This is a genomic window from Shewanella sp. 1180_01 (genome assembly GCF_052850535.1).
Genome location: NZ_VXCT01000026.1, coordinates 1 through 57,671, shown reverse-complemented (window position 1 = coordinate 57,671; position 57,671 = coordinate 1). Strand labels below are relative to the sequence as shown.

Sequence of the window (57,671 nt, the reverse complement as noted above, 5' to 3'; positions counted from 1 at the left end):
TGTGGTTGATATCATCAATGCTGTTGGCATTTCTGAGTAAAATCACAAATTCATCGCCGCCAAAGCGGCAGAGCATATGCTCGCTAGCAATACAGGATTGTAGTCGGCTTGAGGCTTCGACCAGTAAGGCATCGCCCATGCTATGACCATAGGAGTCATTAACATGCTTAAATCTATCGAGATCCAAGAACAATAGCGCCAATTTCTCGCCCGTTTGCTGCGCGGCCTGAATAGACTGTAATAGGCGACTAGAAAATAAGGAGCGGTTTGGCAATCCCGTAAGTACATCGTAATTGGCTAGGCGGCGTAAATCGGCTTCGGTTCGTTTACGTTCGGTAATATCCGAGAATACCACCACATAATGGGTCACTTTACCGTTGGCACTTTGCATCACAGATACGTTTAGCCACACAGGACAAGGTTGCTGACTGGCGTTAATTAACTCACGCTCGCCCGTCCAAGACTGGCTATCACTGAGGAGTTGCTTAATTTCCGATGCCAAACCGTCATTCATCTGTACAAATTGGGTAAAAGATTGGCCTACTAAATCAGCAGAATCGATGCCGATAATTTGCTGTGCCGCGTAATTCGCCACGCGAATACTGCCTTCGACATCTAAAATCAGTACACCTTCAGATGTGTTACCAAACGCTTTTGCCAGTAAATTCACTTCATCTTCTAACTGGCGTTGCACGGTAATATCACTATAAATACCCGCGACCCGCTCAATCTCATTGGAGTGCTTATTACGGGCAACGGGCCGCCCTCTTACCCTTAACCAGCCCCAATTACCGTCCTTGCGCTGATAGCGATATTCGGCTTCGAATCTGTCTATCTCCCCCGATATCATGCTATCCCACTGAGCGAGCGCTTTTTCCCTATCCTGTGGATGCACAGGCAACTCTGCTAAGCTCACAACAATCTCATTGGCATGGGTACCGAGAACGGCACCGCGATTATCAAGATGAAATGTCTGAGTATTTTTATGCCATTCCCAGAGATCCGAGTCACTACCGCGCAAAGATTGCCTTAGCCTGTCATCACTCTCAGTTAATGCCTGATTCATCTGCTTAAAGGTATTGATCTGACGTTGCCGATACCAAGCAAGACTTAAGGCAATAATAGAAAATAACAGCAGTAAAATGCCTTTAAAACCTTGGGATAGCCACCAATGCTGCTCAACATAAAAGGGATAGTTAAAAGGTTTATCAGACCATATTCCATTGACCTGACTTAAAATATCTAAAACATAACCACCCGCAGCTAAACCTGCGAGGTTAATCTGCGACTCCCCCTGAAGCAGCACATAATTGCTCTCTTCATCTTGAGAGCGTAATCGGTATTTAAATTGGATGGGCGAATCATCGAGATAATCTAAGTTAGTGATTTGAAAACTGACCATATTGGCTTCGGGTTTTATGGTCATCAGGTTACTCGGCAACAGGGACACTTCGGTCGTGTTGTTATAGTACACAGAGACAGATTCAAGCATCACATGGTCATCGGTAATGCGATTGGCCAGCCTATCGACATCAAGTCGCATCACGCCCTCGGGCGTGCCTAAGTAAAAGCCTGTTTTAGGTGAGTAAAAATAGGCACCTTCGTTCATCTCATCGGAAATTAAACCATCGAGTTGATTAAACATGGCAATCTCGCCCGTTTGGATATCCTGTCGCACCAAAGAATCCGAGCAGCCCACAAGATTAGACTTGGGCGTTTTTTGAATAAAAAACACTGAACTACAATTTAATTGCCACTCGGAGGTCAATGAAATTAACGATCCCGTTTGCTGATGGTATTCAAATAAACCTTTTTCATAGGAGCCAAACCAGATCACCCCAGGTGACATTTCTTCAATATGACTGACCGTGGGTTGTGCAGCAAAAGCATTAAACAACTGCCGCTGATCATGAAACTCATTTTGGCTGTCGATGTAACCAAAGACTTTTTTACCGCCCACCCACAAACGACCGTCGGAGGTGCGATAAATAGTGCGGATCACGGGGCGCTTAGGGCCATCAAACTTGTTCGATGACTTATCAATATCAAAGGGCTGAGGTTCGTACAGTCCCATTTCCCAAAAATACAGCCCTGTTGTGGTCGCAATCCAAACACGTCCTTTCAGCTTAGGGTCGCGATAGGTTTTATAAATGAGCTTATTTTTAAAATCATCATTACCGTGAGTCCATTTAGAAAAGCTACTGCCTTGCAAAGTGTCTTTATCGACAACAAAGAGGCCGCTGGTCGTCGATAACAGTAAATAATGCCCCTCAAACGCACTGATATCGTAAATACTTTCATGGGGATTAAATCCCTCAATTGGCACGTTAAACGCTTTGCTACTGCCTTTTGCAATAAAATCTAAACTGGAAGAACCTAACCAAACCCCTTCATCACTGGCATGTACTGACCAAGTCATGGCATCGCTCAGTTGATAGGGTTCATCGCCAGTATAAGTATCGAGGATGAAATCAGGCTGTGACGCCAATAAAGCCAATCCATCGCCTGAGCCTCCGACCCACATCAAGCCAGCATCATCAAACAACATGGCTTTCAGCGTTTCCATGTTGGCCTCAGCCTTCAACTCTTTTTGATAGTTTTCAATCTGCCGCGTTTCGGGCGACCATTTCAATAAGCCGATACGACTAGAAAACCACAGATCCCCTTTAGCATCCTCAATGATCACTGTGCTCCAATCGGGCAATTCTGGCACGGGGATAATTTGCCTAGAAATTTGATCTAATTGATAAACGCCGCGTCCGGTCGCAATCCAGATCCTATGCTGAGAATCCTCTAACATATCGAGAATACTGCCCATAGATTCGGTCCAAGAGTATTGGAACACTCGCTCGCCATTTTGCTCCAGCAACTCTAATTGCAAGGTTCCCGCGACCAGCATTTGACCGTTAGGCATGACCAGCAATTTGCGCCAAGGAAGATCGCGATTAACTGGCAACTGAGTAATGAGGCGCAGTTCGGACTTTGAAGGGGAGAATTCATAAATCTGGCCATTATCAATTAACAATCGCCATGTTTTACTATTCTTTCGGGCTGCCGAGACCAGCGCACCACCGGGAAACTGCGGGAATAAATAGGGAGAACCAAACGCGGTAAATTGATTTTGGACAATATCGTAGAGGTAAATTGCGGCGTTGGTGCTAACCAATAACTTGTCACGTTCTATGTTTACTACTGAGGTTAAAAAGTCATCTGACAGTCGCGATTCGGTGCCGATTTTATCGATGCGCCGCACCTTAGAATTACTGACTCGATACAAGCCCTGCTCAGTCGCGGCCCATACAAAACCGTAATCATCTAAGGCCAAGCCTCGGATACTGGTGACCGCTAAACCGTCCCTATCAGTAAAAACTCGCTGCACAAAACCGCCCGCCCAAGCAGAGTGGACGCAAGTCAGAGAAAGGATGAAACATGTCAGAATTGTTCTAATTATTTTTGTTTGCATGTGACGGCTTACTTCATACCATAGTTGTACTGTAGCAGCTCAATCCTATCAATTCATCCGCTTGTTTACATAAAAGTTACAAAAAAATTCAGGCAATAAAAAAGCGCTCAAATGAGCGCTTTTTTAATCGACAGCTAAATTACTTTTTCTTTGCCTTTGGGTTTGGCAAATCAGTAATAGAACCCTCGTACATTTCAGCGGCTAAGCCCACTGATTCGTGCAGTGTTGGGTGAGCGTGAATGGTTAATGCTAAATCTTCAGCATCACAACCCATTTCAATCGCTAAACCGATTTCGCCTAACAGCTCGCCACCGTTAACGCCAACAATCGCACCACCGATTACGCGATGAGTGTCTTTGTCGAAAATCAGTTTAGTCATGCCTTCACTCGCATCAGATGCGATAGCGCGGCCACTTGCAGCCCATGGGAAAGTTGCGGTTTCGTAAGCAATACCTTGCTCTTTCGCTTCTTTCTCAGTTAAACCGACCCAAGCGACTTCTGGGTCAGTGTAAGCAATTGATGGGATCACTTTTGGATCGAAGTAGTGCTTCATGCCAGCGATCACTTCTGCCGCTACGTGGCCTTCGTGCACGCCTTTGTGAGCGAGCATTGGTTGACCAACGATGTCACCAATAGCGTAGATGTGCGGTACGTTAGTACGTAATTGCTTATCAACCTTGATAAAGCCACGCTCATCAACGTTAACACCTGCTTTTTCAGCATCTAACGACTTACCATTAGGTGCACGGCCAATTGCTACTAATACCGCATCGTAACGGACAGCTTCAGTTGGTGCGCTCTTACCTTCCATAGAAACATAGATACCGTCTTCACGGGCTTCTACCGCTGTGACTTTAGTTTCAAGGATCAGGTTGAATTTCTTCTTGATTTGCTTAGTGAATACGCGAACCACATCTTTATCAGCTGCAGGGATCACTTGGTCGAACATTTCAACCACGTCGATTTCACTGCCTAAAGAAGCGTACACAGTACCCATTTCTAGGCCGATAATACCGCCGCCCATCACTAACAGCTTGCCAGGAACTTCTTTCAGTTCTAATGCGTCAGTCGAATCCCAAATACGTGGATCTTCATGCGGAATGAATGGCAGTTTGATTGGGCGAGAACCCGCAGCAATGATAGCTTGCTCGAATTGAACCACTTTGACAGTGCCATCTTCAGCAGTCACTTCTAGCGTGTTAGGGCCAGTGAATTTACCAAAACCGTTAACCACGTTAACTTTACGCATTTTGGACATGCCGCCCAATCCGCCAGTTAATTGGCCAATGACTTTTTCTTTAAAGCCACGTAACTTATCTAAATCGATAGTTGGCTCGCCGAAAACCACACCGTGAGCAGCAACGGCTTTGGCTTCTTCGATAACTTTAGCAACATGTAATAGGGCTTTAGATGGGATACAACCCACGTTAAGACACACGCCGCCTAAAGTGCTAAAACGTTCAACGATAATGGTTTCTAGACCTAAGTCCGCTGCACGGAAAGCCGCAGAATAACCTGCAGGACCTGCACCTAATACCACTACCTGAGTTTTGATTTCGTTACTCATGTTTTCCTCTAATTCTCATTCAATCCGTTGGAGGAGCTATCCTGCCAACCGAAAATGCGCCAGCGCGTAAGGTGGGCGCATTTTAACCTGTGTTTGATACTGATCACAATAAACAAAAGGCCACTCAAGATGAGCAGCCTTATATGCTTACAGAACCAAAGTACGAATATCGGACAGAATTCCTGACAGCGTCACACTAAAGCGTGCAGCCATAGCACCATCGATCACGCGGTGATCGTATGACAGCGACAATGGCAACATCAATTTAGGTTCGAACTCTTTACCATTCCACTTAGGCTTAATTTCAGATTTAGACACACCTAAAATCGCCACGTCTGGGTAGTTAACGATAGGCGTAAACGCTGTACCGCCAATGCCACCTAAACTAGAAATAGTAAAACAGCTACCTTGCATGTCAGCAGATTTCAGCTTGCCATCACGGGCACGGATAGAGATATCAGCCAGTTCACGAGATAACTCGATAATGCCTTTCTTATCCACGTCACGCACGACTGGCACAACCAAACCGTTTGGCGTATCTACCGCCACACCGATGTGGAAATACTTCTTCTGGATCAGTGATTCGCCATCGCTACTTAAGCTTGAGTTGAACACTGGGAACTGTTGCAACGTTTTAGCCACAGCTTTTAGCATAAACACTAAAGGCGTGATCTTGTAATCGGCTTTCTTCTTCGCCGCTACATCGTTTTGCTGCTTACGGAACTCTTCCATTTCAGTGATATCAGCTTCATCGAACTGAGTCACGTGCGGAATAGTTACCCAGTTGCGGTGTAAGTTAGGGCCAGAAATCTTCTGGATACGGCTTAATGGAATCTCTTCCACTTCACCAAACTTACTGAAATCAACTTTAGGTGCTGCAATCACTTGCAGACCGCCGCCGTTACCTGAACCCACAGAGGTTGCCGCAGTCGCTTTCGGACGAGACAGTTCGTATTTCACATACGCCTGAACGTCTTCTTTCATAATGCGACCTTTACGGCCAGAACCTGTCACTTGGGTCAAATCGACACCAAATTCACGGGCTAAACGACGTACCGCAGGAGACGCATGTACCGCACCGGTAGACACAGGTGTACCTGCGCTAGGGTGGTGTGGTACTGGAGGACGGCTTGCAGGTGTTGGGGCTGCAACGGGCGCCGCGCTCACTGGAGCAGGAGCTGCCGCTTGAGCAACAGGTGCAGGAGCTGCACCTGCAGTCACAGTTTCAATCGTCGCAATAACGCTACCTTGAGAAACCTTGTCACCCACTTTAACCGTCAAAGACAGCAGTTTACCGGCGAATGGCGCTGGTACTTCCATGGTGGCTTTGTCAGTTTCAAGGGTAATCAAACCTTGGTCAGCAGTGATTTCATCACCGACTGACACGAGCACTTCGATCACATCGACATTGCTGGCATCGCCAATATCAGGCACTTGAATTTCTTTTACCGCAACCACACTTGCCGCTGGTGCAGCAGGTGCTGCGGCCACTGGCGCTACCATAGCGGCAGGAGCCGCTTGGGCAGCAACAGTTGCAGCTGGCGCGCTAACGCTTGGAGCCACAGCAGGTGCAGCGCCGCCAACTTCAAGCATGATGACTAAAGAGCCTTGCGACACTTTATCGCCAACTGCGACTTTAACGTCTTTAACCACACCCGCGAAAGGTGATGGCACGTCCATGGTCGCTTTGTCTGTTTCTAGGGTAATTAAACCGCTATCAACTTCAATCTTGTCACCGACAGCAACCAGGACTTCGATAACCGATACATCTGTGTCGCCACCGATATCAGGCACAGTCACTTCAACCACTTTGGTTGCGCCCGTCGCAGGAGCAGCAGCCACAGGGGCAGGGGCAGGAGCCGCTTGAACTGGTGCAGATGCTGGTGCCGCCTGAGCGGGTGCTGCAACTGGAGCCGGAGCGGCAGCTGCCGCGCCCGCTGCTTGCATCATAGCAATCAAAGTACCTTCAGATACTTTATCGCCCACAGCCACTTTCAATTCGGCTAAAACACCGGCGAAAGGCGCTGGAATATCCATAGTCGCCTTGTCGCTTTCGACGGTAAGAATCGATTCTTCTGCCGCTAGGGTATCACCCACAGCCACACAAATTTCGATCACTTGCACTTCATCGCCGCCGATATCAGGAACAAAAACTTCTTTTAATTCAGCCATTTTTATTGCCTCTTACGCGTACTGTGGATTGATCTTGTCAGCGTCGATACCATATTCTTTAATGGCTTTTGCTAACACATCGACAGGCAGCTCTTTGCGATCAACCAGTGATTTCAGTGCCGCAATAACGATGAACTTAGCGTCCACTTCGAAGTGGTGACGCAGATTCTCGCGGCTGTCTGAACGACCGAAACCGTCAGTACCTAACACTTTGTAATCGGTAGGAATATAAGCACGTAACTGTTCGCCGTAAATCTTCATATAGTCAGTCGCTACGATTGCAGGTGCATCACTTGAAATCACTTGGCTGATATAGGCTTGTTTTGGCGTTTCGGTTGGGTGCAGCATGTTCCAACGTTCAGCGGCTTGACCATCGCGAGTCAATTCGTTGAAGCTAGTTACGCTAAATACGTCGGCAGTAATACCGAAGTCTTTCGCCAGTGCTTGCGCCGCTTTACGGGTTTGTTCAAGGATAGTGCCACAGCTCATTAACTGAACTTTGCCTTTACCTGAGCCCGCAACCGTTTCTAACTTATAGATACCTTTCACTATGCCCACTTCCGCGCCTTCTGGCATGGCTGGTTGCTCATAGTTTTCGTTCATTGTGGTCAAGTAGTAGAAGATATCTTCTTGATTCTCGCCGTACATACGACGGATACCATCTTGTACCACAACGGCAATTTCGTAGCCGTAGGTTGGATCGTAAGAAATACAGTTAGGGATAGTGTTCGCCAATACGTGGCTGTGACCATCTTGATGCTGTAAACCTTCGCCGTTAAGCGTTGTACGACCTGAAGTACCACCGACTAAGAAACCACGAGCACGCATATCACCCGCTGCCCAAGCCATGTCGCCAATACGTTGGAAACCGAACATTGAGTAGTAGATGTAGAACGGGATCATAGGTGTATCGTTGACAGAGTAGCTTGTCGCTGCCGATACCCATGAAGACATAGCACCGAGTTCGTTAATCCCTTCTTGCAATACTTGACCGGTTTTATCTTCACGATAATAAGCCACTTGGTCAGAGTCTTGCGGTACGTATTTTTGGCCTTCGTGAGCATAAATACCCACTTGACGGAACAGACCTTCCATACCGAAAGTACGGGCTTCGTCAGGAATAATTGGCACAATGTTTTTGCCAATTTTCTTGTCTTTCAGCAATGCTGTCAGCACGCGAACGAACGCCATAGTCGATGAAATTTCACGGCCGTTTGAGCCCTGTAAAATCGAATCGAAAATCTTCAGTGACGGCACTTCCATCTCTTCAGTGAACTTTTGACGACGTTGTGGCACGCTACCATGCAGCGCTTCACGACGGCTCATCATGTACTTCACTTCTTCAGAATCTGGACCTGGGTGATAGAAAGGCAGATCTTCTAACTGGTCATCAGGAATTGGGATATTGAAACGATCGCGGAAGTAACGGATAGACTCAACGCCCATCTTCTTCACGTTGTGCGCGATGTTTTTACCTTCACCCGCATCACCTAAGCCGTAACCTTTAACGGTTTTAGCTAAGATAACCGTTGGACGGCCTTTGGTTTTTTGTGCATGTTCCAGTGCAGCGTAAACTTTAACTGGATCATGACCGCCGCGGTTTAAGCGCCAAATGTCATCATCTGACATGTTAGCAACCATTTCGGCTGTTTCAGGATACTTACCAAAGAAGTGTTCGCGTGTATAAGCGCCACCTTTGGCTTTACAGTTTTGGTATTCACCGTCAACGGTTTCTTCCATTAACTGCAGCAGTTTACCGCTGGTGTCACGGGCCAATAATGGATCCCAGTAACGACCCCAAATCACTTTAACAACTTCCCAGCCTGCGCCGCGGAATTCGCCTTCAAGTTCTTGGATGATCTTACCGTTACCACGTACAGGGCCATCAAGACGCTGTAAGTTACAGTTAACAATGAAGACTAAGTTATCTAATTCTTCACGGGCCGCTAAACCGATCGCGCCTAAGGCTTCTGGCTCGTCACACTCACCGTCACCTAAGAAACAGTAAACAGTTTGTGCTGAACAATCTTTCAGACCGCGGTCAGTCAGATATTTCAGGAAACGGGCTTGATAGATGGCTTGAATTGGACCTAAGCCCATAGAAACCGTTGGGAACTGCCAGTAATCCGGCATCAATTTTGGATGTGGGTATGAAGACAGACCCTTGCCATCCACTTCTTGACGGAAGTTAGCCAGTTGCTCTTCGCTTAAACGACCTTCTAGGAATGAACGCGCATAAATACCAGGGGCGATATGGCCTTGGAAATACACGAGATCGCCACCGTCTTTTTCATTCGGTGCACGGAAGAAGTGGTTAAAACATACGTCATAGATAGTCGCGCTTGAAGCGAAACTTGAGATATGGCCGCCCAACTCTAAATCTTTCTTAGAACCACGCAGAACCATAGCCAAAGCGTTCCAACGGATGATGGCGCGAATGCGACGTTCCATCTCTTGGTTGCCAGGCATGTGAGGCTCTTGACCCGCTGGGATAGTGTTCAAGTAAGCCGTTGTGGCATTGTAAGGCAAGTGAGTGCCATTACGACGCGCTTTATCGATCAGCTTCTCTAGTAAAAAATGCGCGCGCTCTGGGCCTTCCTGTTCCAACACGGCTTGCAGGGCATCAACCCATTCCTGAGTCTCTAATGGATCTACGTCTTGTAGCATATCTTCAGACATGACACTGTCCTTCTCTATATACATGATAATGAATGGTGTTTGCGGCATATTCCGATTTAGCAGGCAGCTAAACTACAGAACTTAAGCGCCACTCTTTAAACGGCGCAAGCTTCGCTGCAACCGGCTATCTTCTTCCCGCACAGATAACATCACCTCTTCGATGTAACTTAAGTGTTCATTCGAGGCTTCTCTGGCGGCTTCGGGATCACGACGAACGATGGCAGCGAGCAAGGCCCGTCTGTGATCGTTAGCCATAGTAGAAGCTTCTTCGCGGCGGCTTAAAAGCTCCAAGTTTTGCGCCACATTTTGATGCAGCACAGGGGTTAAACTGAGAACGAGGTGTAACATAGCCACGTTATGTGACGCTTCGGCAACGGCACGATAAAAGCGCACAATGGCGGCGGCTTGTTTTTCGATATCGGTGGCGGCTTCCACCTCGAGGATCATACGTTTGATATTTTGCATATCGGCGTCAGTACCACGCAGCGCCGCAAAATAAGCCATCATGCCTTCGGTAGCATGACGGAACTCCAGCAAGTCGTATTGACTCTCTGGATCAGAATTCATAAGTTCAACGATAGGATCGGCAAGACTCTGCCAGAGTTGCTCTTTGACATAAGTACCACCGCCTTGGCGGCGCATTAACAGTCCTTTTGCCTCAAGCTTTTGGATAGCTTCACGCAAAGAAGGTCGAGACACTTCAAACTGGATCGCCAGTTCGCGTTCAGGCGGTAACTTCTGACCGGGCTGCAAACTGCCCTCTAAGATCATCTGCTCTAATTGAGCCATGATCACATCAGAAATTTTTGGCTGATTAATTTTACTATAGGCCATCAGGCGCTCAGCTCCGTTGTAAATTGGTCTTACCAATTTTTTTGAGTGAGCGCACTTTATCAAATCAGCGTTTTGATGTCCAGATTGAAGATCACTCCTTAAAAGCGATCTCGATCGAAAGCACTCACGAAGAGAGAGCATAGCGGAAAAAAATGTCTATGGGGTCAGACCATTTGACAGCGCTGAGCTATCTCAGCTCAGACTGCCAAATTCAGCTATCGCTGTGACGCTGATATTACTTAACTCACCAATCCAAAAATGGTCAGCAGTGACAGTACCGCGACGATAAGTGTAAAGTTGCGTTTACTCAGTACTAATAATGCCAAGGTTGACTGTACACATATAGGTGCACTCGCGACCTCAGGTAAAGGTTGCGCTGCCAATGCCGTCTCAACAACGACAGTGCGAGCACTGGTATTTATGGTCAAACCATGATGGCGCCACGCAGCTAACCCTTCGCTAAATTGGCCACTTAACGCATAACCAAAGGCAAAGATGCGGCTAGGTAACCAATCCAACACGCTAATCACTTCGTTGACTAATGGCAGCTCAAGGGATTTACGGGCATTTTCTTCGGCATAAAAACGTACAGTGCAATACAACACAGCACCGACTGGCCCCAGAAAAATGAAGAACAAAGCAACGGCGCCGTAATAACGATAGTTAATCCAAGCGACACTTTGACCCACTTTGGCGCCAAGGTCTTTCTCGGATACTGCATCCAAACACTCGCTACAATCGAGCTCAGCGGCATAATGGTAACAAGCTTGGACGTCAGAACGACAAGCCGCTTGCATATATTTCTTGAAAATATCACGCTGTTTCTGATGGTTAAAACAAACCACCGCTACGACAATCCATAGCGCTAAACTTAATAAGCCCCAAAACATCCCCGCCACTAACCAAGACAATACATACACCAACAAGGCTGGCAGCACTAACGCCAGCGCCATCATAACGCTCGTCAGTGAGGCTTTATCACCAAAAAACGTCGTTTGGTAGGATTGCAGTAAACGATCAAATTGCCATGATGAAGGAAGAAATTTAAGTCGCTCCACTAAAATGGCGACCAAGAGTGAAAATAATGCCATGGGCTGTACCTCTATAATTTGTCCATAAATAGTCTAGGTTTGTGTGAAATACGTCTAAAATCCAAAAACCTAAGAGCGCAACGCCTGAGTATATTCCTTTAGCTTCCCTAAATATCTTTCCCAATCAAAACTTTGCCCAGGGTCTGTTTTGCGCATTGGCGCAATATCACAATGACCCACAATTCGTTCGGTACTCAGCGATGGATACTCAGCCAACAGTGCTTGCGTCAACGCTACCAGTGACTGATATTGCTCAGGCGTGTAAGGTTCAGTATCTGTGCCTTCCAGCTCAATACCAATGGAGAAATCATTACAATTCTCTCTTTCGCCATAACGAGACACCCCAGCATGCCAAGCCCTGTCGTTACAACTCACGTACTGCACACGCTCGCCATTACGGCGGATCAAAAAGTGCGCCGAGACTTCCAAGCCCAGCAGCTGTGCAAAACTGGCATCGGCATTGGTATCTAAGCACCCTTGAAATAATTGATCAATATAAGGTAATCCAAAGCAACCTGCTGGCAGGCTAATATTGTGGATCACCAACAAACTCACTTCACCCAAGGGACGTTGATTAAAATGTGGTGACTCACAACGCCTTGCACCCTCACACCAACCCAATTCAAACCGCATTATGAGCTTATCCTCTATGCCACATAAACTGAGTTACTCTAACAGTATTCAGCCAAGCAAAGAAGAAACCCAGCACACGGAACTGACTGACCTCATCATCTTTTAATATTGAGATCATGGAGCAAGCCATTCACTCCCAACTTAAATAAGCCAGAGGTTGAGTCCTGCAGGACAATCTTCCAAGCTGTTCCGTGAGACCTAAGGCCGTGGTAATCTTAACCTAAGATGCCAGTAGGTCGTCAGTAATTAAAGAATGCAAGGACCCCGCTCATGTTAGAAAACGATATTCGCCAGTCAGTAAAATCCGCCCTCAGTGAAGACTTAGGTGGCACCGAAATCAACGATCAAACCAAGGCCATCGCTTATGGTGATATCACAGCAATGTTGATCCCTGCTGATAAGTACGCTGAAGCCACCCTTATTACCCGTGAAGAAGGCGTTTTTTGTGGAAAAGCATGGGCAGAGCAGGTTTTTAATCAACTCGGTGGGGAAGTCGCACTGCATTGGCATGTGGATGATGGCGATCTGGTATTACCTAACCAGTTACTGTGTGAACTATCGGGCCCAGCGCGCACGATTCTCACCGGCGAACGCACGGCAATGAATTTTATCCAAACCCTGTCTGGCGTTGCGACCTTAACTAAGCATTATGTCGATAAACTAGTGGGCACTCACACTCGCCTATTAGATACTCGCAAAACCATTCCAGGCCTGCGCACCGCCCAGAAATATGCTGTCACCTGCGGCGGCGGCAAAAACCACCGCATTGGCTTATATGATGCATTTTTGATTAAAGAAAACCACATTATGGCCTGTGGTGGCATTCGCCAAGCCGTAGATACCGCCCGCAGCTTGTACCCGAACAAACCCGTTGAAGTCGAAGTGGAATCACTCGAAGAGCTCGCCTTAGCACTCGACTCTGGCACAGATATCATCATGTTAGATAACTTCGACATCACTAAAATGGTCGAAGCGGTTGAAATGAACAATCAATATAAAGCGAAAGGCGCCGGCGCTAAGCTTGAAGTCTCCGGCAATGTCACCTTAGACACTTTAGCCGAATTTGCTAAAACTGGTGTCGACTATATCTCAGTTGGCGCACTCACTAAGCATGTTCGCGCCCTAGACTTGTCGCTTAGATTGAAAGCTTAAACACTCATTCCCTAGAAGGTGAAACGTTCGCTGAAAGCACCTCAGAACGTTTCACTTTCAACCTATTATAAAGCGATACATTTCTTCTGAGTTCCACTAGGCTAGCCCCTAAGTTGTGCCTGTCACTATACATCCGCACCATCACCATCACCATCACCATCACCATCACCATCACCATCACCATCAACCCTAGTCATATCACGCTAACATGCCAGCAATTTGACTCGGCCAGCTTAAGTGCCAGTCAAACTGATAATGTCAAAAGTTTGTTATAACCTAACATACCAACAAGCCAGTTTTTTATACAAAAATGACACTTTATTAGTACTTTATACTTAAAAGTTGTTTCTTTTATCTTAACTTTGTACTAACTTTTACACAGGCGAGATGGCCGTTTGGTCAACCTCACCTAAGGTCAGCACTGGAATGTCTGTCAAAGCACTCTGATTTGCATTTTTGAGGAGCACAATTTTGAGGGGCATTAGCCTAAGGTGCGGTTACCGAAATGATTTATTCAAGCTAGTGCTAACTTGATATTAGCTTAGCAAAGTTGGAATAAATCAGCATGAGTCATTACACATCGGTCATTCAAGATCATCGGTGTACTGTTAATGTTGCATAGGTCATAACATTGATTTAATTAACATAAATAAGTAATAAAGTTTGTCGAGATAACACAATTTATAGGGTAAAACAGCGTTTAGGCTTAACGCTCTATACAACCATAACAAGTCACTAAATAGTTAGCTGGAGAGAAAAATGAAGGCCATGAATTTAAACAAAGCATTAAATAAACAAGCTCAGGGTTTTACTCTGATCGAACTAATGATCGTAGTTGCCATTATCGGTATTTTAGCTGCTGTAGCACTGCCTGCCTATCGTGAATATGTTGCAACATCTCATGGTGGCGCAGCAATGAAAGGTCTTGCTGGATACGTAACCAAAGCACAAGCATGCATACAAACTGGAGTAGGTTGTACTAGTCTTGGTTCTGAAATTACCGCTAATACAAAAGTTACTGCAACTCCAGCTGTAGCAGAAGCGGCGCTAACGTCATTAAAATATGATGATGGCACTTGTATAGTAACAGCAAGCATATCGGCTGATGGCGGTTTGTCTTATGCTGCTTCAGCTAATGCTACAGGCAAAGCTACCGCTTTACAGTGCCAAAAAGGTGCTGGTCTATAATATAAAATATTATCAGATTTATATGGCAGTTTTTATACTGCCATATAAATTATCTGCTTGACTATTCGAGTTAACAAAATGCCCACAACTAGCCTTCATTTAGGTTTATCGACCCTTTTTATCCGTAAAGGTCTGCTAAATGAAGAGCAGATGGCTAACGCCATCACTAAATCCCGTCAGAATAAACATGCCCTTGTTAGTACTTTAGTACAAAGTAAGCTGGTCTCTGCTCGCGCGATTGCCGAACTGTGCTATGAAGAATACGGCACACCATTGCTAGACCTTAATGAGTTTGATCTTGCCTCCATTCCTGAAGATTTCCTCAATAAGAAACTCATTGAAAAACATCGCTGCTTACCCTTATTTAAACGTGGAAATCGCCTCTATATAGGCACATCCGACCCGACCAATATTGCAGCCCTTGAAGACTTCCAATTTAGTGCAGGCCTTCATGCAGAAGCCATTCTGGTTGAAGAAGATAAACTCGCTAAGGCGCTAGATAAAATTCTCGAAGAAGATATCAGTGGCCTTGATTTAGGCGGCATGGATGAAGCGGCACTTGCAGCCATAGAAATATCTGATACAGATAATCGTAGCGATCTGCCTGCAAGCGAGGCGAGCGACGATGCGCCTATAGTCATCTATATCAATAAAATATTGACAGATGCCATCCGTAAGGGCGCGTCGGACTTACATTTTGAACCCTATGAGAAGCGCTACCGTATTCGTTTTCGTATCGATGGTATTCTCCACGAAGTCTCAGAGCCTCCTGTTAGTCTCGCAGGCCGTTTATCAGCACGATTAAAAGTGATGTCGAAACTCGATATCGCCGAACGGCGCGTGCCACAGGATGGTCGAATTAAGATGAAACTGTCCCGCACTAAGTCTATCGACTTTCGAGTTAGTACCCTGCCGACCCTGTGGGGCGAAAAGATTGTAATGCGGATTTTGGACTCATCCTCTGCGCAATTAGGCATTGAAAAGCTCGGCTACGAGCCCGATCAAGAAAAACTCTATCTTGAGATGCTAGCAAAACCCCAAGGTATGATTCTAGTGACAGGTCCAACAGGCTCAGGTAAGACCGTCTCCCTTTATACTGGGTTAAATATTCTCAATACCGAAGAGCGTAATATTTCTACCGCAGAAGATCCGGTTGAGATTAACCTTGAGGGTGTAAACCAAGTTCACATTAATTTAAAGGCAGGGCTAACCTTCGCATCCGCTTTACGTTCATTTCTACGTCAAGACCCCGATGTGGTGATGGTGGGGGAAATCCGCGATCTTGAAACGGCCGAAATTGCCATTAAAGCGGCACAAACGGGTCACTTAGTGTTATCGACCTTGCACACTAACTCAGCAGCCGAAACCTTAACCCGTTTAATCAACATGGGCGTGCCTGGTTATAATATCGCCAGTTCAGTAAACCTGATTATTGCCCAGCGCTTAGCGCGTCGCCTCTGCCCCGAATGTAAACAAGCTGAAGTGATACCAGAACATGAGCTACTGCGCCTAGGCTTTACACAAGCACAAATTACTCAGGGCTTTACTACCTTTAAACCTGTTGGCTGTGAGCATTGCTCCGCGGGCTACAAGGGACGGGTTGGCATTTATGAAGTGATGAAGATGTCTGACGAAATTGCGCGTACTATTATGGAAGGTGGTAACTCATTACAAATCGCTTCACAGGCTAAAGCGCAAGGAATGCGAGATTTACGGCAATCAGGGTTATTGAAAGTGATCCATGGCGTCACTAGCATTGCAGAAGTCAATCGCGTAACCAGTTTTGGCTAAATCCAATCTTTATGTCTAAAGTTACGTCTAAAATTCAGGCAATAGCGCATTATTACTCGTATATTTGAATCTTAGAGTCCAAACTATTTCGCAAGCACAGCGTTCAGTTAACTAGAAATCTAGAACGATTTATTTACAGGAATAATTTATGGCTACGGCAACGACTACAAGAAAGTCTCGTACCAAGAAAACCGAGCAAAAGAGCCAACCAAAAATTTATACCTTTGAATGGAAAGGCCTAAATCGCGACGGTAAGAAAACTGCGGGAGAGCTAAGAGGTGCAACTGCCGCCGAAATCCGTAGTCAGTTAAAATCCCAAGGAGTGAACCCTAAGAGCGTTCGTAAGCAGTCATCAGCACTATTTAAGTTAGGTGATCCGAAAATCACCCCTATGGATATTGCTGTAATTACTCGCCAAATTGCGACTATGCTAGCAGCGGGCGTACCTTTAGTAACCACAATTGAACTACTCGGCCGCGGTCACGAAAAAGCTAAGGTGCGAGAACTATTAGGCAATATCCTCAGCGAAATTCAATCAGGGATTCCCTTATCCGATGCAATGCGCCCCCATAGGCGTTACTTCGATGAACTTTATGTCGACCTAGTCGCTGCAGGCGAGCACTCTGGCTCACTAGATTTGGTTTTTGACCGCGTTGCTACTTACAGAGAAAAATCAGAAGCACTGAAGTCCAAAATTAAGAAGGCCATGTTCTATCCTGCTGCAGTTGTCATAGTCGCAATCTTAGTCACATCCTTATTACTATTGTTTGTGGTGCCTCAATTTGAAGAAATTTTTAAGGGCTTTGGTGCTGAACTGCCCGCCTTTACCCAACTGGTGCTGCATATTTCCCGCGGCTTACAATCCTCTTGGTATATCTTTTTAGCCGCCATTATCGGCGGAGTATTTTTGTTTGTTCGAGCCCACAGAAACTCACAAATGGTGCGAGATAGAGTCGATGAAGCTGTGCTTAAAATCCCCGCTATTGGGCCTATATTACACAAAGGTGCCATGGCACGATTCGCCCGGACTTTAGCTACTACCTTCGCCGCGGGCGTGCCGTTAATTGATGGTCTCGAGTCTGCCGCCGGCGCATCGGGTAATGCGGTATACCGCAAAGCCATTTTAAAAATCCGTCAAGAAGTGATGGCGGGGATGCAGATGAATGTGGCGATGCAAACGACAGGCCTGTTCCCCGATATGTTAGTGCAAATGGTGATGATAGGCGAAGAATCAGGCTCACTAGATAACATGCTCAATAAAGTATCAACCATCTACGAAATGCAAGTAGATGATGCGGTTGATGGCTTATCAAGCCTGATAGAACCGATTATGATGGTGGTCATAGGTACTGTCGTTGGTGGCCTAATTGTTGCTATGTATTTGCCCATCTTCCAAATGGGTAAAATCGTCAGCTAATCTATTTGATTCAAATTAAAATAAGAAAATATAATGTCAGAATTCATCTCCCTTTTGGGCCAGCACCCTTATCTCTTTATTACTCTAAGCTTTATCTTTGCCGCTACCATTGGTAGCTTTTTAAATGTGGTAATCCACAGATTTCCTGTGATGATGAAACGAGAATGGCAGCAAGAATGCAATCAGTATTTGCAGGAATACCACGAAGAGATAGTCAACAAGATAGGAATAGACCAACTCAATAAACCTATTGATGCCTTCCCTGAAAAATATAATCTTGTTGTTCCGGGCTCAGCCTGCCCTAAGTGCAAAACGGCGATTAAACCTTGGCATAATTTACCCGTATTAGGCTGGTTAATGCTCAAGGGAAAATGCGCCGCCTGTCACGCCCCTATTTCAGCCCGCTACCCTATTATTGAATTCATCACAGGGCTACTTATCGCGACTTTAGCTTGGCATTTTGGTCCAAGCTGGCAGTTTGTTTTTGCGAGCATACTCACCTTTGTGCTTGTAGCACTGACAGGTATCGATCTTGATGAGATGTTGCTCCCCGACCAAATGACGCTACCGTTGCTTTGGCTCGGCTTGATAATCAATCTAAATCATACCTTTGCGAGCCCAACCGATGCCATTATCGGCGCGGCGGCAGGCTATTTGAGTCTATGGTCCATTTTCTGGTTGTTTAAAATCCTCACCGGCAAGGAAGGCATGGGTTATGGTGACTTTAAACTGCTCGCCGTGTTCGGTGCTTGGCTTGGCTGGCAAATGCTGCCGTTGGTGATTTTACTTTCGTCCCTCGTTGGCGCAGTCGTTGGCATCACTATGATTATCAGTAAACGCCTCAAACAAGGTAATCCCATCCCATTTGGCCCTTATATTGCTGCCGCAGGCTGGATAGCCTTGCTATTTGGGCAACAGATTGTCGATTGGTACCTATCGACACTGTAAGAGCATGCAAACTAAGCAGAAAGCGATCCGGAGTATCTTATGTCAAAGTTTGTTGTTGGCCTTACAGGCGGCATCGGCAGCGGTAAAACGACTGTTGCCAATTTATTCGCTGCAGAAGGGATTAGCTTAGTCGACGCAGATATCGTTGCCCGCGAGGTAGTCGCTCCCGGTTCAACTGGACTGGAAGCGATCGTCACTCATTTTGGTGCTGAGATATTAACACCTGAGGGTGAACTCGATCGCGCCAAGCTGCGGCAGCGGATATTTAGCCATCCTGAAGAGCGCGAATGGCTAAACCAACTATTACACCCCATGATCCGCCAAGAAATGCTCGCGCAGGTAGAAAAAGCGACCTCGACCTATGTAATTATGGTCGTGCCCTTGCTATTTGAGAACGGGTTAGATAGGTTAGTCAATCGGACTTTAGTGGTGGATATTTCGCCTGAGTTGCAAATAAATCGCACCGTAAAACGTGACAATGTTGATGCATCTCAAGTTAATAACATCATTAGTAGCCAATGTAGTCGCAGCGAAAAACTCGCTAGAGCCGACGACATTATTGATAATCAAGGAGAGATATCAAGCTTAAAACGAGAGGTGCAAGCATTGCATCAGCGCTATTTACAACTTTCTGGTACTGATAACGCCCATGACTGAATTAGTTTACGAACAGCCCCTAAACGAGAAAATTCGCAGCTACTTGCGGCTCGAATACCTCGATAAACAGCTGCAAAGTAATCTAAGCAATGACCACCAACATAGATGTTTTTATCCGCTGTTTTCCCTCTGTGAATTGTCCGAACGCTGTGATTATCGTAATGAAGTATTAAAAGATATTGAGCGGCACTTGCTGCAACTCAGCAAATGGCAAGAATTAGATCACGTCGACCACCAGCAAATCGACCTTTATATCAACGCCCTCACCCAAGCCCGCGAACCGTTGCAAAAACCAGAACGCTTCGGCTACCAACTAAAACAAGACAGATTCATTTCCGCACTAAGACAACGCTTTGGCATGCCGGGCGCCTGCTGCAACTTCGATCTGCCGCAATTGCATTATTGGCTAACAAAGCCTTGGGAAGAAAAACAGCAAGACTATCGCACTTGGATAGCGCATTTCGAACCTTTACTCACCCCCATCACACTATTACTCCAACTTACCCGCAGCACAGCCCATTACGACAATGCCGTTGCCCATGCAGGTTTTTATCAGGGCGACAGTGCTCAAGCACTTGCTTTGGTGCGAGTCAAAGTCGATGCCTCCCACGGGTGTTATCCTACGATTAGCGGCCATAAAAACCGTTTTGCAATCCATTTTGTGCAGTTTGAACAACAACGCCACTCCGACCGTTCGATTGATTTCTTACTGGCTACCTGTGCATGAAGCCTTTACACTAATGGCCTGAAAGACATTAGTATTGGCGGCCGCTGTATCGCCGTTAACCAAGAGAACAATTATGCCATTGACCGTTAACTGCCCTATCTGCAAAGCCCCTGTCGAATGGGTGCCACAATCTGCATTTAAACCTTTTTGCAGCGAGCGCTGTAAGCTCATCGACCTCGGCGATTGGGCATCAGAAAAGCATGTCATTCCGGTTAAAGCCGAATTTGATCCCGAAGCTTTTGATGAATTTGACCTCGATGAAGGCGACTTTTTTAAAGAATAACCCGAAGCGCTAACCGCTCAGTTTACGCCCATCGCAACGATTAATTGATCCAACTCTCTAATCTAAAGATAAATATTATGACCAAACGCATCCATGTGGCCGTCGGCATTATTACTAACTCGGCCGGTGACATTCTGTTGGCAAAACGCCCAGACCATTTACATCAAGGTGGGAAATGGGAATTTCCTGGCGGCAAAGTTGAGGCGGGCGAAACGGTTACTCAAGCGCTGATCCGTGAACTCAAAGAGGAAGTTGCACTCGATGTCACCGATAGTCAGCCATTTATGGCGCTGAGTTTCGATTATCCCGATAAACAAGTGCTACTCGATATCCATTCGGTCACTGAGTTTAACGGCACAGCCCAAGGCCTCGAAGGTCAGCTTATCGCTTGGGTCACTAAAGCCGATTTAATTAATTATGACTTCCCCGAGGCTAACAAGCCTATTTTAGAAAAAATTCTCGCTCAGTAATCGAGCCATGTAACTTATTATTTCAATACGCTCTATCCCCGAATCGCGGTTCGGGGATGTGCTTTTTCAATGTCTTAACTCCAAAAACTATGCAATCCTGTGATCGTTAAGCTTATAGATATTAGCAATGCGTGATCTAGCTTGCAGCAAATCAATGATCCGCTTTAATCGCATCGAGAATAATGTTTGAATCAGGCTTCATTCTTTCTCTTCGATTTTAAGGGCACATCATGCACAATAACGTTAAGGCATTCCTAGCCACTACTGCCTTATTTTTTAGTTGTCAGGCACTAGCCAATGGTGGCTGTGGATTTGAAGAACAACAACAGGGCTTAATTGCGACCTGCAGCGAGGAGAAACAAGAAGTGATTTTAACTGGCATAGTCGAAGCACAACATTTAGTCACAGATCTCAATGAGTTTGCCGAAGGGTATAAAAGCTACCAGGTCGACACTGCGGCAATCACTCCGCTTAAAAGCGTCACCGAACCAACTGAAATTATTGTGATCATTGGTACTTGGTGTCCAGATTGTCACCGTGAAACACCGCGCTTTATCCGTATCATGGAAGAAGTCGCCAATCCCAATATCAAAGTGACCTATATTGGTGTCGACCGGACGAAGAAAGATCCCGAAGGCTTAGCTGCCAAATACGACTTTACCCGTATTCCAACCTTTATTGTGCTGCAGCAAGGTAACGAAGTTGGCCGTATCGTAGAGCGCCCAACCGTTTCCTTAGAAAAAGATCTCGCCGATTTATTGAAATAAGCGACGCAGTACAAACAATAAAGGCCGCATAGCGGCCTTTGGTTTTTATCCATTCAGAGAAAGCTTAGCTCGCTTCGTCAATAATTCGCTGCGCTAACATCACTAAAACACCTTCACGTAATGCGCCACCAGATAAGGCTAAATGCTCTATCCCCAGCAACTCAAACAAAGCTAATAAAATAGCGACACCCGCTGCAAAAGTCGGTGCCCGCTCGCTACAAAGCCCAGCGATCCCCGTTAAGCTAATATCTTCTTGGGCGAGAATTTCAGCCTTCAGCAGAGTGAGCACATCGAGTGTTATCGTCTCAGATAAGCCACGGTGAAGCAGTACTTCAACCACAGATTGCACCGCACCAGAGGCACCAACAACACAATGCCAACCGAGATCGCGTAGCGTTTGTCTATGCTCAGCTAATGAGGTTAGCACTTGCTGCTTGGCATCATCGAAATCTAACTGTTGCAGCGGCAAGCTGCTGAAAAATTGGCGATTATAAGTCACGCTACCAAAGGGCAAACTGGTTTTGAACAACACTTGATGCCCATCACCGATAATAAACTCAGTGCTCGCCCCGCCGATATCTATGACTAAACGGCGGCCTTGACCACAGGTGGTGGCCACCATGCCTTGATAGATAAGCTCAGCTTCACGCATGCCTGAGATGATTTCAATCGGATGACCTAAGAGCGGCAATGCACGCCGATTAAACTCATCGGCATTGCTGATACTGCGAAGGGTTGCGGTAGCAATCACAGCGACATGATTTGCTTCAATCTTATGTTGTACCAACATTTGGGCAAACATACTCAAACAGTCGAGGCCGCGCTGCATCACGTCATGGCTTAAGTTGCCATCGTCGCCTATACCTTCGGCGAGCCTCACCTTGCGTTTATATTTCGCAATAATATGCGGCTGACCACCACGAGTTTTGGCGATCAGCATATTAAAACTGTTTGAGCCTAATGTTATAGCGGCATAAGCGGGTGTTGGCATTTACGAATGTCTACGTGTCCTATCATGACGAGGAGGGCGAGCACCACTGCGCTGCGCACCTGGACGACTTGTCCCAGAACGATCACGCAGGTTTCGAGTGCCGCTCGGGTGTTTACGGTGGATCTTCGCTGGCGTTGGAATATCGGCCAATAAAGCTTCACTGTCGTAATTACTCACTGGAATCGAATGATTAATATAGCTTTCGATTGCTGGCAAGTTCAACGCGTACTCTTCACAGGCAAAGCTTATCGACATGCCCTTATTACCCGCACGACCCGTACGACCGATTCGGTGCACATAGTCTTCACAATCATCAGGTAAATCATAGTTATACACGTGTGAAACGTCAGAAATATGTAAACCGCGAGCCGCAACATCGGTAGCAACCAATATATCTAATTGGCCACTGGTAAACTGCTCAAGAATACGAATACGTTTTTTCTGTGGCACATCACCCGTTAACAAACCCACGCGATGTCCATCACCTTCAAGCCAAGACCAAAGCGTTTCACAGCTGTGCTTAGTGTTAGAGAAAACGATGGCCTTTTCTGGCCAATCTTCTTCAATCAAGGTCAGCAACAAACGCATCTTCTCTTCTTGCGAAGGATAGAAGATTTCTTCTTTGATGTTTTTAGAGGTTTTTTCTTCAGGAGCGATTTCGACTTTAACTGGCTCGTTCATATGATCGTAAGCCAGCTCTTGCACTTTCATCGACAAGGTTGCCGAAAATAGCATATTAAGACGTTGATTTGCCTCAGGCATACGTCTAAACAAGAAGCGGATATCTTTGATAAAACCTAGATCGAACATACGATCGGCTTCATCTAATACTACAGCCTGAATCGAATTCAGACCGATAATGCCTTGGCGAACGTAGTCGATAATTCGACCCGTAGTACCAATCAAGATATCAACACCTTGATCTAATACTTTACGCTGCACATCGTAACTTTCGCCGCCATAAACAATACCCACCTTTAAGTGAGTGTGTTTAGCGAGTAAAATCGCATCTTTAGCAATCTGAATCGCCAGTTCGCGAGTCGGAGCCATAATGATGGCGCGGGGCTGATTAATCAGTCGACCTTCAGGTACGGGAGTCGATAATAAGTGATTAAAAGTGGCGACCAAAAAGGCCATTGTCTTGCCAGTGCCCGTTTGTGCTTGACCAGCGATATCTTTTGATTGAAGTAATACAGGCAGTGATAACGCCTGGATCGGCGTACAAAATTCGAAGCTATTCTCGGCAAGGGCCTGTTTAACCTCAGGATGTAGAGGTAGGTCGGCAAACCTTTGGGTAGATAGATGTGTTTCGCTCATAGCGCAAGCTTACCTGTTGAGGTTGCAATAAGATACTCGATCGTTTGAAATAGCCACATTGTAAAAAGGTAACTTGAAAAGCTATTTTTCAGCCCCAATATACATGGTAAGCCATTAACAAACCAGCAATGGCACCCAAACTGGAGAACATCATGAGCGATAAAATTATATACCTGAGTGACGACAGCTTCGAAAACGACGTATTAAAGTCTGATTTGCCAGTATTGGTAGACTTCTGGGCCGAGTGGTGTGGTCCTTGTAAAATGATCGCTCCAATTTTAGACGATGTGTCTGAAGAATATGCAGGCCGCGTGACTATCGCTAAATTAAACGTTGACCAAAACAATGTTTCTCCAGCGAAATATGGCGTTCGTGGCATCCCAACTTTACTGTTATTCAAGAACGGCGAATTAGCCGCAACTAAAGTTGGCGCACTCTCAAAAACGCAATTAAAAGAGTTTATCGACGCGCAAATCTAATTTGATGTGGTAATGAGTGACCTCCGGCACAAGCTATAAATTAATTGTGCCGGAATTTCCCTAAATTTCTGGACGCCCCGCTTTGTTAGTGCTACTTTAATAACCAGATTCTTTCTAATAACCTCTTCTCGCTCGTCAATCACTATCCTGAATTACATCCTTACTGATTGATCGCGGTAAGCTTTGTCGCGTAACACAAGACCCCCAAAATGAACTTAACTGAATTAAAAGACACGCCGATTTCTGACCTAGTCTCGCTAGCTGAAAATATGAAGCTCGAAAATATGGCCCGCGCTCGCAAGCAGGACATTATTTTCTCAATCCTTAAAGCCCACGCAAAAAGTGGAGAAGACATTTTCGGTGGTGGGGTATTAGAAATACTCCAAGACGGTTTCGGCTTCTTACGCAGCTCAGACGGTTCTTATTTAGCTGGTCCAGATGACATCTATGTCTCACCAAGCCAAATTCGCCGCTTCAACATGCGAACGGGTGATACCATTTTTGGTAAAATTCGCCCACCGAAAGAAGGCGAGCGTTATTTTGCCCTATTGAAAGTCAACGAAGTTAACTTCGATAAACCAGAAAACTCCCGTAATAAAATCCTCTTTGAAAACTTAACCCCACTCCACGCAGAAGAACGTATGCGTATGGAGCGTGGCAACGGCTCAACTGAAGATATTACCGCACGTATTCTGGATTTATGCTCACCGATTGGTAAAGGTCAACGTGGTTTGATCGTTGCACCACCAAAAGCCGGTAAAACGCTATTACTTCAAGGTATTGCTCAGAGTATCAGCTACAACAACCCAGAAGTGGTGTTGATGGTATTGTTGATCGATGAACGCCCAGAAGAAGTCACTGAGATGCAGCGCCTCGTTAAAGGCGAAGTTATCGCATCAACCTTCGATGAGCCAGCCAGCCGTCACGTTCAAGTTGCCGAAATGGTGATTGAAAAAGCCAAACGCTTGGTTGAGCACAAAAAAGACGTGGTTATCCTACTCGATTCTATTACTCGTCTAGCCCGCGCCTATAACACTGTTATCCCGTCATCGGGCAAAGTGTTAACCGGTGGTGTGGATGCGAACGCCCTGCACCGTCCAAAACGCTTCTTCGGTGCGGCACGTAACATCGAACACGGCGGCAGCTTGACCATTATCGCCACTGCTTTGGTTGATACTGGTTCTAAGATGGACGAAGTGATCTACGAAGAATTTAAAGGTACAGGTAACCAAGAGCTGCATCTGTCACGTAAAGCGGCAGAAAAGCGTGTGTTCCCAGCCATTGACTTCAACCGCAGTGGTACGCGTCGTGAAGAAAAACTCACGACTCAAGAAGAACTGCAAAAAATGTGGATCCTGCGTAAGATCTTAAATCCTATGGATGAAGTCAGCGCAATGGAATTCTTAATCGACAAATTGGCTATGACCAAGACTAACGAAGAATTCTTTACCGCCATGAAACGCGCTAAGTCTTAATCTTCGCGAGTCGCTAAAAAAAGCCGCATCATGCGGCTTTTTTGTTTCTTAAATCCTAAGATTTTTTTACTGCCAGTATTTGACCTAAGCTTTTACTCAAAGCCTGTGTGCGCTGCCGCAGCATTTCCCTCAGCAACAAGACAACAGGCGTCACATGCTCGCGTCCTGGGCACACTAAGTACAAATCGACTGGCTCACCTTGATACTCAGGCAACAATCGTACTAACCGCCCTGAGATTAAGTCATCGGCCAGATCTAGACTCGACTTAAATACCAACCCTTTGCCAGCCACAGCCCAACGGCCGGCAATCTCGGCATCATTAGCACTACGATTGCCCGTGACACGCACTTTGAATTCTTGACCATCACGCCTAAATAGCCATTGATCGTGGGTGCGACCATCCAACTTATAAAACAAGCAATTATGCTCAACTAATTGTTCTAATGAATTAAGCACACCAAACTTGGCGAGATATTCAGGTGAGGCGCACAAGACACGATCAACACTGCAGATAGGAAAAGCCACTTGGTTAGAATCCTGCGGTTTTCCATAGCGCACGGCGACATCAATTTTATCGTGGTAAAAACTGCTGATATTGTCCCCAAGGTGCAAGCGCACTTGCAGTTGAGGAAAATCGAGCAAAAACTCGTCGAGCCAAGGCACAAACAAATTACGGCCAAAGTCTGAAGAAACCGACAGGCTTAAAGTGCCAGATATTTTACCTTTATCACTGGCGATAGCCTGTTCGCCAAGCGCTAAATCGCTTAGCGCTCGTCGGCAATGAATAAGATAACGTTCACCTTGCACAGTCAAACGTAAGCTGCGTGTCGTGCGGATAAATAAGCTAGTATCGAGCTGTTTTTCAAGCCGTTTTATTGCCGCGCTGGCAGAAGCGGCGGAGATATCCATCTCGGCTGCTGCGGCAGATATATTGCCGCAATCAGCGACTCGCACGAACAAAGCTAAATCATTAATTAGCATGATTATCAAAAATCCTTTGAAAAAATTACAAACTTTATCCTGTTTATCTCTTGGCTAATATTCCACACAATGACTACACGATACAAGTACACTCAAACAAGTAGACTCCAGCAAGTACACCCAGAGGAATAAACATGAAAGCCATTGGTTACCAAACTGCAGGTGCAATCACAGCGCCAAATGCATTAGAAAACATCACGCTAGCCGAGCCAACTGCGACAGGTTTTGACCTTTTAGTGGAAATCAAAGCCATTTCTGTCAATCCGGTTGATACAAAAATCCGTGCATCTAGCTCAGCGCCTGCAGGCGAATACAAAATTATCGGCTGGGATGCGGTCGGTGTCATCAAAGCCGTTGGTGAGAAAGCCAGTCTTTTCAACATTGGCGATGAAGTGTGGTACGCGGGCGATATTAGTCGCAGCGGAAGTTATGCAGAATATCAATTGGTTGATGAACGAATTGTCGGCCATAAACCTAAGAGTCTAACCTATGCCCAAGCGGCGGCATTACCCTTAACCGGAATTACCGCATGGGAGATTCTATTCGACCGCCTAGGTCTACCCCTAGATGGTTCGGCAACTGACGCCCGCATTTTAATTATCGGCGCGGCCGGTGGTGTGGGCTCTATCATCACTCAACTGGCGGTAAAACTCACAGGGGCAGAGGTAATTGGCACTGCTTCTCGCCCAGAATCCGCCGCTTGGGTGCAAAAACTCGGCGCCGATGCGGTCATAGACCACACTAAATCGCTCTCGGGCGAACTTGCCAATATTGGCATTACTGATGTGACCCATGTGATTAGCTTGACCCAAACCGACCAACATTTTGATGAAATAGTGCAAGTGCTTAAGCCGCAAGGAAAACTAGCGCTTATCGATGATCCTAAAGGCCCATTAGATGTGATGAAACTCAAGCGTAAGAGCCTGTCATTACATTGGGAGCTGATGTTTACCCGAAGTCTTTATCAAACCGAGGATATGGTAGCCCAACATCACTTGCTCAATCGCTTAAGTGCCCTTATCGATACAGGCGAGTTACAGAGTACGTTCGGTGAGCACTACGGCACCATTAATGCCCAAAACTTAATCAAGGCCCATACTCAGATTGAGTCAGGCAAAGCTATAGGTAAAATTGTTTTGGAAGGTTTTAGTCAATGAAAATAACGGTATTTGCCCAAATCATAGCGAATCAAGGCCAAAGCGATGCGCTATTTAAGATACTCAAGCAACTCGTGACGGACACGCATACCGAAGCTGGCTGCATCGAATACAAGCTGCATCACTCATTGGATGATGAAAATATCTTCTGGATGTACGAAATTTGGCAATCCCAAGCAGCATTGGATGAACATATGGCGAGTGCGCATTTCCAAGCATTTGTCGCCCAAACGGCAGACTTAATCAGTCGAGCTGACATCCATAAAAGCTACGCCTGTTAGTCAATAAAAAAGCGCCAAACACGTTGGCGCTTTTCATGATGATCACTTATCAAATCAGCGTCATAGCCATCTTGCGGCGTAAATAGGCGATTTGCTGCATGTGTGGTAAATCCTTAGGGCAGTTATCTTGGCAGCCGAGTAAAGTCATACAACCAAACACCCCATCCTGATTACCAATCACATGGTAAAAATCCTCCGCTGTGCGCGCATCACGGCTATCCATCTCGAAACGGGCAATTTTCATCATACCGACGGCGCCGACAAAGGTTTCACGCATTTGCTTAGTCGCGCAAGCTGAAACACACACGCCGCACTCAACGCAGCGCTCAAGCTCATACAGGCACGCAGCTTCGTCTGGGTCCATTGGATCTTCGAGGCGATGCACGCTGATGTCATTGGCCTTAGGGTGTAACCACAGCTTTAAGCGTTCAGCCAATTCCCGCATAAACTTACCGGTATTGACTGATAGGTCGCCAATCAACTCAAAGCCTGGCAGCGGCATTAGAGTAATTTCGCCCTTAGGATATTTGGCGGTTAAGGTGCGACACGCTAACGTCGGGAAACCGTTAATCACCATAGCGCAACTGCCACAAATGCCCGCACGACAAACAAAGTCGAACTGCACCGAGGTATCTTGTTCTTCCCTGAGTTTATTGAGGGCGATAAAGACCGTCATACCCGGCGTTTCGGTAAGCTGATATCGCACCATTTTCGGCTTATCGTTTGGCTCCTGCGGATCATAACGAAAGATATTAAAGGTTAACTGACGACCTTGGCTCATTATGATTTTTCTCCTAACGCATTGGCGGACGGGCTTTTTAAAGTATCACTTAAACGTTCATTATTAGGTTGTAAGCTTTCGGGTAATTCAAAGGGCATAAGCGCCCGCTGGCGTTGATAACGGTCCGCATCATCACCTAACTCAGCTAAAATCTCGGCAATCTGTTGCTCACGTTTTTCGGTATCGGGATGCACTATGGCGTTGTTAATGCCATAACCACGATAACCCGGCGGGAGCTCCATCTTCATCACATCGAGCGCTTCGTAATTAAGCACAGGTTCGAGCGCATCGGGATCGGGCCAACTGGCTAAGGTGCGATTTAGCCAATCGCGATCATTGCGCTGCGGAAAATCTTCTCGAGCATGGGCACCACGGCTCTCGGTTCGTGCCGCTGCGCCGCAGGCCACAGTCAGCGCTACTTTGAGCATACGCTTGACCCGCAGGGCTTCGACCAGCTCAGGATTGGCGTGACGTTTCTTACACTTGAGCCCAAGTTTACGCGAACGTTCGAGCAGCACTTTAAGTTCAGCGACGGCCTTATCAAGCTCAGGGCCATTACGGAAAATCCCCACATAGTCCATCATGATGCGCTGCATTTCGCGTTTGAGTGCAAAGGCGCTCTCGTGGCCATCACCTTCGATCAGCAGATCAATTTCACTCTGCACCTGCTGCATAAAGCGTTCTGCAAGCTGAGTGTCAATCTCAAGGCTATTGTTCTCACAAAAATCGGCGACATATTTACCGATAATCATGCCGCCAACCACGGTTTCGGCCAACGAATTACCGCCTAAACGGTTAAAGCCATGCATATCCCAACAGGCCGCCTCACCGACACTGAACAAACCTTTAAGCTGTGGACTTTCACCCGTGGCATTGGTTCGAATGCCACCCATAGAATAATGCTGGGTTGGGCGCACCGGGATCCAATCTTTTGCGGGATCGATACCGAGGAAGTTTTCACAAATTTCCTGCACTTCACGCAGGTTAGTTTCAATATGTTTGCGACCTAACAGAGTGATATCCAGCCACAGATGCGGCCCATAGGGGCTATCGACGCCTTTACCTTTACGTATGTGTTCTGTCATGCGGCGTGATACCACATCCCGCGATGCCAACTCTTTTTTATCGGGCTCATAGTCTGGCATAAAGCGGTAACCGTCTTTATCACGCAATAAACCGCCATCTCCACGGCAGCCTTCTGTAGTTAAAATCCCCACGGGCACGATAGCAGTGGGATGGAATTGTACCGCTTCCATATTGCCAAGGGTGGCAACGCCGGTTTCTAGCGCGAGCGCTTGGCCAATACCTTCGCAGATAATCGCATTGGTCGACACTTCATAAATTCGGCCATATCCGCCAGTGGCGATGGTGGTGGACTTAGCCACATAAGCCCTGAGTTCACCCGTTATCAAACAGCGGGCGATTACCCCATGGCAGCGCTTACCATCGTGAATAAGTGCCAACGCTTCGATACGTTCATGGACGGGAATATCCATAGAAATTGCTTTATTATCCATGGCATACAACAGCGAGTGACCCGTACCGTCGGCGGTATAACAAGTGCGCCATTTTTTTGTGCCGCCAAAGTCACGGGCGTTAATTAGTCCATGGGCTTCCTGCGCCTCATGCAAGGTCACTTTTTGCGCGTTAACGATCACATCTCTTGGGCCAGCACTCACCCTCGACCAAGGCACGCCCCACGTCGCCAATTCACGCACCGCCTTAGGTGCACAGTGAGCAAACATCCGCGCCACATCTTGATCGCAGCCCCAATCGGAACCTTTTACTGTATCTTGAAAATGCACATCTTCATCATCGCCCATGCCTTTTACGGCATTGCCTAAGCTCGCCTGCATACCGCCTTGGGCGGCAGCTGAGTGGGAGCGTTTCGCAGGAATGAGTGACAGGACTAAGGTATCGAGCCCCCGCTCTTTGGAGGCAATCGCCACCCTTAAGCCAGCGAGTCCGGCGCCTACCACTAATGAATCGGTATAAATCAGTTTCACGCCTGCTCCTTAATTGGGTCTGTTGTGCTTGTGCCGTTTGCTGTATTCGACATTCTATTTATTAATAAGCTTATTCATTGATTTACTTATTCATTAATTGCCGGCGGAGTTAACTCGCATGGGGTAAAAACGCCAGCAGCGAAGCTATGCCGACGGTGACAAATAGCACGCTTACTATAGTTTTGATCTTACGTAATCGGTTGCGACTATTGAGATCCCGCGCCGCGCCCCATTTCAAGGCCACACGGTAAATACCAATCGCCGCATGCAACTCCACTGTAAGCAGCAACGGCAGGTAAACCATCCACACACCTTGGTTCCAAATACGGTCGGCGCTCCCTTGGGGACCTATGGTTTCGGGGGCTGACCCAATGAGCCACAAATGCACAGGCAGCAAGAGTAAAATCACCACACCGGTAATGGCTTGCCAGCGCCACAGACGAGTATCACTGTGGTTGATCACTTGCATTTGTTGCCGCAGTGCCCTTTGCTGACGCAGGCTCATGGGTAACTTTTGCAGCGCAACTAACACATGCACTAACGCTAGAGCGGCAATGCCCATTGCAATAGCCGTCACCACCCAGGGATAACCGTGGCCATCGTCAGAAAGAAAACTCAACTCCATAGTGCGCGCCACCCAATTCATGGCATCGCTACCCAGTAAAATCGATGACACTAAGACTAAGTGGGTCCACAGAAAGACCGCGAGGATGACGCCAGACACGCTCTGACTTAAATCCAGCCAAGCACTCCATTTTTTAATAGTTAGTTTGATCGCCATCCTATCGCCTCACGCCGTTGACCGTATCGAGCCAATCTCATTAAGTCTTACTGCAAATTAATATCGCTCACATATCCACATGAAAACGTGAGCCAGATCAATTGAGTGCTGAATAATTAACCTAATGCTTAAATAATAGCAGTGAAACAAAATCCTGCTGCCAGCTCAAAGCCTACTCAGGCACAAAGGGCTGCACAGGAATACCCAGCTCACTACCGATAAACAGATAGGACGCTAGGCTCGCAGTCCCCAGACATAGCAGATAGATAATCAACACCTTAGCTATTTTTCGTAGACCTGAGCGTTTGGTGGTTATGCCCCACTTTACCGCAACGCGATACAGACCAATCATGGCGTGCACAACCACAGCAGGCAGCAACAGCGCATATAACAACCAAGCATTGTCGTGATACACCCGCTCGGCCGATAAATGCGGACCAATTTCGGGATTCAAAATCATAGTGAAGAGGTGAACAGGAACGAGGAAAAATAAGATAAAGCCGCTGATCAGTTGCCAAAACCACGCATGGGTGTCCTTGTGGTTGATGCTGCCCATGTGCGAGCGCAGGGCGCGCCATTGCCCGAGCTGCGCCGGAAAACGCCGCAGTGCTACCGCCGCATGCACTATCACCACCAGCAACATAAACACTGAAAACACTTTTGTGACTATGGGGAAACCGTGTCCTGTGCCGCTGAACATGCCACCTTCAAGCAACTGCACAACACGATAAAAGGCCTCTTTTCCCAGTAAAATGCTCGACTCAAAATGCATATGCAGCAATAAAAAGCTGCCGAGCATAATCCCTGTCACGCTCTGTAGCCTGTCAGCCTTAGCCGACCAAGGATGACCTAGCGGCGTACTCACCCTATTGTGAACTCGAGTTATGCTTGTCATCTTAGATTCACCTATGTCGTTCGTCGTTGGCACCTCTTGGCTAACTACACCATAGCAGCAACGCAGAACCGGCCTCAGTGTCACAGATTTAAAGCGTGAGCCAACTCACCTGACTGAGTGCAACTCTTAGAAGAAGATCACAAAAAACATACCGAGCCAAACAAAGGTAAAGCCAATTAACCAATATATTTCAGAGTGTTATATTAAATATTAAAACTGATAATTCGTTTTTTAATACCAATCAATGCGCGTTCGCTAACACCTTGTCTACGCAGACAAAAACGCTATGCCACGATAGTCAGTCGCAGAACCTTAAGCCATGGTTTACAATAGCGCGATATTTTGAACCCTTAGCTTTTGCACACTCAGCCACAGGATGCCCCCATGCCTTGGATCCAACTCCGTATAAACACCAATAGCGATGACGCTGAAACCATCAGCGACTTGCTCATGGAAGAAGGCTCAGTCTCTATCACCTTCGAAGACGGTAAAGACACCCCTATTTTTGAACCTAAACTGGGCGAAACCCCACTGTGGCGCGATACCGTTGTCGTTGCCCTATTCGATGCAGAAACCGATCTGACACCGACCATCGCCATGCTGAAAACCTTGCCTTTCCTCGGCGAGAACTTCAGCCATAAGGTCGAACAAATTGAAGATAAAGACTGGGTGCGTGAGTGGATGGATAACTTCCACCCCACTCAATTCGGCACGCGTTTGTGGATCTGCCCAAGCTGGCGCGAGATCCCCGATCCAACCGCAGTCAATGTGATCCTCGATCCCGGTCTTGCCTTCGGCACAGGCACTCACCCTACGACTGCACTGTGTTTAGAGTGGCTAGACAGCTTAGATTTAACCGATGAAGAAGTGATCGACTTTGGCTGTGGCTCTGGCATCTTAGCCGTAGCAGCACTGAAACTGGGCGCGAAAAACGTCACAGGTATCGATATCGACTATCAAGCCATCGACGCCTCGCGTGCCAACGCCGAGCGCAATGATGTCGCCGACAAGCTAGCCTTGTACTTGCCAGAAGACCAACCCGCCGATCTCAAAGCCGACGTTCTGGTCGCCAATATTCTTGCCGGCCCACTGCGTGAATTAGCGCCTTTGATCGCAGAACGCGTAAAAACCGGTGGCAAACTTGCCCTTTCCGGTCTCCTCAAAGAACAAGCCCAAGAAATCTCTGACTTTTATAGCCAATGGTTCGATATGGACGCAGCGGCTCACAAAGAAGATTGGAGCCGCTTGACAGGCAAGCGTAAATAGCGCTAAAGGGTGGCGCAACATGCGCCACCGCTGGCTTCTAACTATTCAGCCTCTGACTTCTCGCCGATTAAAAGTCAAGAAAAAAAATTACATCTAGGTCATTTATTGACCTTTTCACGGCCAACAAAAAGGGCTACTATAGCGCCCCTTTGAAGAGCTAAGGTGAAACATAAAATGCAGATTGGACCCTATCAACTGAACAATCAGCTGATCGTGGCACCAATGGCAGGTGTCACCGATCAAGCTTTCCGTAATCTTTGTCTTCGTTATGGCGCAGCCCTAGCGGTTTCCGAGATGCTTTCATCCAATCCTGAAGTTTGGGATACAGATAAAAGCCGCCAGCGCATGACGCATTCTGGCGAGGAAGGCATCCGCTCAGTGCAAATTGCAGGAGCCGATCCTGATTTAATGGCGCAAGCCGCGTTGTTCAATGTTGAACAAGGCGCTCACATCATTGATATCAATATGGGTTGCCCCGCGAAAAAAGTGAATAAAAAGCTGGCTGGCTCAGCGCTGATGCAAAACCCGCCGCTGGTAAAAGAAATTTTACAAGCCGTGGTCGCCGCAGTGAATGTGCCCGTCACGTTAAAGATTCGCACCGGCTGGGAGCCAGAACACAAGAATGGTGTTCAAATCGCCCAGATTGCCCAAGATTGTGGCATCGCCTCGCTCGCCGTTCACGGTCGCACGAGACAATGTATGTACAGAGGCGACGCTGAGTACGACACGATTAAAGCAATCAAACAGAATGTCTCGATTCCTGTCGTCGCCAATGGGGACATCGACAGTCCGGAGAAAGCCCGCTTTGTGCTGGAATACACCGGTGCCGATGCCTTGATGATAGGACGGGGTGCTCAAGGACGGCCTTGGATTTTCAGAGAAATCCAGCACTACTTGGAAACGGGTAATAAGCTAGCGCCCATTGAGGTTGCCGAACAGCGTCAAGTGATGCTGGAACACCTCACCAAACTGTATGATTTGTATGGTGAATACAAGGGTATCCGCTTCGCCAGAAAACATATGGGATGGTACCTAGACCAAGAAGCTCAGCGCCAATTTAGGGCTGACTTTAATCGGCTGGAAACCGCTGCAGAACAGTATTCCCTCGTGGAATGTTATTTTGATGAATTAGTACAGAATTAATAAAGAGCAGAATAGAATGTTTGATCAGACAACTAACACAGAAGTTCACCAGCTTACCGTTGGCAAAATCGAAACCGCAAACGGCACTATCAAGCCCCAGTTATTACGTGACGCAGTAAAGCGTGCCGTAACTAACTTCTTCGCACAGTTGGACGGTCAGGAAGCACAAGAAGTTTATGAAATGGTGCTAAGCGAAGTTGAAGCGCCTCTGCTTGACATCATCATGCAACACACTCGTGGCAACCAAACCCGCGCAGCAAACATGCTAGGTATCAACCGTGGTACTCTGCGTAAAAAATTGAAAAAATACGGCATGAACTAATCCGCAAGGATTAAGCTGTTGTATTGAAAAAAAAGAAAAGGCCTGAAGAGATTCAGGCTTTTTTGCTTTTTGATACATCATTTTCTAATGTAAACCTTTCTAATGCGCGCCCTTCTTATGCACATAGTTACACAGTCACCATCATGCTTGGTTCACGCCAACTAAGACATGATTCACCACACTATGAGCTTGGCTGCGTTTGATGACCAAAACCAATAGACAATCCATACAGAGCTATAGCATAACCTTGACACGAGCTATCGGGTTTTAAGTTATAATGCATTTAAAAATCAGCCTGTTAATTCTAAAACTTTTTTAGCCGTAGGTTTTACATTGTCATTGACTCACTCTGAACAAGATATCAAGCACAGTTGGTTTGGCCATTTCTTTATTGGCAAAGCTGATGCGATAAAACTCAGCGCCAGTGGTATTAGCATTAATCGCACTAAAGGCGGCTTTTTTGTTCACTCTCGCCACGCTAACAAAGTTGCCGCTGACGAATGCTTTACCTGGCAGCAACTGGACTCTCCGCCAGTTTTTACCTTGAGTCCGCTCGGATATTTACTCAGTTTCACAGTATCTGGCAAAGCCTATCAACTGCCGTTTCTTAGCTATTTTGCACAGCATCAATTTGGCAACGAAATCGCACTGCTTTGGGCGAATGCCAACGGGGGGCGCATTGCTGGGTTAGTGGCGAAAGTCGATAAAATACTGGCACACACTTATTTACGTGAATCGCGTTTAGCAATGATACAAGCCAGAGTCGCGCGCGAATATCAGCGTTGGTTCCCTTGGTGTGAAAACCTGCCATTGTCTGCATATTTACGCTCTGTGTTAGCGAGGCTTAAGCAAATCCACCACTGGACTCGCGCCGATGTAAAGCAGCTGCGCGAAGATTACGTTCAGTCTCAGCTTGTTAAATTTGCCGACTATTTTGAGCGTGTAGAATCTAATCCCTTAACCGAAAAACAGCGCCGAGCTTGTATTATCGATGATAACAATAACTTGTTATTGGCAGGTGCTGGCACGGGCAAAACCAGTGTGATGGTCGGGCGAGCGGGATATTTACTTAAGAGTGGTCAAGCAAAACCCGATGAAATACTGCTGTTAGCCTATGGCCGTCAAGCGGCTGACGAGATGGATGAGCGGATTAAAAACAAGCTTGGCACTGAGGATATCAAGGCGAGTACTTTCCACAGTTTAGGCTTAAAAATTATCGCCGATGTTGAGCGCGCTAAACCCAGTTTGTCCCCTTGGGCAGAAGATGACAAAGCCAAAGCGCTGTGGGTGCACAATACCCTTGAGACTTTGATTGAAGATGCAGCTTACCGTAAGCAGCTTTTCGAGTACTTCAGCCGTTTCTATTATGTTGAAAAAAGCCCGTTCGAGTTCGAGGTGGAAGGTGAGTATTTTCAATACTTGAATGATAACGATATTCGCAGTCTTAAAGGTGAGCGAGTCAAAAGCTTTGGTGAGCTCTACATTGCCAACTGGCTATTTAGCAACGGCATCGAAAATGTTTATGAAGCTAAGTATGAGCATGATGTGCGCAGTATTGATTTTCGTCAGTATCAACCCGATTTCTATCTGCCTGAATACCAAGTTTATCTTGAATACTATGGTATTGATGAACACCACAATACCGCCCCTTATATCGATAACCAAAAGTACTTGGAATCGATGGCATGGAAACGCCAGCTACATCAACAACATGGTACTAAGTGTATTGAGCTATTTTATTACCAACATAAAAACGGGTCGTTAATCGGTAAGCTTGAGCAAGCTTTACAGGTCTTTAAAGTGCAATACGCGCCCTTACCCGATGAAGCCATACTCGCCACCCTGCATGAACTAGGCCGCGTGACTGAATTGGCAAAAATGTTTAGTCAGCTGATTGGCCTATATAAAGCAACTTGCCTTGATGAACATGGTCTTGAGGGAGTATTTGCCAGCGCCGCCGATGCTCAGCAGACGCGTAAGGCATTCGAACTGCTTGAGCCCATACTCACGCGCTATGAGCAGCATTTAGCAATAAATGGTGACATTGATTTTGAGGACATGATTGGCAAAGCGCTGACGTATCTACAACGTGGGCAATTTATTAGCCCGTGGCGTTTTATTATGGTGGATGAGTTCCAAGATATTTCAGAACCACGTGCCCGCTTAGTGCGTGCCTTGAGGGATTCCTGTGCGCCCCATTCTAAAACACAGGCGTCTTTATTTTGTGTCGGGGATGACTGGCAGGCAATTTATCGCTTTAGCGGTGCAGATGTGAGTTTAACCACGCAGTTTACTCACTATTTTGGACCAACCGCTCTAAGCAAACTAGATCTAACTTTTAGGTTTAACAGCAGTATTGGGAAGGTTGCCACCCAGTTTGTCAGCCAAAATCCCACACAATTGAGCAAGGATATTCGCTCCCTCACGCAGGTTACCTCCCCCGCAGTTTCAATAATACGCCGAGGAGAAAACGAACCCGCCAATAAAGATGAGCCAAGCCCGAATGCATTAGAACAAGCATTAACGGCGATAAGTGCAAGGATAAACGCCGGAAGTGACAAACTTAGCAGCTTACCGAACGTCTATTTGCTGGCACGTTTCTGGTTTCAGTTACCCGATAAAACCCAAGTTAACCAACTTAAAACTAAGTACCCCAACATGAAGATTGAGTGCCAATCTTTTCATGCTTCGAAAGGGAAAGAGGCCGATTATGTGGTGATCATGGGGATGAAGACGGGAATGCATGGCTTCCCTTCAATGAAAGTCACTCCTCCGATACTAGATGCATTTTTACCAAAAACGGAAGCGTTTGAATTTGCAGAAGAACGCCGACTATTTTATGTCGCATTAACGCGGGCAAAACACCGCGCCTATGTGATTGCCGATATGACAGATGTGAGTCCTTTCGTCACTGAACTGCTTACAAAAGACTACCCAATTGAACAAGATGAGTTCAACACCTCTTTAGTACAAAGGTTATTTGAAGACATAAAATGCGTGCGTTGTAGCACGGGAACGCTTAAGCCTAGAACGGGAAAATTTAAATCGTTTTATTCTTGCTCACACTTTCCCTTGTGCGATCACAAGGAGCAAGGCTGCGAACTCTGCGCTAGCCCAATGACGCGTAACCGTTTTGCAGGCTTTAAGGTGTGCCTAAATGAGGCTTGTGGACATATATCACCGCTTTGTAACCTTTGCGGCGGCGACATGCTGTTGAAGGATGGTCGATTCGGCCCCTTTTGGGCCTGTCGCAATTACCGCGGGCAAAACCTACCCAGTTGTACGAATACACTAAACAAGACCAAGTTATCGATCCCAAGTTAAGTGATAAAAAGCGAAACGCTTTGGCGTTTTCGTCAATCTGTATTTCAAGGTTACGAGAGCCAATTTGCCACTCCAAGCTAAGGCGGCCACCTACTCCTTAAGAGATATTTTATTCAATTAACTGTGACATCATCAGCAAATCCTGAGTATTTTAGTCGGGTTTAGTTGCTACGCATTAAAGCTGCAAATAATATGAATGTAAATTTATTGCTGCTTTGGAGCTATTCATGTCTGCTACTTCTATCCCGCAAGATGTACAAACCTCAGTTCATGGAGTGAGTTCTCAACCTCGCCATGATGCACAACTTGGTCAAGGTTTTCCGCTTAGTGAGAGCGCTCAGGATAACCACTGGCTGGAAAGAAAAGTCGGTGAGTTAGTTGCCGAAGATTTTCGCCGCGCCCATGTGTTCAGCCAATTTGGTATCGATTTCTGTTGTGGCGGCGGTAAACCGCTGTCGATCGCCTGCGAGCGTGCAGACATAGATCCCGCAAAAGTAGTTGCTGCACTGAATTCCGTAACACTGACTGGCAGCAAAGAAGATGAATTGAATCAATTACCCTTAGATCTACTTATTGAATATATAGAATCAACGCACCATCAATACGTGCGCGAAAAAGCCCCATTATTAGTCGAATACTCCGAGAAGATGGTCCGAGCCCACGGTGAGCGCTATGCCGAAATTATTCCCTTTGCGGGTTGGATACGTGCTTTAGTTGAAGACCTGATGCCGCATTTAATGAAAGAAGAAAAAATACTGTTTCCGGCGATCCGCGGCTTGAGTCAAGCAGAGCACATTGAAACTTGCTTTGGTCATATTGGCAATCCCATCAATGCGATGCAGCACGAACATGAAGAAGTCGGTTTGATCTTGCAAAAATTACGCGAGCTCACGAACGACTTCACGCCACCGGAACATGCTTGCACTACGTGGCGTGTGTGTTATGCCACGCTAGCGGAGTTTGAGGCAGACTTACATCAGCATATTCACTTAGAAAACAATATTCTATTTCCTAAGGCATTAGGTCTCGCTCAATAATCGATTAAATGTTGCTGCTGTGATGCCCCTAAATTACGGGTCATCCGCTAAACCTTGAGGCCGGACCTAAGTCTGGCCTTTCAATTGTTGACGTGCTACAACAAGTCATGTGTCGCTGACGGATAAGCTGCCATGACATTTCAATCATTTGCACTCGATGACATTGCCGATTTACACGAATCGGCTCAAGTAGAGTTTAAACTCGCAGGTGGCCGCGACGGACTAGGTCAATTACCCGAAGATATTTGGGCTACCTATAGCTCCTTTGCCAACACTTTAGGCGGCGAGATCATCCTAGGGGTGCGCGAAGAACGTGGCCATTTCAGTATTGAAGGTATTCCCAATCCCCTTCCTGTTTTACAAGAGTTCTGGGAGATACTCGATAATCCTAGCCGCACTAGCCATAATATTTTGGCGATCTCAGATGTGCAGATTATTGAAATTATGAATAAAAAGCTGATTCGCATCCGTGTACCGCTGGCACCAGAGCAGCTCAAACCTATCTATGTCGGCGGCGATCCTTACACTGGGAGTTATTTTAGGGTGGGAGATGCCGACATGCATGCAAGCCGTCGGCAAGTCAATCTACTGTTACGCCGCGCCCATCTTTGCATGAAGCAACTCAAGGCGCGTTAATTAGACATGTTATTACGTCAAAATCCTGCTAATAAATAACCGCCCATGGCCGCAATCGCTGCGCCCGTGACACGCATTAAGTTGCGTTGTCCTGTCATCCGCTGCATTCCAAGGCCTATCATTACGCCGCCTAAATGGATAACCGCAGTGCCAAATAAAAATCCTAGGGCATACAAAACTGGGCTTGCCAATGCTGGCATTTCGGCGCCGTGGGCATGTCCGTGGAAAATAGCAAATACACCAACAAATGCCATGGCGAATAACAGTGGGATTTGACGATCAAAAGCGATGGCGAGGCCGAGTAACAATACCGAGAGGGCAATGCCAATTTCAACGAAGGGAACGGCAATTGCGTATAAGCCTAAAATCCCGCCCACTAACATAAAGGTGACAAATGCCAAGGGGACAGTCCAAATCGCGCGGCCACCGAGCTGGGTACTCAACATGCCAACGCTCAACATTGCCAGCAAGTGATCAAATCCCAATACCGGATGATTAAAACCTGACATGAAACCGCCACCCGAATGGATCTCATGGGCCGATACCGGCGCGATCCAACATAATGTGAGCAGTAATAACAACCCGATACGCGCCATAACACAGCCTTAGTCAGTGACTTCAGTAATATTAGGCTTCACTCTAGTGCAAATTTTGGGAACAAACCTTGATCTCAATCACTCTGGATTAGCAAAGAGGCAGATTCAACGCTGCCCACAGAGTTAGTTTGTGTCGATAGCCAGCACTTTAATTAACGCATCGAGAGCATTAATTTCTAAATGGGGCAACAAGGCCGCAATAGGTAAGGAATCGACTCGGCCAAAACTCGGATTCAACCACACAGACTGGCATCCTGCCAACCGTGCCCCGCGCACATCAGCATTCATACTGTCGCCAACATGCAGTAAATGTTGCGGTGCAATGTTTAATCGCGAGCAGGCCAATTCGAACATGTCTTTTGCGGGTTTCATATGCACGCCATTGCCTGGATGCAACACAAACTCGAAGGCATCGCCTAAACCAATTCGCTCGGCATCCACATTGCCATTGGTGATGCCGATTAATCTAAAATGCTGCGATAGGCGTTTGAGTAACAAGAGCACTTCGTCAGATACTTGAAAATGACTGCGATGAAAATAAAAACACGCCAATCCTTGCTCGGCGCCGCGTTCGGCTTCAATGGCCGAATACCCTAGCTGTATTAGCCCTTGGCGAAGCGTTGCTAAACGGGCAGCGCTGGTGTCGTGGGCGAGCTCGCGATTTTGCTGCAGCAGTTGCAGCTTTAGCCTGCGCCAATCATGGGTTTGCCACGCCTGCGACAATGGATAAGTCTGCAACAGAAACGTCGCCAGCTCAGCTTCGGCATTTAAAATATGCGGCAGATTGTCGTACAGGGTATCGTCGAGATCGAAACTGATCGCTTGAATATTTTGAGGTCTAAGATAGCAACGCATTATTTATCCTGTATTTTTTTCGCTCTAGGATGGGCGTTATCATACACCTTAGCTAAGTGTTGGAAATCCAAACTGGTATAAATTTGCGTGGTCGCTAGGTTTGCATGGCCCAATAATTCTTGCACCGCCCGCAGATCGGCGCTCGCTTCTAACATGTGAGTGGCAAAGGAATGGCGCAGTTTATGTGGATGTACGCGTACCGATAATGCCTGTTCTTGCCCCCATTTCGCCATCCGCGCCTGAATACTACGATGGGAGAGTCGCTTGCCCTTTTCGGTTACAAATAAGGCGTTATCTTCACAGGGGATCTGCTTTCGGCAATTGAGCCAATTCAGCAAAGCAGCAATCGCTAAACGACCGACGGGGACGATACGTTCCTTATTGCCTTTACCTAAGACTCGCACTTCTTTCAAATCGTATTGCACACTGGATAAATTGAGCGCGGCGAGTTCCGCTAAACGTAAGCCACTGGAATAAAACAACTCCATCATGGCCTTATCCCGCAGACTTAGGGGATCTGTACCTTCAATGTCGAGCAAGTGACTGATCGCATCGACATCGATATTCTTCGGCAGCGGTTTGGCTTGTTTGGGAGCACTTAAGCCTTTGGCAGGATTAAGCTCAATCACACCTTCGCGCAGCAAAAATTCACCCCATTGTTTTACCGCAGATAAACACAGAGAAAGCGATCGCGGGCTTAAGCCTTTGCGGTGCAATTTAGACAATACTTGCTGCCAATGCTCGCGGCTCACATTGAGTAGATGCACGCCTTCGGGCAAGAGATCGCTTCCGCGATTAAGCTCGTAAAGGTAATTACGTACTGTATGGGCCGACAACTGCCGCTCGGTACTCAGATAGCGTTCAAAGGTTTGTAACCATTGAGTATTAAGCGCCGACACTTCGGCTGTTTGCGTACTCATATCGGTTTCCTCATGGGTTTTCCCAAGCCTTGAGTGAGCACAATCGCTCGACGGCCGTTACAGCTTAGCGAGCATGTGCGCCAGCAAACGCCGCAGTTGCTCCAGCAGCATGTTATCCATATCGGGATGAAAATGGGTGGCATCTTGGCTGGCAATAGCAAAAATGACTGGGTTGTCTTCCGACAATTTCGTCAGTGCCACCGACCCCACTTCGCTACCAAATAGGCGTTTAGCCTCTTGCTGCGTGAGTCGGCCAAAATAGTGACCTTTATGCAGCCTTTGATCCCATATTGCCTTCATATCGGTATCGAGCACGCTGATCAAACGCACATGACTGAAATTAAACTGTAATTTCAAACTGTCGGCCAACACTTCTTTAAGTGACACTAGATCGGCACAATTCAATAACTGGAAGGATAACTCAGTATTGAATTGGTAAATCTTCTCGTTACGCGCCGCCATGGTTAACAGACTGGTGATTTCTTCTTCCAACTGGCTCACTCGCTGGCGCAGCATTTCTTGGCGACGTTCCACCAAAGAGATGGCGCCGCGTTCCATGTGAGGCAAGCGCATCGCCAGCAGCAGCTCGGGATAGCGATTAAAAAAGTCGGGATTATCCAGCAGATATTCGCGAATAATCAACTCATCGAAAGGCACATCCGTCTGCGGCATCAAGGGCTCTGTCATAACTGAATTTGTCCATCGTAAACGTGCTGCGCTGGGCCCGTCATCCACAAAGGTTTACCCTCGCCTTCCCAGTTGATGGTTAAGGTGCCGCCGGGTAAATCCACCCGCACTTGCTGGCCGAGCTTTCCTTGCACTTGACCTACAACTACAGCTGCACATGCGCCTGTGCCACAGGCCAAGGTTTCGGCCGCGCCGCGCTCAAACACCCGCAGCTTAATGTGGCCTGAGTCTACGACCTGCATAAACCCCACATTCACGCCGCGCGGAAAACGCTCATGCTTAGTGAGCATGGCACCAATTTCAGCGACAGAAGCGCTCGCCACATCTTCAACGTCGAGCACGCAATGGGGATTGCCCATAGAAGCCGCGCCACACAAAAAGGTTTGCATCGGTGTTTGCAGTAAATAGGTTTTTTCAGGTTTCTTAGCTTTGAAGGGGATCTGACTCGGTTCGAGGATCGGCACGCCCATATTCACGGTAACAGTACCGTCTCGCTCTAAGCGCAAAGTCATCTTGCCAGACGAAGTACTGACACGGATTTTACTCTTATTTGTCAGGCCTTTATTACGCACAAAACGGGCGAGACAGCGGGCGCCATTGCCGCATTGTTCGACTTCAGTGCCATCGGCATTGAAGATGCGATAATGAAAATCTAAATCGGGATCATAGGGCGGCTCAACTAAGAGTAGTTGGTCGAAACCTATGCCAAAGTTACGGTCGGCTAAACGGCGGATCTGCTCAGGCGAAAAGAACACGTTCTGCGTGACCCCATCGACCACCATAAAATCGTTGCCCAGTCCGTGCATCTTAGTGAATTGGATCAAGATACTTATCCTTTAAGCCGAGGCGCCGCTCATAAAGTATGAAACCAAGCGCCTGAATCAATATAATTTTTCTAGTTTACGGCAGGAGTTGCTCACCTTGCCAGAGCTGAGACAATTTTTCTCGCTCACGCACTAAGAAAGCCTGCTCACCATCCACCATAACTTCAGCCGCACGAGGACGAGTGTTGTAGTTAGAGGCCATAGCAAAACCATAGGCACCACTCGAACGCACCGCCAGTAAATCACCCGCGGCTAACGCGAGCTGGCGATTTTTACCTAAAAAGTCACCGGTTTCGCACACTGGGCCAACAATATCAAACTCATAGGCCTCTGAGTCCCTTGGCACGACTGGGATAATATTTTGCCATGCACTGTAGAGTGCGGGACGAATCAAGTCATTCATCGCGCCATCGACAATCGCAAAACGTTTGTCGCTGTTTTCTTTCAGATAAAGCACCTGAGTAACAAAAATCCCCGCATTGGCGGCAATCGCACGGCCCGGCTCGAAGATCAGCTTCAGTTGACGATCGCCCAAACGCGCCAATATGGCAGCAGCATACACATCCGGATGTGGCGGCGTTTCGGCATCATAGGTCACCCCTAAACCACCACCCACATCGAAATGCTCAATAACAATACCCTGCTCGGCCAAACGGTCGATCAAGGCGAGCATACGATCCATCGCATCGAGGAATGGTTTTATTTCAGTCAGTTGTGAGCCGATATGGCAATCGACACCTTTCACTTTTACATATGGCAACGCATGGGCACGGGCGAAAACGATTTCAGCCTCATCCATAGCGATACCGAATTTGTTTTCTTTAAGGCCAGTCGAAATATAGGGATGGGTGCCCGCATCCACATCGGGATTAATCCGCAGGGACACAGGCGCGACTTTACCTAAACGCCCTGCGACCAGATTTAACTGCTCAAGCTCGGCACTCGATTCGACGTTAAAGCAATAAATGCCCAGATTAAGTGCCTGTTCCATTTCAGCCGCTGTTTTACCCACGCCAGAGAACACTACTTTGGCGGGATCGCCGCCCGCTTCTATCACTCTGGCTAACTCACCGCCCGACACAATATCAAAACCACTGCCTAAACGTGCCAGCACATTCAGTACGGCCAAGTTCGCATTGGCTTTAACTGCGTAACAAATTAAATGTGGATGATCTGCCACAGCATTATTAAAAGCATGCCAATGGCGCTCTAGCGTGGCGCGGGAATAGATATACAGCGGTGTGTCATAGGTTTGAGCTAAATCGGCAACCTGGCAGCCTTCGGCGTGCAGGGCATTTTGTTGGTAGAGAAAGTGATCCAATGTCTGATTCCTTACTGCGCTTTATCGCTGCGATAGTGATGGTCGTTTTAGCTATAGCGATTGTTATTGTTGTGTTTTTTGTGCTTCGATGGCTCTAATTTCGGTTTTAATCTCTTCCACTTCAGGCACAATTTTAGCTTCATCAACCTTTTTAGGTTGATTTACCTCTGTGGCGGGCGAACGATAGAGGGGGCCTTTTTGGCCGCATGCCGTAATGAATAGGCTACCAAGCAATAACAATAAAAACAGTCTCATTTTTCTCAACATCTGTGCATCTGGTGACTAATGGTCTTATAATCGCATCCATCTTGACGAAAGCAAAGGACAGAAATGCATGGCCATTACAGATACAGAATTTCACCAGCTCGCCGATGACATGTTCCAAGCCATAGAAAATGCGATTGAAACTGCGATTGATGAGCAAGATGCCGATGTTGATATCGATGCCAGTGGCAACGTATTGCAATTAGAATTTGTTGATGGCTCTAAGATAGTGATCAACAAGCAAGAACCTTTGCATGAGATTTGGGTAGCCACACGTTTTGGTGGATATCATTTTGGTTTTGTTGAAGGTAAATGGATGGACGGACGTAATGGCGGCGAATTTATGCCATTCGTGCAAGAGTCTATCGAGCGCCAAGGCGGAATTAAGCTTAGCTTTTAATCTAAGTCATACGTAGCGCAAGCCATAATAGTGCAGTGCCATAATAGTGCAGTGCCAAACAATAATGGGAGCCTTGGCTCCCATTATTTATGTTCAAAATCCAGCTTAAAACTCAGTGTCTTGATCGCTCACATCGATACCGAACGGCGCTACAGTTAACTCCCCCGCCACTCGCACTAGATGGAAAAACTGCGGAATATTAAACCGCGCCCGTGAAGCATAATGTTCATCGAACACATAGTGATGAGTGACTTTATTCACTAATTCGGCCATATTTGATCCCGCCTGCACATAGTGACTCAGCTGGTTTTCCTCATCGAGAATAAATACATCCAAGTTATCGACTCGTTGGCGTAGAAAATATTGAATAGCCCCTTTCGCCGCATAGTTCTGCACCACTTTAGGCATACTCGAAAAGGGATCGTCACCCAATTCAGGCCGTGGCAGCAACACAAGATGACTGCGGGATAACTGCTGATAAAAAGACTTAGCATCACTCAAATCCTGATAGGCCATGCCTAAAGGATTAAAAAAGATCCCATAGCGGGTATGCCTTATCTGCAGCGGCTGTACTAAGGTGCTGGATTGCTGCACTTTTTGGCACAAACGCATGGTTTGTTTAAGTAGATTTTTCACCGCTAACTTGAGCTGTGGCCGTAACTTTTGCGAGCAACTGATCACATCCATGTCCACGGGTAAGCTGGCCCGCCTGAGCCCTGGCGTCACAAAGGCTAATGCTTGTAATACCGCAGTATCCCCTTCGAAACGATGACACTGCCACTCACCCCAACTATTCAAACAAATGGCATCTAACGCCCCAAGCATATTGGCTTTTTTACGCCCAAGTGAGAACACGTTAGCATTCATCACATCGACCATCATTTCCTGTCCGCTCCATTCAATGGTGGGATCGCAGTCCAGATTAAGCACAAAAATCAGCTTACGAAAATGCCATGGCTGGCATAAGTCACGTTTAGATACCCGCCAATCGTGGTCGATAAAATTCAGTAACCGCTTAGACGCTTCGGTAAGCCGTTTCGACTTTGCCTTACTCTGACCATATTCATGCCATTGCGTATCAGGGGTCGAAATTCCGTTTAGACATGCCCAGATCATTAAGGCGGATGGCGTTTTACCCTTACATATCGCCGACTCACCCAACAGATTTAGTGGCTGTGGCCCTTGGCGATAAAGATAATATTTCCGCTCGCGAGAGCTTGATACCATAGTCACTTCGGACTCGGCGACCGAGACACTCCACAGTAAATTCAGCTTAGCGATTTGGTCTTCATCTTGGCTAAAATAAGTGTGTAATTTACGAGTCAGCATGCCCAGCTCTTCAATCCGCAAGCCTTCATTAAGCTCATGGGTCGATGCAAAGCGCAGTAAAGTTTGGTAGCTCGCCAACAAGAGTTCATTCAGCTGCTCGTTAAACCAATTGAGCTGACCACTGTGCCAATGTTCGCAATCGTCTAAGGTGCTGATCAAACTGTCGGGCCATTGCCAATCCTGCACCAATTTTTGCAGCTTAGGATAACGCCAATCTTTGCCCTCTTGCGTGCGGCTCAAGTGCACGCCACATTTTAGATAAAAGCAGCGCCGCGCAATCTCAAGTCGACGGGTATCATTCTGCTTAAGCAAATAGGTTTCGATAATCTCGTAGATAGAGTAATAGGCATCATTCGATGTCGAAAAATCGCCAGCTAAGGTTTTCTGCCAGAGGCGATCACAAAGCACAGTTGAATGTGGATAATCGCTGGCATAAGCCTCGAGCAGCAATACTTTAATCAGCGCCTTATGGGGTTTTTCTAAACCTTTATAAAGCTGCCATAAGGAAGCACCAAAGTACTCACTCGCAGGTAATTCATGCACATCGCCTAAAAACAAGAGTGCAGGATTGAGTTTAGCGTCAGGCCACCATGCAATGGCTTTACCCGCCAGACGAATTTGACTGCGATAAAACTCTTCCAGTAACAACCAGTGCTGGGTGCTGCCACTGTGCTCATGGGCCATAGTTGACAGACAACCACGCAGAGTTTGATCACCACAAAACTGTTGTGGATGGACTAAGTAAAAGTTCACCTCAAACTGATACTCGGCAAACCATGCGGTCAATCTATCGGTTTTAATCCTGATCAGCGCTAACTCTTCAGGGCTTAAATCTGCCCTATGCACTAACCAAACATCGACATCGCTCTTGGTATTTTGGCCAAAGCTGCCAGTACTTCCCATGGCATAAACGCCATCAAACGCGTTGATGTCAGCTTCTTGAGTAATAAAGGGTAGCGAGAAAACATCACAGGCTTGGGATTCAATTTCGCTAAGCTGATACTCATTAATGCCACAGGGCGTATTAGCGGCATGATAGCCGGGATACTGAACGCTGTTCTGGTGAATTAAAAAGGGGATCAAATGGAATAAGTGTTTTTGCAGCGGCGATAGCAAAGCCAAGGCGCGCGCAATGCGGACCTTATTAAGTCGTTCAGCTATATCAGGAAACTGTATTTGCCGATCCATTCAAAAACACAACACTTAGACACTTATGAGAAGTGTGCTCATGTTAACACTTTTGCAAACACGAGCAACTATATGTGAAGCGCATCACACTTTCACGCTATGTAGAACATCGCCGACTTCAAAGAATCGATACGGCTTCCTTACATAAACGATTTGCCAATGTTAGCATTGGCGCAACTAAGATCTTTGATGGAAACTAGGCATGTCTGAGAACCGCATACGTATCGCAACCCGCAAGAGTCCGCTGGCCATGTGGCAAGCTGAATTTGTTAAAGCCGAATTAGAACGCATTCACCCAGGTATTGTGGTGGAATTGCTGCCAATGAGCACTAAAGGTGACGTTATCTTAGATACGCCGCTAGCCAAAGTGGGCGGTAAAGGTTTGTTCGTCAAAGAGCTTGAAGTCGCTATGTTAGACGATCTTGCCGATATCGCCGTGCACTCAATGAAAGACGTGCCAGTCGACTTCCCTGAAGGCTTGGGCCTTGAAGTGATTTGCGAGCGCGAAGATCCCCGCGATGCCTTTGTATCGAATTTATATAAATCGATCAGCGAATTACCATTAGGCGCAACTGTGGGCACCTCGAGCCTACGTCGTCAATGTCAGATACGTGCATCACGTCCCGACCTCATCATCAAAGATTTACGCGGTAACGTGGGTACGCGTTTAGCTAAGCTTGATAACGGCGAATACGATGCCATTATTCTTGCCGCTGCTGGCTTAATCCGTCTGAAATTGTCTGAGCGTATTGCCAGCTTTATTTCTGCAGAAGAATCCTTGCCCGCCAACGGCCAAGGCGCTGTGGGTATCGAATGTCGCATCAACGACGAACGTGTTAAAGCGCTACTGGCGCCATTAGAGCATTTAGAAACTCGCTACCGTGTTCTTGCCGAGCGCGCGATGAACACTCGCCTTGAAGGTGGATGCCAAGTGCCGATTGGCGCATTTGCTGAAATCGATGGTGACAAGATGACGCTACGCGGCCTAGTCGGTAACCCCGATGGCAGTGAAATCATCGAAGGCGTGATCACAGGTCCAAAAACCGAAGCCACGCAATTAGGTGTTGCCCTTGCTGAAGAGTTACTCAGCAAAGGTGCCAAAAGCATTCTCGACGCCGTTTACGCTAAAGCCTAAGTCAATGAAAGTCTTACTGACGCGCCCCGAGGGGCGCAATCAGTCCATGGTCGATGCCTTGAATGAACGAGGCATTGCTCACTGGGTCACACCTCTGCTGTGTGTCGAAGCAACGCCCGCTATCGCAACGAATACCCCGCATCCTTTGGCACACGCCGATATGATTATCTGCATCAGCGCCAATGCTGTGACTTTTGCGGATAACGCCTTAACTACTACAAATCCACCCCATAAAGCTTGGCCTCCAGCTCAGTACTTCGCGGTAGGGCATGCGACTTGGGACGCATTAAACCAGCTCGGTATTTCTGCCCTCGAAGCCCCAGATCATTGCCAGCAGACCGAAGGGCTACTCACACTCGCGCCGCTGCAAGAGATTAAAGGTAAGCAGATTACTATTATACGTGGTGTCGGTGGCCGCGAAGCCTTAGCCGAACAACTGGCTGCGCGCGGTGCACATTTGCGCTATTGGGAAGTGTATCAACGAGCTTGCCCGCCACTCGATGGTCAACAGTTAGCTCTGCAATGGCAAGCCTTCGGGATAGACACTATTGTGGTGACCAGCGGTGAAGTACTGGATAACCTGATTAATTTAGTGCCAAAAGAGTTATTTGCATGGCTGCGCTCATGTCATATCATAGTCCCCAGTAACCGAGTAGAAGCTCAAGCTCACGCCTTTGGTATAACCCAAGTCACCAATGCCAATGCCGCCAACAGCAAAGCCGTGCTAAACGCCCTTAAACTCTAAGCGCTATTTAGCCCGATTTTACTCGAATTTCGGCAGTAGCATGTTTTCAAGGACTGTTAAATGGATAACAACAAGCACGACGCAAAGAGCCCAGAATCAGAGGCTACCGCTATTATTGTGTCACCGGAAACGACCGATGATACGCCCGCAACATCAGCGTCATCCACCGAATCCCAAACAGCCAAAGCCACCCCTTCAACCGCGCCGAGCCAAACGCCAGCATCCAATAGAAGCTCGTGGGCGATTCGCTTTGGGGTTTTATTAGCGCTGGGGTTAACCGCTTGCACCCTTGGCGGCGGTTTTATGCTGTACCAACAAATGCAACAGCAACTACTGGCGCAGGATGCGAAAAATATCGCCCTGCAGGACCAATTACAGCAAGCGCTATTGCAGCCAAATCAACGTATTGGCCAGCTTGAACAGCAACAACTGAATGATGCTAAGACTTATCAAGAATTAACAAAATTAGCAGAAGACCAAAATCAACTGCAGGACAGGATCAATAAACTGGCCCAGCGCAGCCCAACACATTGGATGGCCTCTGAAGCCGAATATCTCGTGAATATGGCGGGCCGTAAACTTTGGTTAGAGAAAGATCCCCGCACCGCCACCGATCTATTAAAATCGGCGGATGAAACCATCGCCGCCATGAACAATCCGGCGTTACTGCCTATTCGTAAGGCATTAGCAAAAGACATCGCCGCCACGGCCAGCATTAAAACCACAGATATTGATGGCAATGTATTGGCGCTCGATGCCTTAATTGAACAACTCGATAAACTGCCACTGAATCGCACCGACGCAGAAACCGATGCGCCAGAAGATACAACGATTACTGGCGATTTGAATGATTGGCAGAGCAATCTGGGTAAAACGTGGAAAGCGTTAACCCAAGACTTTATTACCATACGCCACAAAACCGCCGATGCGCCCGCTTTACTCGCACCGGAACAGCAATGGTATCTGGTGGAAAACATTCGCCATAAACTGCTGCAATCGCAACTTGCGTTATATCGCTATGACAGAGCGGCTTATCACCAATCATTGATGATGGCGCGCAAGTGGATCCAAACCTATTTTGATACGCAAGATCACAAGACAGCTGAGGCCATCGCCGAAATCGATAAATTAGCAACCTTAGAACTTGATCCTATTACCCTGAAATCCTTTGCAGCTAAACCTCTGTTATTACAGCTGACTAGTTATGGCGAGCTGACCTCATCAGAGGATGCGCCACTATGATCAAAATATTAATTTTCTTAGGGATAGTGCTAATAGGGCTCTGTATCAGCCCTTGGTTGGTTGGTAATACAGGTTATGTCTATATCGCTGCGGGTGACTACCAGATTGAGACCAGCTTAGTCTTTGGGATCATTGCATTAATTGTATTTTATGCCGTATTCCAAGTACTCGAATGGTTGGTGATTAGCGCCATCAACCTGATGCTGCGCAGTCGTTTTATTCCCCATCACTGGCGCCGTCGCTCAGCTAAAAAACATACCTTAATGGGTGCACTGGCTCTGGCTGAAGAAGATTGGCCAGCAGCGGAACGCGCAATGATAAAGGGCGCTGATAACGGCGAGCTCCCTGCACTTAATTTACTTGCAGCGGCCCGTGCCGCTCAGTATCAACAAAAAATAGCCGAGCGAGATCAATATCTTGATCGCGCTGCAGCGCAACCTCTTGCCGCGAATGCCGTAGCAACCACTCGCACTCGATACCTCTTAAAACAAGGGGAATTATCCCTAGCCCGCACCGAGCTGGATAAACTAGCACCGACGAGCAAGAGTAAAGCGCCAGTACTCAAACTCGCCCTTGAGTTATACCGAACCCAAGAGGATTGGGATGCGCTCAAGCTATTAATACCTATTTTGAAGAAGCGTCAGATCCTCGATGATGCTCAGCTGAATGAGCTCAATATCGCCACTAATTGCGCGTTACTCAAAGCCGCAGCCATCAAAGGTGAAGAAGCTTTAGAACAATGCTGGCAATGGTTATCTCGCAGTGAACGCAATCAGTCTGAGTTTCTGGCGATTTATGCCATGGGTTTATGCCGCTTTAATCGTAGAGACCAAGCGCTGAAACTAATCGCGAAAAAGTTACGAACCGCTCCCGAGTCAGCACTTTTACATGCAATTCCTGAAATCGCGACAGCCCAAGACACAGAAATCCGTAAACAGTTACTCAAGCATGAAGTCACCCATGAGAATAATGCGGACTACCAGATGTGTTTGGCTAAGCTTTATCAGCAAACGCGGGATATGAAAGAAGCCAAAAGCTGCTGGCAGAATGTGTGCCGACTCGAACCAACAAAAGCCTCTTGGTTGGCGCTCGCAAGGATTCAAGAACAGTTAGGCGAACAAGGTAACGCCAATCAGAGCTACCGTCAGGCAGTTAACCTGTAGCTCTACGACATCAATAATGATAACGCCGTGATTAGCACTGTTGTGAGTCACGGCGTTTACCACTAACGAAAGTTCTTGCTTCGTTTCTACTCAAAAACGTGACTCAGTAGGTCGGTTTGTGTCTTTTCATAAAACATTAACCTTTCAATCCCAATTGATTTGCTATAAATATACTTAACTACAAAGTTGCAAAATACTAAATGCAGCCCTTTTTATAAATATATCTACTACATCTAGTTACACATCTGAATCCTGTCTTTTTTATATCCAACATCTCGCAAACCCCAGTCAGCACAAGCAATACAGGTGTGTCAAAAAATTGACTTTCAACTCTTTGTTAGCTAAAATTCGACCACTTGTATCGCAATCCAACACATATGTTGGATTTGTGCGTCTGTGGAATTAACACACTTTGGCTGTTGGGAGCTAATTATGGGATCGGTAATTACATCAAAGAAAGGTTTGCTTAAGTTAGTAAAAGGGCAAATCAATGTCGAAGTTGATGGTTCAAATCAACCCGCTAAGGATGGCGAACAACTCCCAAAAGGTGCTGTGCTCCATATTGACGAAAACGCGACCTATGAGATCACCTTCGACGATGGCACTAAGCTATCGAACGAAGTTGCCCCCAACGAACCCGCAGTAGCCACCAACGCCACTGACGCGGCCGCCTTAGATGAAATCCAAGCATTACAAGATCTTATTGCATCCGGTGAAGACCCAACTCAGAATCTTCCAGAAACCGCAGCAGGGAACACTCCAGGCCGTGACGGTAACTCTGGCTATGTCACTCTAGCTCGCAGTGGTAGCGAAGTCTTAGCCACATCAGGATATTCAACTACAGGTCAAGCACTAACAGGCACTACGGCCAATAATCCACAACTGACCATTGCTGCAGATTCCCCATCGGCACTCGCCAATGACAGCAATACGACCGATGAAGATTCCGTTGCCACAGGTAACGTACTCGATAATGACAGTGATGTAGACTCAAGCTTAAGTGTTGTGAGTTTCGAAGTCGGCGGTACCACTTATGCAGCAGGTACCGAAGTCACACTCGAAGGCGGCACTTTAGTCTTGAACGCCGATGGTTCATATACCTTTACACCCAATGAAAATTGGAATGGCCAAGTACCTGTTATTACTTACACCACCAACACAGGTGCCAGCGCGACCTTAACCATCAATATATCGCCTGTAGATGATGCATCTGTTCTGGTCAACGATTCAAATACAGTAGATGAAGATACACCTGCCACAGGCAACGTTCTCGATAATGACAGCGATGTAGACTCAAGCTTGAGTGTTGTGAGTTTTGAAGTCGGCGGTACCACCTACGCAGCAGGTACCGAAGTCACGCTCGAAGGCGGCACTTTAGTCTTGAACGCCGATGGTTCATATACCTTTACACCCAATGAAAATTGGAATGGCCAAGTACCTGTTATTACTTACACCACCAACACTGGCTCTTCAGCAACATTAACCATCAATGTCACACCAGTCGCCGATGGGGGGCCTAGTGTCACTATCAATACAGATACAAACAATGATGGTTTTATTAGTAACGAAGATCTAGCTGGCAATACTGAAATCAATGTCACTATTGGCTTAGATGGCACAGGTGCAAATGTAGGCGATACACTTACTGTTAATGGTGTTGACTACACATTGACTCAGGAAGATATCAACAATGGCTTTGTGAATCTCAATCTTCCAGCTCCTGGGGAAGGCGGAACGATTACAGTTGTCGCGACTATTACTGATAGTGCAGGTAACGTATCTCCAGAAGGCAGTGATTCAGCAATACTTGATACAACGGGACCAACAATTACTGTTGATGCGCCTGATGATACCAAAGATACGACACCGACTATCACAGGTTCGACTGATGCCCCACCGGGTAGCACTATTACGATTGTAGTGACAGATAGCACAGGTGCAGAGCAAACTCTCACCACCACAGTAAACCCTGATGGCACCTATTCCGTAGATGTCACTAATCCACTCGCTGAAGGCGGCTATACCGCTGTAGCAACAGTGACAGATCCTGCTGGTAATACAGGTGAAGCTACTGATAATGGTAATGTTGATAACACAGCACCAAATATTACCGTCGATGTTCCCGATGCAACCAATGACACAACACCGACAATCACGGGCACTACAGATGCCCCTCCAGGTAGCACCATAACAATTGTTGTCACCGACAGCACAGGTACTGAGCAGACGCTAACCACCACGGTTAACCCTGACGGTACATATACTGTGGATGTTACCAATCCTGTCGCCGAAGGCCCTATTACAGCAACAGCGACAGTTACAGATCCTGCAGGTAATACCGGCACAGCCACAGATGACGGTAACGTGGATATCACAGCACCTAACATCACTGTTGATGCACCCGATAATACACAAGATACCACCCCTACTATTACTGGTTCGTCAGATGCAACGCCAGGTAGCACAATTACGATTGTTGTCACAGATAGCACAGGTGCAGAACAGACATTAACAACGACTGTTAATGAAGATGGCACCTACGCAGTGGACGTCACAACCCCTCTGGCTGAAGGTGATTATACCGCTGTAGCAACAGTGACAGATCCTGCTGGTAATACAGGTAAAGCCACTGATAATGGCAATGTAGACACCCAAATTGACCAAGATGGCGACGGCAACACCGTGGCGATCACCAGCATTACCGATGACACTGGCGCCTCGGGCAGCGACTTCATCACCAACGACAACACCCTGATTTTCAAAGGTACTGTCGATTTGGGCGATGACAGCACCTTGGCCGTCACCATCAATAGCGTGGTCTACACCACCGCCAACGGCTTGGTGATTGATGCCAGCGGTAACTGGAGCATCGACTTAACCGGCACCACATTGGCCGATGGCACTTACCCTGTCAGCGCCACGGTCACTGACCTGGCTGGCAACAGCAAAACCGTCACCCAAGACGTGGTGATTGATACCAAGATTGACCAAGATGGCGACGGCAACACCGTGGCGATCACCAGCATTACCGATGACACCGGCGCCTCGGGCAGCGACTTCATCACCAATGACAACACCTTAGTCTTCAACGGTACCGTCGATTTGGGCGATGACAGCACCTTGGCCGTCACCATCAATGGCGTGGTCTACACCACTGCCAACGGCTTAGTGATTGATGCCAACGGTAACTGGAGCATCGACTTAACCGGCACCCCCCTGGCCGATGGCACTTACCCTGTCAGCGCCACCGTCACTGACTTGGCTGGCAACAGCAAGACCGTCACCCAGGACGTGGTGATTGATACCAAGATTGACCAAGATGGCGACGGCAACACCGTGGCGATCACCAGCATTACCGATGACACCGGCGCCTCGGGCAGCGACTTCATCACCAATGACAACACCTTAGTGTTTAACGGTACGGTCGATTTGGGTGACAACAGCACCTTGGCCGTCACCATCAATGGCGTGGTCTACACCACTGCCAACGGCTTGGTGATTGATGCCAGCGGTAACTGGAGCATCGACTTAACCGGCACCACATTGGCCGATGGCACTTACCCTGTCAGCGCCACCGTCACTGACCTGGCTGGCAACAGCAAAACCGTCACCCAGGACGTGGTGATTGATACAAGCTCTGCCAATTCATCGCCAACAGTAATCATTTCAGAAGACATCAACAACGATGGCTTTATCAACAATGACGAACTCAATGGCCAAATAAACATTGCAGTCACCTTAAGTGCTGGTACAGAAGTTGGCGACTCTCTAGTAGTAACGGACCAAGCAGGCAATGAGTTGTTCAACGGGATAATAACCCAAGCTATGTTAGACAATGGTTTAGCGCTAGCGATTGATGCCCCTGCGATTGGAACCAACTTAGTTATAAGCGCCGAAGTCACAGATAAGGCAGGAAATACTTCATCCGGACAAGATCAGGCTAGCTTAACCAATACTCAGAGTGACACTCTGGAAATAGCCGAAGACAGTATTGGTACTGGAAATGTACTCACTAATGATGTTGGCAATACTTCAGTTGTCAGTTTCAGCCTTGATACGAACAAAGATGGAATCCAAGAAAACTTCGCTGTTGGCCAAACAGCAGTGATTCTTGGAGTGGGTAGCATTACACTAAATGCCGATGGTAATTATAGCTTTACACCAGCGGCAAATTACGATGGTCCAGTACCAGAACTCACCTATGTCACTAACACTGGAGAGTCAAATACATTAACAATCAAGATCTCCCCAGTAGATGACTTGCCTGTGATTGCCGGCGACGATGTCGGT

General features: G+C 47.1%; 48 protein-coding genes (1 of these 48 running past the window's edge). 26 read left to right on the top strand and 22 right to left on the bottom strand.

Going from position 1 to position 57,671, the window contains the following annotated elements:
• The 7 genes from FW758_RS14320 to ampD all read right to left on the bottom strand — a co-directional run.
• Positions 1 to 3,463, bottom strand: partial view of an EAL domain-containing protein gene (locus tag FW758_RS14320; protein WP_446445738.1) — the 5' portion only. Its footprint begins 1,010 nt before the window's first position; only the first 3,463 of its 4,473 coding nucleotides appear in the window; the start codon lies at positions 3,461 to 3,463; its stop codon lies beyond the left edge, outside the window.
• A 139-nt stretch (positions 3,464 to 3,602) separates the two neighbouring features.
• Entirely contained in the window at positions 3,603 to 5,030 is a 1,428-nt protein-coding gene (gene lpdA / locus FW758_RS14315) for a dihydrolipoyl dehydrogenase (protein WP_006084361.1), read from the bottom strand.
• A gap of 147 nt (positions 5,031 to 5,177) precedes the next feature.
• A complete protein-coding gene (gene aceF, locus FW758_RS14310; protein WP_446445737.1) occupies positions 5,178 to 7,202 on the bottom strand; it encodes a dihydrolipoyllysine-residue acetyltransferase in 2,025 nt (674 codons plus the stop codon).
• A gap of 12 nt (positions 7,203 to 7,214) precedes the next feature.
• A complete protein-coding gene (gene aceE, locus FW758_RS14305) occupies positions 7,215 to 9,881 on the bottom strand; it encodes a pyruvate dehydrogenase (acetyl-transferring), homodimeric type (RefSeq protein ID WP_006083344.1) in 2,667 nt (888 codons plus the stop codon).
• Positions 9,882 to 9,962: 81 nt separating this feature from the next.
• Positions 9,963 to 10,715, bottom strand: coding sequence for a pyruvate dehydrogenase complex transcriptional repressor PdhR (gene pdhR / locus FW758_RS14300; protein ID WP_006083345.1), 753 nt, complete (start codon positions 10,713 to 10,715; stop codon positions 9,963 to 9,965).
• Positions 10,716 to 10,954: 239 nt separating this feature from the next.
• The gene (gene ampE / locus FW758_RS14295; protein ID WP_006083346.1) at positions 10,955 to 11,806 is read right to left on the bottom strand and encodes a beta-lactamase regulator AmpE; all 852 of its coding nucleotides are present in this window, start codon (positions 11,804 to 11,806) and stop codon (positions 10,955 to 10,957) included.
• 69 nt (positions 11,807 to 11,875) lie between these two features.
• On the bottom strand, positions 11,876 to 12,439 hold the full coding sequence (ampD, locus tag FW758_RS14290; RefSeq protein WP_446445736.1) for a 1,6-anhydro-N-acetylmuramyl-L-alanine amidase AmpD: 564 nt from the start codon (positions 12,437 to 12,439) through the stop codon (positions 11,876 to 11,878).
• A gap of 270 nt (positions 12,440 to 12,709) precedes the next feature.
• Between ampD and nadC the strand changes: the two genes are divergently transcribed.
• The 10 genes from nadC to FW758_RS14240 all read left to right on the top strand — a co-directional run bounded on the left by nadC (position 12,710) and on the right by FW758_RS14240 (position 21,839).
• On the top strand, positions 12,710 to 13,591 hold the full coding sequence (nadC, locus tag FW758_RS14285) for a carboxylating nicotinate-nucleotide diphosphorylase (protein ID WP_226058331.1): 882 nt from the start codon (positions 12,710 to 12,712) through the stop codon (positions 13,589 to 13,591).
• Between the two features lie 759 nt (positions 13,592 to 14,350).
• Entirely contained in the window at positions 14,351 to 14,779 is a 429-nt protein-coding gene (locus tag FW758_RS14280) for a pilin (protein ID WP_446445735.1), read from the top strand.
• A 78-nt stretch (positions 14,780 to 14,857) separates the two neighbouring features.
• Positions 14,858 to 16,570 (top strand): type IV-A pilus assembly ATPase PilB, encoded by a 1,713-nt coding sequence (gene pilB, locus FW758_RS14275; RefSeq protein WP_446445734.1) that lies wholly within the window; start codon positions 14,858 to 14,860, stop codon positions 16,568 to 16,570.
• A gap of 148 nt (positions 16,571 to 16,718) precedes the next feature.
• Positions 16,719 to 17,987, top strand: coding sequence for a type II secretion system F family protein (locus FW758_RS14270; RefSeq protein ID WP_446445733.1), 1,269 nt, complete (start codon positions 16,719 to 16,721; stop codon positions 17,985 to 17,987).
• A gap of 33 nt (positions 17,988 to 18,020) precedes the next feature.
• Positions 18,021 to 18,935, top strand: a complete 915-nt coding sequence (locus tag FW758_RS14265) for a prepilin peptidase (protein ID WP_446445732.1) — start codon at positions 18,021 to 18,023, stop codon at positions 18,933 to 18,935.
• Positions 18,936 to 18,974: 39 nt separating this feature from the next.
• Entirely contained in the window at positions 18,975 to 19,592 is a 618-nt protein-coding gene (gene coaE / locus FW758_RS14260) for a dephospho-CoA kinase (protein ID WP_446445731.1), read from the top strand.
• The gene (gene zapD / locus FW758_RS14255; protein WP_446445730.1) at positions 19,585 to 20,319 is read left to right on the top strand and encodes a cell division protein ZapD; all 735 of its coding nucleotides are present in this window, start codon (positions 19,585 to 19,587) and stop codon (positions 20,317 to 20,319) included. Before coaE ends, zapD begins: the two co-directional genes overlap by 8 nt.
• A 73-nt stretch (positions 20,320 to 20,392) precedes the next feature.
• Complete coding sequence (gene yacG / locus FW758_RS14250) at positions 20,393 to 20,602, top strand: DNA gyrase inhibitor YacG (protein WP_006083355.1); 210 nt, start codon at positions 20,393 to 20,395, stop codon at positions 20,600 to 20,602.
• 77 nt (positions 20,603 to 20,679) lie between these two features.
• The gene (gene mutT, locus FW758_RS14245) at positions 20,680 to 21,072 is read left to right on the top strand and encodes an 8-oxo-dGTP diphosphatase MutT (protein WP_446445729.1); all 393 of its coding nucleotides are present in this window, start codon (positions 20,680 to 20,682) and stop codon (positions 21,070 to 21,072) included.
• A gap of 230 nt (positions 21,073 to 21,302) precedes the next feature.
• On the top strand, positions 21,303 to 21,839 hold the full coding sequence (locus FW758_RS14240) for a thioredoxin family protein (protein WP_259573600.1): 537 nt from the start codon (positions 21,303 to 21,305) through the stop codon (positions 21,837 to 21,839).
• A 64-nt stretch (positions 21,840 to 21,903) separates the two neighbouring features.
• Here FW758_RS14240 and FW758_RS14235 read toward each other — a convergent pair whose 3' ends face one another.
• Both FW758_RS14235 and rhlB read right to left on the bottom strand, forming a co-directional pair.
• On the bottom strand, positions 21,904 to 22,830 hold the full coding sequence (locus tag FW758_RS14235; protein ID WP_259543677.1) for a Ppx/GppA phosphatase family protein: 927 nt from the start codon (positions 22,828 to 22,830) through the stop codon (positions 21,904 to 21,906).
• The gene (gene rhlB / locus FW758_RS14230; RefSeq protein WP_446445728.1) at positions 22,831 to 24,147 is read right to left on the bottom strand and encodes an ATP-dependent RNA helicase RhlB; all 1,317 of its coding nucleotides are present in this window, start codon (positions 24,145 to 24,147) and stop codon (positions 22,831 to 22,833) included.
• Between the two features lie 152 nt (positions 24,148 to 24,299).
• Between rhlB and trxA the strand changes: the two genes are divergently transcribed.
• Positions 24,300 to 24,626 carry a thioredoxin TrxA gene (gene trxA, locus FW758_RS14225; protein WP_006083360.1) on the top strand — a complete coding sequence of 109 codons (327 nt, stop codon included), beginning with the start codon at positions 24,300 to 24,302 and terminating at the stop codon, positions 24,624 to 24,626.
• A 209-nt stretch (positions 24,627 to 24,835) separates the two neighbouring features.
• On the top strand, positions 24,836 to 26,101 hold the full coding sequence (gene rho, locus FW758_RS14220) for a transcription termination factor Rho (protein WP_006083361.1): 1,266 nt from the start codon (positions 24,836 to 24,838) through the stop codon (positions 26,099 to 26,101).
• A gap of 55 nt (positions 26,102 to 26,156) precedes the next feature.
• Here the strand turns inward: rho and FW758_RS14215 are convergent, their stop codons facing one another.
• Positions 26,157 to 27,083 (bottom strand): LysR family transcriptional regulator, encoded by a 927-nt coding sequence (locus FW758_RS14215; protein ID WP_006084378.1) that lies wholly within the window; start codon positions 27,081 to 27,083, stop codon positions 26,157 to 26,159.
• Between the two features lie 134 nt (positions 27,084 to 27,217).
• On the opposite strand from FW758_RS14215, the gene FW758_RS14210 reads away from it, so the two are divergent.
• Entirely contained in the window at positions 27,218 to 28,240 is a 1,023-nt protein-coding gene (locus FW758_RS14210) for a zinc-binding alcohol dehydrogenase family protein (RefSeq protein WP_446445727.1), read from the top strand.
• On the top strand, positions 28,237 to 28,521 hold the full coding sequence (locus tag FW758_RS14205) for a putative quinol monooxygenase (RefSeq protein ID WP_006084381.1): 285 nt from the start codon (positions 28,237 to 28,239) through the stop codon (positions 28,519 to 28,521). The genes FW758_RS14210 and FW758_RS14205 overlap by 4 nt, the downstream gene beginning before the upstream one ends.
• A gap of 49 nt (positions 28,522 to 28,570) precedes the next feature.
• Here the strand turns inward: FW758_RS14205 and FW758_RS14200 are convergent, their stop codons facing one another.
• From FW758_RS14200 to FW758_RS14185, 4 genes are all read right to left on the bottom strand, one after another.
• On the bottom strand, positions 28,571 to 29,302 hold the full coding sequence (locus FW758_RS14200) for a fumarate reductase iron-sulfur subunit (protein WP_446445726.1): 732 nt from the start codon (positions 29,300 to 29,302) through the stop codon (positions 28,571 to 28,573).
• Complete coding sequence (locus tag FW758_RS14195) at positions 29,302 to 31,308, bottom strand: fumarate reductase flavoprotein subunit (RefSeq protein ID WP_446445725.1); 2,007 nt, start codon at positions 31,306 to 31,308, stop codon at positions 29,302 to 29,304. Before FW758_RS14195 ends, FW758_RS14200 begins: the two co-directional genes overlap by 1 nt.
• A gap of 109 nt (positions 31,309 to 31,417) precedes the next feature.
• The gene (locus FW758_RS14190) at positions 31,418 to 32,089 is read right to left on the bottom strand and encodes a fumarate reductase cytochrome b subunit (RefSeq protein WP_115333742.1); all 672 of its coding nucleotides are present in this window, start codon (positions 32,087 to 32,089) and stop codon (positions 31,418 to 31,420) included.
• A gap of 172 nt (positions 32,090 to 32,261) precedes the next feature.
• Positions 32,262 to 32,984 carry a fumarate reductase cytochrome b subunit gene (locus FW758_RS14185; RefSeq protein WP_446445724.1) on the bottom strand — a complete coding sequence of 241 codons (723 nt, stop codon included), beginning with the start codon at positions 32,982 to 32,984 and terminating at the stop codon, positions 32,262 to 32,264.
• 384 nt (positions 32,985 to 33,368) lie between these two features.
• Here FW758_RS14185 and prmA point away from each other — a divergent pair, with 384 nt between their 5' ends.
• From prmA to FW758_RS14155, 6 genes are all read left to right on the top strand, one after another.
• Positions 33,369 to 34,250: a 50S ribosomal protein L11 methyltransferase gene (gene prmA, locus FW758_RS14180; protein ID WP_446445723.1), complete on the top strand. Its 882-nt coding sequence runs from the start codon at positions 33,369 to 33,371 to the stop codon at positions 34,248 to 34,250.
• 174 nt (positions 34,251 to 34,424) lie between these two features.
• A complete protein-coding gene (gene dusB, locus FW758_RS14175) occupies positions 34,425 to 35,393 on the top strand; it encodes a tRNA dihydrouridine synthase DusB (protein ID WP_006083370.1) in 969 nt (322 codons plus the stop codon).
• Between the two features lie 16 nt (positions 35,394 to 35,409).
• On the top strand, positions 35,410 to 35,715 hold the full coding sequence (gene fis / locus FW758_RS14170) for a DNA-binding transcriptional regulator Fis (RefSeq protein WP_006083371.1): 306 nt from the start codon (positions 35,410 to 35,412) through the stop codon (positions 35,713 to 35,715).
• A gap of 333 nt (positions 35,716 to 36,048) precedes the next feature.
• A complete protein-coding gene (locus FW758_RS14165) occupies positions 36,049 to 39,039 on the top strand; it encodes a UvrD-helicase domain-containing protein (RefSeq protein ID WP_446445722.1) in 2,991 nt (996 codons plus the stop codon).
• A gap of 227 nt (positions 39,040 to 39,266) precedes the next feature.
• Positions 39,267 to 40,076 carry an iron-sulfur cluster repair di-iron protein gene (gene ric / locus FW758_RS14160; protein WP_446445721.1) on the top strand — a complete coding sequence of 270 codons (810 nt, stop codon included), beginning with the start codon at positions 39,267 to 39,269 and terminating at the stop codon, positions 40,074 to 40,076.
• A 132-nt stretch (positions 40,077 to 40,208) separates the two neighbouring features.
• Positions 40,209 to 40,712 (top strand): AlbA family DNA-binding domain-containing protein, encoded by a 504-nt coding sequence (locus FW758_RS14155; RefSeq protein ID WP_446445720.1) that lies wholly within the window; start codon positions 40,209 to 40,211, stop codon positions 40,710 to 40,712.
• A gap of 17 nt (positions 40,713 to 40,729) precedes the next feature.
• Here the strand turns inward: FW758_RS14155 and FW758_RS14150 are convergent, their stop codons facing one another.
• From FW758_RS14150 to lptM, 7 genes are all read right to left on the bottom strand, one after another.
• The gene (locus FW758_RS14150) at positions 40,730 to 41,308 is read right to left on the bottom strand and encodes a HupE/UreJ family protein (RefSeq protein ID WP_012090405.1); all 579 of its coding nucleotides are present in this window, start codon (positions 41,306 to 41,308) and stop codon (positions 40,730 to 40,732) included.
• A gap of 123 nt (positions 41,309 to 41,431) precedes the next feature.
• Positions 41,432 to 42,163, bottom strand: a complete 732-nt coding sequence (locus FW758_RS14145) for an HAD-IA family hydrolase (RefSeq protein WP_446445719.1) — start codon at positions 42,161 to 42,163, stop codon at positions 41,432 to 41,434.
• Positions 42,163 to 43,083, bottom strand: a complete 921-nt coding sequence (gene xerC, locus FW758_RS14140) for a tyrosine recombinase XerC (protein ID WP_311906508.1) — start codon at positions 43,081 to 43,083, stop codon at positions 42,163 to 42,165. The genes FW758_RS14145 and xerC overlap by 1 nt, the downstream gene beginning before the upstream one ends.
• A gap of 57 nt (positions 43,084 to 43,140) precedes the next feature.
• Entirely contained in the window at positions 43,141 to 43,770 is a 630-nt protein-coding gene (locus FW758_RS14135) for a DUF484 family protein (protein WP_011848049.1), read from the bottom strand.
• Entirely contained in the window at positions 43,767 to 44,594 is an 828-nt protein-coding gene (dapF, locus tag FW758_RS14130) for a diaminopimelate epimerase (protein WP_446445718.1), read from the bottom strand. Before dapF ends, FW758_RS14135 begins: the two co-directional genes overlap by 4 nt.
• 76 nt (positions 44,595 to 44,670) lie before the next feature.
• Positions 44,671 to 45,915, bottom strand: coding sequence for a diaminopimelate decarboxylase (gene lysA, locus FW758_RS14125; RefSeq protein ID WP_446445717.1), 1,245 nt, complete (start codon positions 45,913 to 45,915; stop codon positions 44,671 to 44,673).
• Positions 45,916 to 45,978: 63 nt separating this feature from the next.
• The gene (lptM, locus tag FW758_RS14120; RefSeq protein WP_220591311.1) at positions 45,979 to 46,170 is read right to left on the bottom strand and encodes an LPS translocon maturation chaperone LptM; all 192 of its coding nucleotides are present in this window, start codon (positions 46,168 to 46,170) and stop codon (positions 45,979 to 45,981) included.
• A gap of 79 nt (positions 46,171 to 46,249) precedes the next feature.
• Between lptM and cyaY the strand changes: the two genes are divergently transcribed.
• A complete protein-coding gene (gene cyaY, locus FW758_RS14115) occupies positions 46,250 to 46,579 on the top strand; it encodes an iron donor protein CyaY (protein WP_006083426.1) in 330 nt (109 codons plus the stop codon).
• 105 nt (positions 46,580 to 46,684) lie between these two features.
• Here the strand turns inward: cyaY and FW758_RS14110 are convergent, their stop codons facing one another.
• On the bottom strand, positions 46,685 to 49,096 hold the full coding sequence (locus FW758_RS14110; protein WP_446445716.1) for a class I adenylate cyclase: 2,412 nt from the start codon (positions 49,094 to 49,096) through the stop codon (positions 46,685 to 46,687).
• A gap of 202 nt (positions 49,097 to 49,298) precedes the next feature.
• Here FW758_RS14110 and hemC point away from each other — a divergent pair, with 202 nt between their 5' ends.
• The 5 genes from hemC to FW758_RS14085 form a co-directional block, all read left to right on the top strand.
• Positions 49,299 to 50,231, top strand: coding sequence for a hydroxymethylbilane synthase (hemC, locus tag FW758_RS14105; RefSeq protein WP_259515908.1), 933 nt, complete (start codon positions 49,299 to 49,301; stop codon positions 50,229 to 50,231).
• A 4-nt stretch (positions 50,232 to 50,235) separates the two neighbouring features.
• Positions 50,236 to 50,976 carry a uroporphyrinogen-III synthase gene (locus tag FW758_RS14100; RefSeq protein ID WP_446445715.1) on the top strand — a complete coding sequence of 247 codons (741 nt, stop codon included), beginning with the start codon at positions 50,236 to 50,238 and terminating at the stop codon, positions 50,974 to 50,976.
• 60 nt (positions 50,977 to 51,036) lie between these two features.
• A complete protein-coding gene (locus tag FW758_RS14095; protein WP_446445714.1) occupies positions 51,037 to 52,218 on the top strand; it encodes a uroporphyrinogen-III C-methyltransferase in 1,182 nt (393 codons plus the stop codon).
• Complete coding sequence (locus FW758_RS14090) at positions 52,215 to 53,381, top strand: heme biosynthesis HemY N-terminal domain-containing protein (RefSeq protein WP_446445713.1); 1,167 nt, start codon at positions 52,215 to 52,217, stop codon at positions 53,379 to 53,381. The genes FW758_RS14095 and FW758_RS14090 overlap by 4 nt, the downstream gene beginning before the upstream one ends.
• Positions 53,382 to 53,813: 432 nt before the next feature.
• The coding region (locus FW758_RS14085; protein WP_446445712.1) for a beta strand repeat-containing protein at positions 53,814 to 57,671 on the top strand (3,858 nt) is incomplete at its 3' end.

Coding starts and splice junctions, on each gene's coding strand:
- lpdA (WP_006084361.1), bottom strand. CDS start 5,030: ATGAGTAACGAAATCAAAACTCAGGTAGTGGTATTAGGTGCAGGTCCT.
- aceF (WP_446445737.1), bottom strand. CDS start 7,202: ATGGCTGAATTAAAAGAAGTTTTTGTTCCTGATATCGGCGGCGATGAA.
- aceE (WP_006083344.1), bottom strand. CDS start 9,881: ATGTCTGAAGATATGCTACAAGACGTAGATCCATTAGAGACTCAGGAA.
- pdhR (WP_006083345.1), bottom strand. CDS start 10,715: ATGGCCTATAGTAAAATTAATCAGCCAAAAATTTCTGATGTGATCATG.
- ampE (WP_006083346.1), bottom strand. CDS start 11,806: ATGGCATTATTTTCACTCTTGGTCGCCATTTTAGTGGAGCGACTTAAA.
- ampD (WP_446445736.1), bottom strand. CDS start 12,439: ATGCGGTTTGAATTGGGTTGGTGTGAGGGTGCAAGGCGTTGTGAGTCA.
- nadC (WP_226058331.1), top strand. CDS start 12,710: ATGTTAGAAAACGATATTCGCCAGTCAGTAAAATCCGCCCTCAGTGAA.
- FW758_RS14280 (WP_446445735.1), top strand. CDS start 14,351: ATGAAGGCCATGAATTTAAACAAAGCATTAAATAAACAAGCTCAGGGT.
- pilB (WP_446445734.1), top strand. CDS start 14,858: ATGCCCACAACTAGCCTTCATTTAGGTTTATCGACCCTTTTTATCCGT.
- FW758_RS14270 (WP_446445733.1), top strand. CDS start 16,719: ATGGCTACGGCAACGACTACAAGAAAGTCTCGTACCAAGAAAACCGAG.
- FW758_RS14265 (WP_446445732.1), top strand. CDS start 18,021: ATGTCAGAATTCATCTCCCTTTTGGGCCAGCACCCTTATCTCTTTATT.
- coaE (WP_446445731.1), top strand. CDS start 18,975: ATGTCAAAGTTTGTTGTTGGCCTTACAGGCGGCATCGGCAGCGGTAAA.
- zapD (WP_446445730.1), top strand. CDS start 19,585: ATGACTGAATTAGTTTACGAACAGCCCCTAAACGAGAAAATTCGCAGC.
- yacG (WP_006083355.1), top strand. CDS start 20,393: ATGCCATTGACCGTTAACTGCCCTATCTGCAAAGCCCCTGTCGAATGG.
- mutT (WP_446445729.1), top strand. CDS start 20,680: ATGACCAAACGCATCCATGTGGCCGTCGGCATTATTACTAACTCGGCC.
- FW758_RS14240 (WP_259573600.1), top strand. CDS start 21,303: ATGCACAATAACGTTAAGGCATTCCTAGCCACTACTGCCTTATTTTTT.
- FW758_RS14235 (WP_259543677.1), bottom strand. CDS start 22,830: ATGCCAACACCCGCTTATGCCGCTATAACATTAGGCTCAAACAGTTTT.
- rhlB (WP_446445728.1), bottom strand. CDS start 24,147: ATGAGCGAAACACATCTATCTACCCAAAGGTTTGCCGACCTACCTCTA.
- trxA (WP_006083360.1), top strand. CDS start 24,300: ATGAGCGATAAAATTATATACCTGAGTGACGACAGCTTCGAAAACGAC.
- rho (WP_006083361.1), top strand. CDS start 24,836: ATGAACTTAACTGAATTAAAAGACACGCCGATTTCTGACCTAGTCTCG.
- FW758_RS14215 (WP_006084378.1), bottom strand. CDS start 27,083: ATGCTAATTAATGATTTAGCTTTGTTCGTGCGAGTCGCTGATTGCGGC.
- FW758_RS14210 (WP_446445727.1), top strand. CDS start 27,218: ATGAAAGCCATTGGTTACCAAACTGCAGGTGCAATCACAGCGCCAAAT.
- FW758_RS14205 (WP_006084381.1), top strand. CDS start 28,237: ATGAAAATAACGGTATTTGCCCAAATCATAGCGAATCAAGGCCAAAGC.
- FW758_RS14200 (WP_446445726.1), bottom strand. CDS start 29,302: ATGAGCCAAGGTCGTCAGTTAACCTTTAATATCTTTCGTTATGATCCG.
- FW758_RS14190 (WP_115333742.1), bottom strand. CDS start 32,089: ATGGCGATCAAACTAACTATTAAAAAATGGAGTGCTTGGCTGGATTTA.
- FW758_RS14185 (WP_446445724.1), bottom strand. CDS start 32,984: ATGACAAGCATAACTCGAGTTCACAATAGGGTGAGTACGCCGCTAGGT.
- prmA (WP_446445723.1), top strand. CDS start 33,369: ATGCCTTGGATCCAACTCCGTATAAACACCAATAGCGATGACGCTGAA.
- dusB (WP_006083370.1), top strand. CDS start 34,425: ATGCAGATTGGACCCTATCAACTGAACAATCAGCTGATCGTGGCACCA.
- fis (WP_006083371.1), top strand. CDS start 35,410: ATGTTTGATCAGACAACTAACACAGAAGTTCACCAGCTTACCGTTGGC.
- ric (WP_446445721.1), top strand. CDS start 39,267: ATGTCTGCTACTTCTATCCCGCAAGATGTACAAACCTCAGTTCATGGA.
- FW758_RS14155 (WP_446445720.1), top strand. CDS start 40,209: ATGACATTTCAATCATTTGCACTCGATGACATTGCCGATTTACACGAA.
- FW758_RS14150 (WP_012090405.1), bottom strand. CDS start 41,308: ATGGCGCGTATCGGGTTGTTATTACTGCTCACATTATGTTGGATCGCG.
- FW758_RS14145 (WP_446445719.1), bottom strand. CDS start 42,163: ATGCGTTGCTATCTTAGACCTCAAAATATTCAAGCGATCAGTTTCGAT.
- xerC (WP_311906508.1), bottom strand. CDS start 43,083: ATGAGTACGCAAACAGCCGAAGTGTCGGCGCTTAATACTCAATGGTTA.
- FW758_RS14135 (WP_011848049.1), bottom strand. CDS start 43,770: ATGACAGAGCCCTTGATGCCGCAGACGGATGTGCCTTTCGATGAGTTG.
- lptM (WP_220591311.1), bottom strand. CDS start 46,170: ATGAGACTGTTTTTATTGTTATTGCTTGGTAGCCTATTCATTACGGCA.
- cyaY (WP_006083426.1), top strand. CDS start 46,250: ATGGCCATTACAGATACAGAATTTCACCAGCTCGCCGATGACATGTTC.
- FW758_RS14110 (WP_446445716.1), bottom strand. CDS start 49,096: ATGGATCGGCAAATACAGTTTCCTGATATAGCTGAACGACTTAATAAG.
- hemC (WP_259515908.1), top strand. CDS start 49,299: ATGTCTGAGAACCGCATACGTATCGCAACCCGCAAGAGTCCGCTGGCC.
- FW758_RS14100 (WP_446445715.1), top strand. CDS start 50,236: ATGAAAGTCTTACTGACGCGCCCCGAGGGGCGCAATCAGTCCATGGTC.
- FW758_RS14095 (WP_446445714.1), top strand. CDS start 51,037: ATGGATAACAACAAGCACGACGCAAAGAGCCCAGAATCAGAGGCTACC.
- FW758_RS14090 (WP_446445713.1), top strand. CDS start 52,215: ATGATCAAAATATTAATTTTCTTAGGGATAGTGCTAATAGGGCTCTGT.